At 62.7% G+C, this 54,376-nt stretch carries 58 protein-coding genes, 3 tRNA genes and 1 pseudogene (2 of these 62 cut by a window edge); 35 read left to right on the top strand and 27 right to left on the bottom strand.

Annotated elements, in window-relative coordinates; all coding sequences use genetic code 11:
* The 3 genes from ABCW43_RS16035 to ABCW43_RS16025 all read left to right on the top strand — a co-directional run.
* On the top strand, positions 1–1,112 hold the 3' portion of the coding sequence (locus tag ABCW43_RS16035) for an MFS transporter (protein WP_345926143.1). 349 nt of this gene lie to the left of the window's left edge; the window shows 1,112 of its 1,461 coding nt (coding positions 350–1,461); its start codon lies beyond the left edge, outside the window; the stop codon is at positions 1,110–1,112.
* Positions 1,113–1,223: 111 nt separating this feature from the next.
* Complete coding sequence (locus ABCW43_RS16030) at positions 1,224–2,636, top strand: lipopolysaccharide biosynthesis protein (RefSeq protein WP_345926141.1); 1,413 nt, start codon at positions 1,224–1,226, stop codon at positions 2,634–2,636.
* A 59-nt stretch (positions 2,637–2,695) separates the two neighbouring features.
* The gene (locus ABCW43_RS16025; RefSeq protein ID WP_345926253.1) at positions 2,696–3,916 is read left to right on the top strand and encodes a GNAT family N-acetyltransferase; all 1,221 of its coding nucleotides are present in this window, start codon (positions 2,696–2,698) and stop codon (positions 3,914–3,916) included.
* Here the strand turns inward: ABCW43_RS16025 and ABCW43_RS16020 are convergent, their stop codons facing one another.
* Positions 3,917–5,551, bottom strand: a complete 1,635-nt coding sequence (locus ABCW43_RS16020; RefSeq protein ID WP_345926139.1) for an AMP-binding protein — start codon at positions 5,549–5,551, stop codon at positions 3,917–3,919.
* A gap of 230 nt (positions 5,552–5,781) precedes the next feature.
* Here ABCW43_RS16020 and ABCW43_RS16015 point away from each other — a divergent pair.
* Positions 5,782–5,866: transfer RNA gene (locus ABCW43_RS16015), tRNA-Leu, on the top strand.
* 105 nt (positions 5,867–5,971) lie between these two features.
* Here ABCW43_RS16015 and ABCW43_RS16010 read toward each other — a convergent pair.
* Positions 5,972–6,048 (bottom strand) — tRNA-Arg (locus tag ABCW43_RS16010).
* Between the two features lie 262 nt (positions 6,049–6,310).
* Between ABCW43_RS16010 and ABCW43_RS16005 the strand changes: the two genes are divergently transcribed.
* A complete protein-coding gene (locus ABCW43_RS16005; RefSeq protein WP_345926137.1) occupies positions 6,311–6,826 on the top strand; it encodes a disulfide bond formation protein B in 516 nt (171 codons plus the stop codon).
* 44 nt (positions 6,827–6,870) lie between these two features.
* Here ABCW43_RS16005 and ABCW43_RS16000 read toward each other — a convergent pair whose 3' ends face one another.
* Entirely contained in the window at positions 6,871–7,428 is a 558-nt protein-coding gene (locus ABCW43_RS16000; protein ID WP_007767848.1) for an HNH endonuclease, read from the bottom strand.
* Between the two features lie 101 nt (positions 7,429–7,529).
* Entirely contained in the window at positions 7,530–8,222 is a 693-nt protein-coding gene (locus ABCW43_RS15995; RefSeq protein ID WP_345926132.1) for a DNA-3-methyladenine glycosylase family protein, read from the bottom strand.
* Here ABCW43_RS15995 and gluQRS point away from each other — a divergent pair.
* A complete protein-coding gene (gene gluQRS, locus ABCW43_RS15990; protein ID WP_345926130.1) occupies positions 8,206–9,102 on the top strand; it encodes a tRNA glutamyl-Q(34) synthetase GluQRS in 897 nt (298 codons plus the stop codon). The two genes, ABCW43_RS15995 and gluQRS, sit on opposite strands and share 17 nt — an antisense overlap.
* On the opposite strand, the gene ABCW43_RS15985 is transcribed toward gluQRS, so the two are convergent.
* Complete coding sequence (locus tag ABCW43_RS15985) at positions 9,031–10,005, bottom strand: YihY/virulence factor BrkB family protein (protein WP_345926128.1); 975 nt, start codon at positions 10,003–10,005, stop codon at positions 9,031–9,033. The two genes, gluQRS and ABCW43_RS15985, sit on opposite strands and share 72 nt — an antisense overlap.
* A 70-nt stretch (positions 10,006–10,075) precedes the next feature.
* On the opposite strand from ABCW43_RS15985, the gene ABCW43_RS15980 reads away from it, so the two are divergent.
* The 7 genes from ABCW43_RS15980 (at position 10,076) to ABCW43_RS15950 (ending at position 15,350) form a co-directional block, all read left to right on the top strand.
* Complete coding sequence (locus tag ABCW43_RS15980) at positions 10,076–10,909, top strand: SDR family oxidoreductase (protein WP_345926126.1); 834 nt, start codon at positions 10,076–10,078, stop codon at positions 10,907–10,909.
* A gap of 16 nt (positions 10,910–10,925) precedes the next feature.
* A complete protein-coding gene (locus ABCW43_RS15975; RefSeq protein WP_345926124.1) occupies positions 10,926–11,129 on the top strand; it encodes a twin transmembrane helix small protein in 204 nt (67 codons plus the stop codon).
* Positions 11,130–11,144: 15 nt separating this feature from the next.
* Positions 11,145–11,717 carry a cob(I)yrinic acid a,c-diamide adenosyltransferase gene (locus ABCW43_RS15970; protein ID WP_345926122.1) on the top strand — a complete coding sequence of 191 codons (573 nt, stop codon included), beginning with the start codon at positions 11,145–11,147 and terminating at the stop codon, positions 11,715–11,717.
* Positions 11,718–11,740: 23 nt separating this feature from the next.
* On the top strand, positions 11,741–12,487 hold the full coding sequence (locus tag ABCW43_RS15965; protein WP_345926120.1) for a rhomboid family intramembrane serine protease: 747 nt from the start codon (positions 11,741–11,743) through the stop codon (positions 12,485–12,487).
* A gap of 139 nt (positions 12,488–12,626) precedes the next feature.
* On the top strand, positions 12,627–13,373 hold the full coding sequence (locus ABCW43_RS15960; protein ID WP_345926118.1) for an electron transfer flavoprotein subunit beta/FixA family protein: 747 nt from the start codon (positions 12,627–12,629) through the stop codon (positions 13,371–13,373).
* Between the two features lie 19 nt (positions 13,374–13,392).
* Positions 13,393–14,322, top strand: coding sequence for an electron transfer flavoprotein subunit alpha/FixB family protein (locus ABCW43_RS15955; RefSeq protein WP_345926116.1), 930 nt, complete (start codon positions 13,393–13,395; stop codon positions 14,320–14,322).
* 146 nt (positions 14,323–14,468) lie between these two features.
* The gene (locus ABCW43_RS15950; RefSeq protein WP_345926114.1) at positions 14,469–15,350 is read left to right on the top strand and encodes a 3-hydroxybutyryl-CoA dehydrogenase; all 882 of its coding nucleotides are present in this window, start codon (positions 14,469–14,471) and stop codon (positions 15,348–15,350) included.
* A gap of 336 nt (positions 15,351–15,686) precedes the next feature.
* Here the strand turns inward: ABCW43_RS15950 and tlpA are convergent, their stop codons facing one another.
* Positions 15,687–16,355, bottom strand: a complete 669-nt coding sequence (gene tlpA, locus ABCW43_RS15945; protein ID WP_345926112.1) for a thiol:disulfide interchange protein TlpA — start codon at positions 16,353–16,355, stop codon at positions 15,687–15,689.
* A gap of 22 nt (positions 16,356–16,377) precedes the next feature.
* Between tlpA and argH the strand changes: the two genes are divergently transcribed.
* The 4 genes from argH (at position 16,378) to ABCW43_RS15925 (ending at position 22,226) form a co-directional block, all read left to right on the top strand.
* Complete coding sequence (gene argH / locus ABCW43_RS15940; RefSeq protein ID WP_345926110.1) at positions 16,378–17,781, top strand: argininosuccinate lyase; 1,404 nt, start codon at positions 16,378–16,380, stop codon at positions 17,779–17,781.
* A gap of 103 nt (positions 17,782–17,884) precedes the next feature.
* Positions 17,885–18,091: an LPS translocon maturation chaperone LptM gene (lptM, locus tag ABCW43_RS15935; RefSeq protein WP_046633823.1), complete on the top strand. Its 207-nt coding sequence runs from the start codon at positions 17,885–17,887 to the stop codon at positions 18,089–18,091.
* Between the two features lie 16 nt (positions 18,092–18,107).
* A complete protein-coding gene (lysA, locus tag ABCW43_RS15930; RefSeq protein WP_345926108.1) occupies positions 18,108–19,376 on the top strand; it encodes a diaminopimelate decarboxylase in 1,269 nt (422 codons plus the stop codon).
* A gap of 135 nt (positions 19,377–19,511) precedes the next feature.
* The gene (locus ABCW43_RS15925) at positions 19,512–22,226 is read left to right on the top strand and encodes a TIGR02302 family protein (protein WP_345926106.1); all 2,715 of its coding nucleotides are present in this window, start codon (positions 19,512–19,514) and stop codon (positions 22,224–22,226) included.
* A gap of 4 nt (positions 22,227–22,230) precedes the next feature.
* On the opposite strand, the gene ABCW43_RS15920 is transcribed toward ABCW43_RS15925, so the two are convergent.
* From ABCW43_RS15920 to ABCW43_RS15910, 3 genes are all read right to left on the bottom strand, one after another.
* The gene (locus ABCW43_RS15920; RefSeq protein ID WP_345926104.1) at positions 22,231–22,608 is read right to left on the bottom strand and encodes a response regulator; all 378 of its coding nucleotides are present in this window, start codon (positions 22,606–22,608) and stop codon (positions 22,231–22,233) included.
* A 130-nt stretch (positions 22,609–22,738) separates the two neighbouring features.
* A complete protein-coding gene (gene hpt / locus ABCW43_RS15915; protein ID WP_345926102.1) occupies positions 22,739–23,281 on the bottom strand; it encodes a hypoxanthine phosphoribosyltransferase in 543 nt (180 codons plus the stop codon).
* Between the two features lie 62 nt (positions 23,282–23,343).
* Positions 23,344–24,000 (bottom strand): hypothetical protein, encoded by a 657-nt coding sequence (locus tag ABCW43_RS15910; RefSeq protein ID WP_345926100.1) that lies wholly within the window; start codon positions 23,998–24,000, stop codon positions 23,344–23,346.
* A 207-nt stretch (positions 24,001–24,207) separates the two neighbouring features.
* Between ABCW43_RS15910 and ftsE the strand changes: the two genes are divergently transcribed.
* From ftsE to ABCW43_RS15890, 4 genes are all read left to right on the top strand, one after another.
* Entirely contained in the window at positions 24,208–24,867 is a 660-nt protein-coding gene (gene ftsE / locus ABCW43_RS15905; RefSeq protein WP_007770735.1) for a cell division ATP-binding protein FtsE, read from the top strand.
* A complete protein-coding gene (locus tag ABCW43_RS15900; RefSeq protein WP_445738952.1) occupies positions 24,860–25,918 on the top strand; it encodes a cell division protein FtsX in 1,059 nt (352 codons plus the stop codon). The genes ftsE and ABCW43_RS15900 overlap by 8 nt, the downstream gene beginning before the upstream one ends.
* 64 nt (positions 25,919–25,982) lie before the next feature.
* Entirely contained in the window at positions 25,983–26,714 is a 732-nt protein-coding gene (locus ABCW43_RS15895; RefSeq protein WP_345926096.1) for a YdcF family protein, read from the top strand.
* Positions 26,715–26,798: 84 nt separating this feature from the next.
* Complete coding sequence (locus ABCW43_RS15890; protein ID WP_345926094.1) at positions 26,799–27,590, top strand: lysophospholipid acyltransferase family protein; 792 nt, start codon at positions 26,799–26,801, stop codon at positions 27,588–27,590.
* On the opposite strand, the gene ABCW43_RS15885 is transcribed toward ABCW43_RS15890, so the two are convergent.
* On the bottom strand, positions 27,575–28,126 hold the full coding sequence (locus tag ABCW43_RS15885) for a gamma-glutamylcyclotransferase (RefSeq protein ID WP_345926092.1): 552 nt from the start codon (positions 28,124–28,126) through the stop codon (positions 27,575–27,577). The genes ABCW43_RS15890 and ABCW43_RS15885 overlap by 16 nt on opposite strands.
* Before the next feature lie 54 nt (positions 28,127–28,180).
* Between ABCW43_RS15885 and ABCW43_RS15880 the strand changes: the two genes are divergently transcribed.
* A complete protein-coding gene (locus tag ABCW43_RS15880) occupies positions 28,181–29,185 on the top strand; it encodes a DUF2125 domain-containing protein (RefSeq protein WP_345926090.1) in 1,005 nt (334 codons plus the stop codon).
* Between the two features lie 18 nt (positions 29,186–29,203).
* Here ABCW43_RS15880 and ABCW43_RS15875 read toward each other — a convergent pair whose 3' ends face one another.
* The 3 genes from ABCW43_RS15875 to ABCW43_RS15865 form a co-directional block, all read right to left on the bottom strand.
* Positions 29,204–30,133 carry a prephenate/arogenate dehydrogenase family protein gene (locus ABCW43_RS15875; RefSeq protein WP_345926088.1) on the bottom strand — a complete coding sequence of 310 codons (930 nt, stop codon included), beginning with the start codon at positions 30,131–30,133 and terminating at the stop codon, positions 29,204–29,206.
* Positions 30,130–31,239, bottom strand: coding sequence for a histidinol-phosphate transaminase (gene hisC / locus ABCW43_RS15870; RefSeq protein ID WP_345926086.1), 1,110 nt, complete (start codon positions 31,237–31,239; stop codon positions 30,130–30,132). The genes ABCW43_RS15875 and hisC overlap by 4 nt, the downstream gene beginning before the upstream one ends.
* A 177-nt stretch (positions 31,240–31,416) precedes the next feature.
* Positions 31,417–32,157, bottom strand: coding sequence for a methyltransferase domain-containing protein (locus tag ABCW43_RS15865; protein ID WP_345926084.1), 741 nt, complete (start codon positions 32,155–32,157; stop codon positions 31,417–31,419).
* Positions 32,158–32,245: 88 nt separating this feature from the next.
* Between ABCW43_RS15865 and gloB the strand changes: the two genes are divergently transcribed.
* Positions 32,246–33,016 carry a hydroxyacylglutathione hydrolase gene (gloB, locus tag ABCW43_RS15860; protein ID WP_345926082.1) on the top strand — a complete coding sequence of 257 codons (771 nt, stop codon included), beginning with the start codon at positions 32,246–32,248 and terminating at the stop codon, positions 33,014–33,016.
* On the top strand, positions 33,017–33,436 hold the full coding sequence (locus ABCW43_RS15855) for a cupin domain-containing protein (RefSeq protein WP_345926080.1): 420 nt from the start codon (positions 33,017–33,019) through the stop codon (positions 33,434–33,436).
* Here ABCW43_RS15855 and ABCW43_RS15850 read toward each other — a convergent pair.
* The 3 genes from ABCW43_RS15850 to ABCW43_RS15840 are packed head-to-tail and all read right to left on the bottom strand — an operon-like array spanning position 33,433 to position 35,816.
* Complete coding sequence (locus ABCW43_RS15850) at positions 33,433–34,086, bottom strand: lysoplasmalogenase (RefSeq protein ID WP_345926078.1); 654 nt, start codon at positions 34,084–34,086, stop codon at positions 33,433–33,435. The genes ABCW43_RS15855 and ABCW43_RS15850 overlap by 4 nt on opposite strands.
* Before the next feature lie 34 nt (positions 34,087–34,120).
* A complete protein-coding gene (gene yddG, locus ABCW43_RS15845) occupies positions 34,121–35,008 on the bottom strand; it encodes an aromatic amino acid exporter YddG (RefSeq protein ID WP_345926076.1) in 888 nt (295 codons plus the stop codon).
* Positions 35,009–35,042: 34 nt separating this feature from the next.
* Positions 35,043–35,816, bottom strand: a complete 774-nt coding sequence (locus ABCW43_RS15840; protein WP_345926075.1) for a DUF3108 domain-containing protein — start codon at positions 35,814–35,816, stop codon at positions 35,043–35,045.
* 251 nt (positions 35,817–36,067) lie between these two features.
* On the opposite strand from ABCW43_RS15840, the gene rpmB reads away from it, so the two are divergent.
* From rpmB to ABCW43_RS15825, 3 genes are all read left to right on the top strand, one after another.
* Complete coding sequence (gene rpmB, locus ABCW43_RS15835; protein WP_046637208.1) at positions 36,068–36,367, top strand: 50S ribosomal protein L28; 300 nt, start codon at positions 36,068–36,070, stop codon at positions 36,365–36,367.
* 116 nt (positions 36,368–36,483) lie between these two features.
* The gene (locus ABCW43_RS15830) at positions 36,484–37,122 is read left to right on the top strand and encodes a queuosine precursor transporter (RefSeq protein WP_345926074.1); all 639 of its coding nucleotides are present in this window, start codon (positions 36,484–36,486) and stop codon (positions 37,120–37,122) included.
* A 91-nt stretch (positions 37,123–37,213) separates the two neighbouring features.
* Positions 37,214–37,546 (top strand): pentapeptide repeat-containing protein, encoded by a 333-nt coding sequence (locus tag ABCW43_RS15825; RefSeq protein ID WP_345926073.1) that lies wholly within the window; start codon positions 37,214–37,216, stop codon positions 37,544–37,546.
* 12 nt (positions 37,547–37,558) lie between these two features.
* Here the strand turns inward: ABCW43_RS15825 and ABCW43_RS15820 are convergent, their stop codons facing one another.
* The 4 genes from ABCW43_RS15820 to ABCW43_RS15805 all read right to left on the bottom strand — a co-directional run bounded on the left by ABCW43_RS15820 (position 37,559) and on the right by ABCW43_RS15805 (position 42,158).
* Positions 37,559–38,473, bottom strand: coding sequence for an esterase-like activity of phytase family protein (locus ABCW43_RS15820; RefSeq protein WP_445738955.1), 915 nt, complete (start codon positions 38,471–38,473; stop codon positions 37,559–37,561).
* A gap of 85 nt (positions 38,474–38,558) precedes the next feature.
* A complete protein-coding gene (gene cobT / locus ABCW43_RS15815; RefSeq protein WP_345926071.1) occupies positions 38,559–40,454 on the bottom strand; it encodes a cobaltochelatase subunit CobT in 1,896 nt (631 codons plus the stop codon).
* A 14-nt stretch (positions 40,455–40,468) separates the two neighbouring features.
* Positions 40,469–41,461 (bottom strand): cobaltochelatase subunit CobS, encoded by a 993-nt coding sequence (cobS, locus tag ABCW43_RS15810; protein ID WP_345926069.1) that lies wholly within the window; start codon positions 41,459–41,461, stop codon positions 40,469–40,471.
* Between the two features lie 61 nt (positions 41,462–41,522).
* Entirely contained in the window at positions 41,523–42,158 is a 636-nt protein-coding gene (locus ABCW43_RS15805) for a J domain-containing protein (protein ID WP_345926068.1), read from the bottom strand.
* A gap of 103 nt (positions 42,159–42,261) precedes the next feature.
* On the opposite strand from ABCW43_RS15805, the gene ABCW43_RS15800 reads away from it, so the two are divergent.
* The gene (locus ABCW43_RS15800) at positions 42,262–42,543 is read left to right on the top strand and encodes a BolA family protein (RefSeq protein WP_007753730.1); all 282 of its coding nucleotides are present in this window, start codon (positions 42,262–42,264) and stop codon (positions 42,541–42,543) included.
* A 119-nt stretch (positions 42,544–42,662) separates the two neighbouring features.
* Here ABCW43_RS15800 and ABCW43_RS15795 read toward each other — a convergent pair.
* The 3 genes and pseudogenes from ABCW43_RS15795 to ABCW43_RS15785 all read right to left on the bottom strand — a co-directional run.
* A pseudogene (locus tag ABCW43_RS15795) lies at positions 42,663–43,535 on the bottom strand (HlyC/CorC family transporter); the annotation flags it as partial.
* An 11-nt stretch (positions 43,536–43,546) separates the two neighbouring features.
* Complete coding sequence (gene aroB / locus ABCW43_RS15790; RefSeq protein WP_345926065.1) at positions 43,547–44,689, bottom strand: 3-dehydroquinate synthase; 1,143 nt, start codon at positions 44,687–44,689, stop codon at positions 43,547–43,549.
* On the bottom strand, positions 44,686–45,282 hold the full coding sequence (locus ABCW43_RS15785) for a shikimate kinase (RefSeq protein ID WP_345926063.1): 597 nt from the start codon (positions 45,280–45,282) through the stop codon (positions 44,686–44,688). The genes aroB and ABCW43_RS15785 overlap by 4 nt, the downstream gene beginning before the upstream one ends.
* Before the next feature lie 146 nt (positions 45,283–45,428).
* Between ABCW43_RS15785 and ABCW43_RS15780 the strand changes: the two genes are divergently transcribed.
* The 5 genes from ABCW43_RS15780 to ABCW43_RS15760 all read left to right on the top strand — a co-directional run bounded on the left by ABCW43_RS15780 (position 45,429) and on the right by ABCW43_RS15760 (position 49,289).
* Positions 45,429–45,587, top strand: coding sequence for a hypothetical protein (locus ABCW43_RS15780; protein WP_037081678.1), 159 nt, complete (start codon positions 45,429–45,431; stop codon positions 45,585–45,587).
* A 27-nt stretch (positions 45,588–45,614) separates the two neighbouring features.
* On the top strand, positions 45,615–46,559 hold the full coding sequence (xerD, locus tag ABCW43_RS15775; RefSeq protein WP_345926060.1) for a site-specific tyrosine recombinase XerD: 945 nt from the start codon (positions 45,615–45,617) through the stop codon (positions 46,557–46,559).
* 63 nt (positions 46,560–46,622) lie between these two features.
* Positions 46,623–47,576, top strand: coding sequence for an acetyl-CoA carboxylase carboxyltransferase subunit alpha (locus ABCW43_RS15770; protein ID WP_345926058.1), 954 nt, complete (start codon positions 46,623–46,625; stop codon positions 47,574–47,576).
* A gap of 181 nt (positions 47,577–47,757) precedes the next feature.
* Positions 47,758–49,059, top strand: coding sequence for a L,D-transpeptidase family protein (locus tag ABCW43_RS15765; RefSeq protein ID WP_345926056.1), 1,302 nt, complete (start codon positions 47,758–47,760; stop codon positions 49,057–49,059).
* Positions 49,056–49,289, top strand: coding sequence for a sulfurtransferase TusA family protein (locus ABCW43_RS15760; RefSeq protein ID WP_345926055.1), 234 nt, complete (start codon positions 49,056–49,058; stop codon positions 49,287–49,289). Before ABCW43_RS15765 ends, ABCW43_RS15760 begins: the two co-directional genes overlap by 4 nt.
* A 5-nt stretch (positions 49,290–49,294) precedes the next feature.
* Here the strand turns inward: ABCW43_RS15760 and ABCW43_RS15755 are convergent, their stop codons facing one another.
* On the bottom strand, positions 49,295–50,455 hold the full coding sequence (locus tag ABCW43_RS15755; protein WP_345926053.1) for a CobW family GTP-binding protein: 1,161 nt from the start codon (positions 50,453–50,455) through the stop codon (positions 49,295–49,297).
* A 13-nt stretch (positions 50,456–50,468) separates the two neighbouring features.
* Complete coding sequence (locus ABCW43_RS15750; RefSeq protein ID WP_345926249.1) at positions 50,469–51,578, bottom strand: D-alanyl-D-alanine carboxypeptidase family protein; 1,110 nt, start codon at positions 51,576–51,578, stop codon at positions 50,469–50,471.
* 164 nt (positions 51,579–51,742) lie between these two features.
* On the opposite strand from ABCW43_RS15750, the gene ABCW43_RS15745 reads away from it, so the two are divergent.
* A complete protein-coding gene (locus ABCW43_RS15745) occupies positions 51,743–52,906 on the top strand; it encodes a M20 aminoacylase family protein (protein ID WP_345926051.1) in 1,164 nt (387 codons plus the stop codon).
* A 54-nt stretch (positions 52,907–52,960) separates the two neighbouring features.
* A tRNA-Arg gene (locus tag ABCW43_RS15740) sits at positions 52,961–53,037 on the top strand.
* A 7-nt stretch (positions 53,038–53,044) separates the two neighbouring features.
* On the opposite strand, the gene ABCW43_RS15735 is transcribed toward ABCW43_RS15740, so the two are convergent.
* Complete coding sequence (locus ABCW43_RS15735; RefSeq protein ID WP_345926049.1) at positions 53,045–53,584, bottom strand: DUF2937 family protein; 540 nt, start codon at positions 53,582–53,584, stop codon at positions 53,045–53,047.
* Positions 53,585–53,626: 42 nt separating this feature from the next.
* Positions 53,627–54,376: the 3' portion of an FAD-dependent oxidoreductase gene (locus ABCW43_RS15730; protein ID WP_345926047.1), read on the bottom strand. It continues 480 nt past the right edge of the window; only the last 750 of its 1,230 coding nucleotides appear in the window; its start codon lies off the right edge, out of view; its stop codon occupies positions 53,627–53,629.

The raw sequence follows: 54,376 nt of genomic DNA, 5'->3' as shown, positions 1-54,376 counted from the left end.
CGGCGCAAGGTCTCGGAGCCGCCGCCATGATGGCGCTCACCATGGCCTTTGTCGCTGACATATTTCCCAAGGCACGTACCGGCGCCGCCATGGGATTGCTCGGAACCATGTCGGCAATCGGCACCGCGCTCGGCCCTTCCCTGGGTGGCCTTCTGATCGCCGGCGCCGGCTGGCGGACGATCTTCCTGATCAACGTGCCGCTGGGCCTGCTGGCGGCCCTTCTCGCCTATCGTTACCTGCCTGCCGATCTTCGGCGCGAAAAACCGGACCAGAGACCGGGCTTCGACATTGCAGGCACGCTGCTGCTTGCCATGGTGCTTGCGGCCTATGCCCTCGCCATGACGGTCGGCCGCGGCAGTCCTGGTCCAGCCAACGCCGCCCTGCTGCTGCTGGCTGCCGTCGGAGCCGGCCTGTTTGTCCTTGTCGAAGCGAAAGCGGCGTCACCCCTGATCCGACTATCGATGTTGCGCAATCCAGCCTTGAGCACGGGGTTGATAACCAGCGCGCTTGTCTCGGCGGTGATGATGTCGACGCTGGTGGTCGGGCCGTTCTATCTTTCGCGTTCGCTCGAACTCGATGCGGCTCTGGTCGGGTTCGTGATGTCGATTGGGCCGGTTGTCTCCACATTCAGCGGCGTGCCGGCCGGCCGGCTCGTCGACCGTCTGGGCGCGGCGACCGCGGTCACTATCGGTCTTGTCGCAATGCTGGCCGGCTCGCTTGCCCTCACCCTGCTTCCCGAAACGTTCGGCATTGGTGGTTACGTCGCTGCCATCGCGGTGCTGACGCCCGGTTATCAACTGTTCCAGGCAGCCAACAACACCGCGGTCATGGTGGACGTCGGTGCGCAGCAGCGCGGCGTCGTTTCCGGCCTGCTCAATCTGTCGCGCAATCTCGGCCTCATCACCGGCGCCTCGCTGATGGGTGCCGTATTCGCAATGGCCTCGGGAACGGGCGATGTCGCGACAGCACCTCCGCAAGCCGTGGCCGCCGGCATGTCGTTCACCTTCGCGATTGCGGTGGTGATGATTGCCGTCGCACTTGCCATTGCCGCTGTTCACCAGGTTGTTCCGGCCGTCCGCAACCTTATGACCCGCTCTTCCAGGGAGCCTTGAAGTTCACAGTTCGCGAAGCCATCGACGGTCGGGCGAACCCTTTCTTAACCCTGCTGTGGCAACACTTTCGGCCATTGTTCCCGTCGTCGTTACGAGTATTGCGTGCCCATCATGGCGGTTATCGAAACAGCGGAAAGATTGCTTCCGCCTGGTCTGAGGACCCGGCTGGAACCGCTGACCCGCAAGCTCGAAAAGATCCTCACCGACGACGACGAGACGGCACGCGCCCAGCGCCGTGCCCTGATCGCTTTTGTCATCCGGGTCTTCAGCGCCGCCATTGCATTCGTGTCGCAGATCGTGCTCGCCCGCCTGATGGGCGAGTTCGAATACGGCATCTTCGCCTTCGTCTGGGTCCTGGTCGTGCTTGCCGGCAATCTCTCCTGCCTCGGCTTTCACACCTCCGTCATCCGCTTCCTGCACCAGCACAAGGCGCGTGGCGAGGTGGCGACCGTGCGCGGGCTCAATCTTGCCGTCCGCCTGGTGGCGGTTATCTCGGCAAGTACGGTTGCCGGCCTCGGCTTCCTGTTCCTGCATGTCTACGGCCACACGGTCGAGGCCTATTACCTCGTGCCGGTGTCGCTAGCCTTCTTCACCATACCGATGATCGCGCTCGGCGACATACTGGACGGCACCGCGCGTTCGAACGGCTGGACGGTGACGGCGCTCAGCCCGACCTACCTGATCCGCCCGACCCTGATCCTCGCGTTCATGCTGGTTGCACTCTGGTTCGGCGCTGCCCACACGGCCGTTACCGCCATGCAGGCAGCCCTTGCCGCAACCTATGTCACGACGCTATTTCAGCTGCTGCGCCTGACGCTGCGCCTGCGCCGGCTCTACGGACCGGGCCCGATGCAGTTCGAGATCGGCGCCTGGTTCCGCTATTCGCTGCCGCTCTTCCTCGTCGACGGCATCGGCTTCCTGCTGACCAATGCCGACGTCGTCGTCGTCGGCCTCTACCTGCCGCCGGACCAGGTCGGCATCTACTACGCAGCCGCCAAGACGATCGTGCTCGTCCAGTTCGTCTATTTCTCGATCAAGGCCGCCGCCGGCCCCCGTTTTTCCGCCATCTTGGCCGAAGAGGATATGCTGGCGCTGGCCGCCTTTGCCGGACAGACCGCGCGCTGGAGTTTTTGGCCCTCGCTTGCCGTCGGGCTCGCCGCGCTGGCTTCCGGCGAACTGCTTCTGTCGCTGTTCGGCAGCGCGTTCACGGCCGGCTACTGGCTGATGGCGATCCTGTTTTGCGGCATCCTCGCCAAATCCATGGTCGGCCCCGGCGAGGTGCTGCTCAGCATGGCCGGTCGCCAGAAGCTCTGCGTCCTGCTTTACGCCGTGACGCTTTCGGCGAGCATCGGCCTCAATGTCGTGCTGATCCCGCGCTTCGGCCTGACGGGCGCGGCGATGGCGACGGCGACGGCGATGATGATCGAGGCGATCCTTCTGCATATCGCGGTCCGCCGCACGCTCGGCATCGTGCTCTTCGCCTTTGCCGATCCGACGCCCTCTGCTCCTTCAAAGGCTTCGTGACCATGGCGCAACCCCCGTTCAGCAGCGAATTCGAGGGCAGCGGCGGCGGCCGGACGAGCATGATCCAGGCCTTCCGCACTGAGCGGCCGGATGCCGACACGCGTCTCCAGGTCGGCCGGCCCGGCCGCGAACTCTGCCTCTATCCCGCCGCCTTCGGTTACGACCTGCAGGAGGAGCTCGAATTCCTCTCCAACCGCGCGCTCGAGCCGAACATCTTCTTTTCGGCCCGGCTGCTCGCCCCCGCCATGCCGCGGGTCGAGGACAAGCAGGTGCGCCTGGCGCTGATCCGCGACGAGACCGGCACGCGCAGCCGAATGCGGCTGCTGATGCCGTTCACCGTCGAAAGGCCGGGCTTTTCCGTCGGCGCCTCGATCATCCGTGCCTGGGCCAATCCCTTCGGACCGATCGGCACGCCGCTTGTCGATGTGGAAGACAGCGCCGAGACGATCGACAATCTTTTCGAAGCGCTGAGCATGCGCGAAGCGCGCCTGCCCTCGGTGCTGGTCATGCCGGACATACGGCTCAACGGCCCGTTCGCGCAGCTCGCCAAGGCGGTCGCCATCGGCCGCAACCTGCCGGTCACCGTCACGGATCCCAATCTGCGGCCAATGCTCGAAAGCCTGCTCGACGGCGAGGCCTATCTGAAACACTCGATCTCGTCGCACCACTACCGCGAAATGCGCCGCCTGTGGCGCAATCTGGGAAACAAAGGCTCGCTCAGCTATTCGGTCGCCCGCCAGCCGGAAGAGATCCGGTTGCGGATGGAGGAATTCCTGGCGCTCGAGGCCAAGGGCTGGAAGGGCCGCAAACGCTCGGCCCTGATCAACGACCGCTACCGCGCCGCGTTCGCCCGCGAAGCGATCACCAACCTGGCGGAAGTCGACGCGGTCCGCATCCACACGATCGATTTCGACGGACGCGCGATCGCCTCGCTCATCGTCTTCATCATGGCCGGCGAGGCCTATACGTGGAAGACCGCCTACGACGAAGGCTTTTCCCAGTTCTCGCCCGGCAAGCTCTTGATGGTGAAGCTGACCGAATGGCATCTCGAAGACGCCAACATCATGCGCACCGACAGTTGCGCGGTTCCCGATCACCCGATCATGAGCCGTTTCTGGGAAGAGCGCGAGGAAATGGGCACGCTGGTGATCGGCCTGAGGCAGAACGGCGACCGCGACGTGCGCCAGGTGGCAACCCAGCTTCACCTCTACCGCAATACCCGCAACATGGCCCGCATGCTGCGGGAAAAGATCCTGTCGCTCGCCGGCCGTTCCGAGTAACTACTCGGCGGCCGCCTTGTCGCGCAGCAGCCGGCGGATGACCTTGCCGCTGGTCGTCAGCGGAATGTCGTCGACAAAGGCAACCTCGCGCGGATATTCGTGCATCGACAGCCGCGTCTTCACCCAGTCGCGGATCTCGAAGGCAAGCTCATCGCTGGGAAGATAGCCCGGTGCCAGCGCGATATAGGCCTTGACGATCTCGGTGCGGATCGGGTCCGGCTTGCCGACCACGGCCGCCAGCCGCACCGCCGGATGGCCGCTCAGGCAGTCCTCGATCTCGCTCGGGCCGATGCGGTAACCGGACGAGGTGATGACATCGTCATCGCGGCCGATGAATTCCACATAACCGTCGCGGTCCTTCCGGCCGAGATCGCCCGTGATCAGCCAGTCGCCGATAAACTTCGCCTCTGTCGCGGCTTCGTCGTTCCAGTAGCCGAGGAACATCACCGGATCCGGACGGCGGATGGCGATCTGCCCCATCTTGCCGACCGGCAGCTCGATCCCCTTGCCATCGACCACCGCCACATGATGACCAGGCACCGCCCGACCGATCGCTCCGCCGCGCGACACGCCGAGATTGGCGGCCGAGGACAGCACGAAATTGCACTCGGTCTGGCCGTAGAACTCGTTGACCGTCAGCCCCAGCGCCGCCTTCGCCCAGTCATAGGTCTCGCGGCCGAGCGCCTCGCCCGCCGAGGCGATCGTCCTGAGCTTGAGATCGTATTTTTCGAGCGGCCGTTCGACAGATTTCAGCAGCCGGAGCGCCGTCGGCGGAATGAAGGCGTTGCGCACGTCCATCTCGGACATGATGCGGAAAGCCATGTCGGCATCGAATTTCTGCGCCGGCGAGGAGACGACCGGAATACCGAGCATCAGGGCCGGCAGCAGCACGTTGAGCAGGCCGCCTGCCCAGGCCCAGTCCGACGGCGTCCAGATCCGATCACCCTCCTGCGGCGCGAATTCATGCGCTAGCTGGAAACCCGGGATATGGCCGGCCAGCACCCGATGACCGTGCAGCGCCGCCTTCGGCGGGCCGGTCGTGCCGGAGGTAAAAATCATCAGAGCCGGATCGTCCGGCCCGGTATCGGCGACCTCGAACAGCGGCGGATGCGCGGCAATCAGCGCATCAAGCGCCAGAAGGTTTTCGCCGGCGGGCACCTCGCCCGTGACGATCACATGCCGCAAGTCCGGCAGTTTTTCGCGCAGGTCGGCCAATCGAGACAGGCCGAAGGGACTGGTAACGATCGCCGTCGCCCCCGACGCCTTCAGCCGGTATTCGAGCGCCTCGGCCCCGAACAGGAGCGCCAGCGGCAGGGCGATGCCGCCCATCTTGTAGATCGCCACATGCGCGATCACCGTCTCGAAACTCTGCGGCAGCAGCAGCGCCACCCGATCCCCGGGTTTCAGACCGAGCGCCACGAAGGCGTTGGCAAGCGAGGCGGAGCGCCCGGACAGTGCGCCATAGCTCAGCGCCCGATGATCGCCATCCGGGCTGAAATGCTGGAGACAGACGCGATCCGGAAATTCTTTCGCCCAGGCATCGCTGACCACTTCCCCCATGTTGAATCGCTCTGGGATCTCCCAGGCGAAATCGCCAAAAAGGTCTTCATAGGAGGTGCGGGCAGGCAGTTTCATGGGCAGCGCTTCTATTTTTGCTGCACCAGCTAACATCCGGGATGCCGAAAATACAAGGGGGACATCGGAGGGGACCTGATGTGGCGAAGCCGGTAAGGAAAGGGGAAAACCCACATCCGGCAGCCTTGTTCCGGGACAATCTCTTGAACGTCAGGCTGCCGGATTGCGGCCTCACTTCACCCTTGCATGCCGGTGCGACGCCGTGATAGAGCGCATACCGCTACCCAAGTGCCCCGTTGGCGGAATTGGTAGACGCGCCTGACTCAAAATCAGGTTCCGAGAGGAGTGCTGGTTCGATTCCGGCACGGGGCACCATTTCTCCTAGAAGCTTTGATATGTTTGCGGGTTTCCGGCGCAGGCGCCGCGCAAGGGACACCCGATTGAGGTCGCGAATGAACTCGGCATCAAATACGGGAAAAATGGCGCACCCGACAGGATTCGAACCTGTGACCTTTGGAATCGGAATCCAACACTCTATCCAGCTGAGCTACGGGTGCTAACCTTGTGAGACGATGACTCGCCTCCGTCCGATGGTGGTTCTTAGCTCAGGACGTAGCCCGCATCAATCGCCAATTTGCGATGGGCACAAATCATCCGATGGCGGCAGCCTGTTTTCGTTGCGGCCGCATCGTCGCGGCTTCCGGCCTCGAGGGCGATAAGGCGCCGAGTTCAAGATAATTTGTCTTACCGAGCCGGCGCTTCTGCTCTAAGTGAGGCCATGGCGTCCCGGCCGGTCGAAATGCATATCAGGAGAAGCGCATGGCGCTGACAGCTTCCACACCCCGTTCCCGCGCCGGCATCGGCTATGCCGTTGTCCTGACCCTCGGCATGGCGGCGACGGTCGGCGGGGCGCTGGCCTTCCAATATATCGGCGGCTACATCCCCTGCGCGCTCTGCCTGCTGCAGCGCAACCCATATTATTACGGCATTCCGGTCGGCATTCTGGCGATCGTCGTTGCGGCTGTCGGCCTGCCCGCCTGGGTCACCCGCGCCCTGCTCGTCGTCATCGGCGTGATGATGCTGGTCGGCGCAGGCATGGGCGTTTATCACTCCGGCGTCGAATGGGCCTTCTGGGAAGGTCCGGCAAGCTGCGGCGGCGGCGCGGGCGTCACCACCAATGCCGGCAGCCTGCTTTCGGACCTCAACACCGTGCACGGCCCGTCCTGCACGGAGGCCGCCCTTCGGGTGCTCGGCCTCTCGTTTGCCGGCTGGAACGTGATCGCCAGCGTCATCCTGGCCGCCATCGCATTCGTCGGCGCAAAAAAGGCCGCATGAGGCGGCCTTTGTCATAGTCGATCTCAGGCTCGCTCCGCTCTGCCTTACGGCTGCAGTTCCGTATCCCAGTAGAGATAGTCCATCCAGCTTTCGTGCAGATAGTTCGGCGGGAACAGCCGGCCGTTATTGTGCAGGTCCTGCACCGTCGGCTGATAGGGCTTCTGGTGCGGGAACATGGCGGCCTGTTTCGGCAGCTTGCTGCCTTTCCTGAGATTACAGGGCGAGCAGGCGGCCACCACATTTTCCCAGGTGGTCTCGCCGCCATGGGCACGCGGGATGACGTGGTCGAAGGTCAGGTCGTCGTGTTCGCCGCAATACTGGCACTCGAACCGGTCGCGCAGGAAGACGTTGAACCGGGTGAACGCCGGGTTGCGGGTCGGCTGGACGTAGGTCTTGAGGCTGACGACGCTCGGCAGCTTCATCGAGAAACTCGGCGAGCAGACCGAGTGATCGTATTCCGCGATGATGTTCACACGGTCGAGGAAAACCGCCTTGATCGCGTCCTGCCAGGACCAAAGCGACAAGGGATAATAACTCAGCGGCCGGTAGTCGGCGTTCAGAACGAGCGCCGGCAGGGCCTGCGGGGAGACTGCAATCGTCAAGTGACGCTCCTACCCGATTCGGCATCTGTACTTTCTATATTAGGTCCGTTGTTACAGGATTGTGAAGCCCAATAAATGCAGTGGGATACTCAGGTGCAGCTTCAGGCCAGAGGTGTGACATCGCGACGCATTTTCGCCGCGTAATAGGCCCAGAAAAGCCGGGCCGCGACGGAACGCCACGGGCTCCAGTCTCTCGCCATCGTCGCCAGATCTTTGGCCGACGGCCGCGCTTCGAGGCCGAATGCATGTGCGACTGCGGCCTGCAGCGCCACGTCGCCGGTCGGGAAGATATCGGCATGGCCGCAGCAGAACATCAGGTAGACTTCCGCCGTCCAGGGGCCGATGCCGGGAAGCGCCACCATCCGTCGGATCGCTTCGGCTGTTTCGAGTGCGCCGACGGAGGCGAGATCGAAATGCCCTTCCGAAATTGCTGTGGACAAATGCAGAAGCGTCGCCGCCTTTGCCCGCGAGAGGCCGAACGTGGCGATGGTCGCGGGGTCCAGCGCCCGATAACTGGCGGCGGTGACCGGACCCACCGCCGTGATTCTCCTCCAGATCGCCTCGGCGCTCGCCCGCGATACCATCTGCGAGACGATGATCGAGGCAAGGCCTGAAAAGCCCGGCTCGTTCAGCCTGAGCGGCACCGGCCCCGAGGCTTCGACGATCGCCGCAAGCCGCGGGTCGAGTTCGACCAATGCGTCGAGCCCCGCCTGGATGTCGGAATGATCGCGGATGATCCCCACCTGTCGCCTCTCCCATGGCCGTCTTTCAAAAAGCATGGCAGAAGAAACCATGTCCGCCTCGCCTCCAGATAAACCGGTCTATCGTTTCGCGCCAAGCCCGAACGGGTTTCTGCATCTCGGCCACGCCCTTTCGGCGCTGCTCAACCACGACATGGCGGCTGCAAATGGCGGCCGTTTCCTGTTGCGCATCGAGGATATCGACCTGACGCGCTGCACGCCGCGGTTCGAGCAGGCGATCTATCGCGATCTCGCCTGGCTGGGGCTTGAATGGGAAGAACCGGTGCGGCGCCAGTCCGAACATTTCGACGCCTATCATGCGGGCCTCGGTCGGTTGACCGAGATGGGCCTGGTCTACCCGGCATTTCTGACCCGCGGCGAGGTGAAGGCCAGGGTCGCGGCCTTCGAGGCGGATGGAAAGAATTGGCCGCGTGATCCCGACGGCTCGCCGCTTTATCCGGACGACGACAGGCATCGCGGCGAGACGGAGCGGCGGAAGCTGATCGCGAATGGCGTCCGGCATGCTTTTCGCCTCGACATGCAAAAAGCGCTTGGCCTCATCGCGGCGCCGCTGAACTGGAGCGAGACCGGCGATGGCGAGCGCGGCGAGATCCGCGCCGAACCGTCGGTCTGGGGCGATGTGATCCTCTCCCGCTCGGATGCGCCGTCGAGCTACCATCTGTCGGTGACATTGGACGACGCGGCGCAGGGGATCACCCATGTGGTGCGGGGGCTCGACCTTTTCGAGGCGACGGCCGTGCACCGGCTTCTGCAGGAACTGCTGGGGCTAACGCCGCCGGTCTATCACCACCACCGGCTGATCATGGGGAAAGACGGCAGGAAACTGTCGAAAAGCGAGGGCTCAACCGGGCTCGCGGCGCTTCGCGACCAGGGTCTCTCGATCGGTGACATCCGTCGCCTCGTTGGCCTTTGACAGCGCTTCGCCGCGTTGGCGACGCTCCCGCCGGAACCGGCTGAAGACCGAGTAGATCCGGTATTTCATCAGGGCGGCGTTAAGCTCGGCGCCGAGAATGAAGATCACGCTGATCATGTAGAGGAAGACCAGCACGATCATGATCGACGCCAGTCCCGCATAGGTCGCCGCATAGTTGGCGAAGGTCGAGAGGTAGGAGGCGAAACCGAGCCCAAAGGCAGTCCAGATGACGATCGTCAGCGTCACGCCCGGCAGGACGTCGATGATCCGCCGACGCCCGGCCGGCAGCCATTTATGCGAAAACAGCAGCCCGAGCATCAACAGCAGGGCCGTGCCATAGAGACCCCAGTTGGCGGCCCGCGTCAGGTCGCCGATCAGCCAGGGAAAGCGCGTTTCGGCGAACTTCAGCGCCACCGGAACGGCAACCAGCACGATGCTGATCACCGCGAAGATGACGACGGCGACGATCACATAACCGAGGCTGGCGAGACGGGTCACGTACCACGGCCGTGTTTCCGACACGCGATAGGCGCGGTTGAGGGAAATCCTCAGCGCCTCGACGCCGTTGGAGGCGAAATAGGCAGCCGCCAGAACCGAGATCGTCAACAGCCCGCCGCGCGGGATTTCCAGCACCTGCCGGATTTCCGAGGCGATCGGTGCGGCGATATTGGCCGGCCACGTGTCGAAGAGCAGATGCACCGCGGTTTCAGAAAAGCCGCCGGCTCCCAGAAAGCTGGCGAGCGCCGTGCCGAAGATCAGGAACGGAAACAGCGCCAGCAGGCCGGATAGCGCCACATGGCTTGCCATTGCCCAGCCATCGTCATCCGAGAAGTGCCAATAGGCGTCCCAAAGTACCTTGAAGGCGAGGCGATACCACCGGACGGGGCGGTTTTCTTCGGACAATTGCAACTCCGTTGTGACGTGGCGGGAAATATGGGAGGAACTCCTCCGATTGTACAGGGAACCTTACTCAATGGCCGAAAATAGAACGATCATCGTTACCGGCTGTTCCTCCGGCATCGGCGCCCATTGCGCCCGGGCCCTGAAGGCGGACGGCTGGCGGGTGTTCGCGACGGTGCGCAAGGCGGCCGATCTCGCGACCCTCGAAGCGGACGGCATCGAGGCCCTTTTGATGGACTATACCAGGACCGACACGATCGCAGCCCTGGTGGAAACAGTGCTGGCGCGCACTGGCGGACGCCTCGACGCGCTGTTCAACAACGGCGCCTACGGCCAGGCGGGGGCGGTGGAGGATTTGAGCACGGATGTGCTGCGCGAACAGTTCGAGACCAACTTCTTCGGCTGGCATGAGCTGACCCGGCGGGTGATCCCGGTGATGCGTGCAAAAGGCCAGGGCCGCATCGTCAACTGTTCGTCGATATTAGGCCTCCTGCCCTATCGTTACCGCGGCGCCTACACCGCCTCGAAATATGCGCTCGAGGGCCTGACGATCACCATGCGCATGGAGCTCGAAGGCAGCGGCATTGGCGTGAGCCTCATCGAGCCCGGACCGATCACGTCGCGCTTCACCGCCAACGCGCTTGCCAAGATCCGGGAGAATGTCGATCTTGAAGGTTCGGTGCATGCCAAACAGTACGAGCGGCAGATCAAGCGCCTCGACGGGCGAGGCCAGGTCAGCCGCCATAAACTTGGCCCCGAAGCAGTCTATGACGTGTTGACACATGCCTTGACCGCGGCTCGTCCGAAGCCGCATTATCTCGTAACCACGCCCGCCAAGCAGGGCGCTTTCCTGAAAAGAATACTCCCGGCCGCGCTCTTTTATAAATTGATGCGCCGGCTGGATTGAAAGGCAGCAATCGACAATGTCCACTTTCACAACAGTGCTGGCCCTGATCATCATGGGCCTCGTCGTGATCGTCCTCATCCGCGGGCTGTTCAACATGATGAAAGGCACCGACGCCAACAAATCCAACAAGCTGATGCAATTGCGTATTCTCTTGCAGGCGATTGCAATCGTCCTCATCATGCTCACTCTCTGGATTACGGGCGGCGGTCGCCCGACCTGATTCTGATGATGGCGGATGGTAAAGCTCAACAAGATCTACACGCGCACCGGCGATAACGGCACCACGGCGCTGGTCTCGGGCCCGCGCCGCGACAAGTACGACCTGCGCGTCGAAGCCTACGGCACGGTCGACGAGACCAATTCGACGCTCGGGCTCGCCCGCCTGCATACCGCCGGTTTGACCGAGCTCGACGCCATGCTGTTCCGCATCCAGAACGACCTTTTCGATCTCGGCGCCGATCTTGCCACGCCCGATACCGGCGAAAAGCTCAGTTACGAGCCGCTTCGCATCATCGAGGCGCAGGCGACACGGCTGGAAACGGAGATCGATGCGCTCAACGCCCATCTCGACCCGCTGACATCCTTCGTTCTACCGGGCGGCTCGGCTGCCGCCGCCTATCTCCACCTCGCCCGCACTGTGTCGCGCCGCGCCGAGCGGCTGATGGTCGAGCTATCGCGGCGCGAGACCGTCGGTGCCGCGGCGCTGAAATATATCAACCGGCTTTCCGATTTCCTGTTCGTGGCGGCACGTTTCGCCAATGACGGCGGCAAAGCTGATATACTCTGGGTTCCGGGCAAGAACCGGTAACCGCACGGCGGAGGAGCCACAGCATGTTCATTCCGCTGCACGACGCTGTCGAACTCAAATATATCCGCGTCCAATATGTGACGATCAGCATCATCGCCATCAACGTGCTGGTATGGCTGTTCACCAATTTCTCAGCACCTGAAGTGGCCGAACACGCCTCGCTCGGGCTTGGTTTCATCCCGGCGGTGATCTTCAACTATGCGACCCTCGACCCGTCGCTGGTGATCGTGCCGGACGACCTGACTTTCGTCACCTATGCCTTTCTGCACATGGATTTCTGGCACCTCGCCTCGAACATGCTGTTCCTCTGGGTATTCGGCGACAATGTCGAGGATGCCCTGGGGCATGTGAAGTTCCTCGCCTTCTATCTCCTCTGCGCGGCGGCGGGCGCCGCTCTCCATGGTCTCGTGGCATCGAGTTCGGAAGGTCCGCTGATCGGCGCATCCGGGGCGATCTCCGGCGTCGTTGCGGCCTATTTCCTTTTGCATCCGCGCGTGCGCGTCTGGGTGCTGGTGCTCTTCCGAATTCCGCTGCCCCTGCCGGCCTTCATTCCGCTGGCGCTCTGGATCGTCCAGCAGTTCGCCATGCTGGCGCTCGATCTCGACGGCATGGTCTCCTGGGGCGCACATGTCGGCGGCATCATCGCAGGCGCCATCCTCGTGCTGTTCATGCGCCGCAAGGGCGTGCCCCTGTTCGACCGCAACATCGTGACCCCGAAGGCCGTCGAGCTTAAGCCGGACGTTCCGCGGATCGCTGCGGCCACCGAATAGAACTATGAGAAAACGGCAATGCTTAGCGGCAAATCCGCGTTGTAATCGCGCGAAAAATGCGTATCCATGTCGCCAACTGACAAATGAGGAAGCAGCAAATGTCGCAATTTGCGGCTGGAGATAGTCAAGGAAGGACCCCATGAAGATCCTGGTGCCAGTCAAGCGAGTGGTCGATTACAACGTGAAGATCCGGGTGAAGCCGGACGGCACGGGTGTCGAGCTTGCCAATGTGAAGATGTCGATGAACCCCTTCGACGAAATCTCCGTCGAGGAGGCTTTGCGGCTGAAGGAAGCCGGCAAGGCTGAAGAAGTGGTGGTCGTGTCGATCGGCCCGGCCAAGGCCGAAGAGACACTGCGCACCGCGCTCGCCATGGGCGCCGACCGTGCGATCCTGGTCGAGACCGACGACGTGGTCGAGCCGTTGGCCGTCGCCAAGATCCTGAAGGGCATCGTCGATGCCGAACAACCCGGCCTGATCATCGTCGGCAAGCAGGCGATCGATGACGACTCGAACCAGACCGGCCAGATGCTGGCAGCGCTCCTCGGGTCCGCCCAGGCGACCTTCGCCTCGAAGATCGAGCTCGCCGACGGTTCCGCCAAGGTAACCCGCGAAGTCGATGGCGGCCTGCAGACGATCGAAGTCAAGCTTCCGGCCGTCGTCACCACCGACCTGCGGCTGAACGAGCCGCGTTACGCCTCGCTGCCGAACATCATGAAGGCGAAGAAAAAGCCGCTCGACAAGAAGACGCCTGCCGATTTCGGCGTCGATGTGAGCCCGCGCCTGAAGGTGCTGAAGACGGAAGAGCCGGGCGGCCGCAAGGCGGGCATCAAGGTGAAGACGGTCGAGGAACTGGTCGGCGCCTTGAAGACCGCCGGCGTTCTGTAAGGAAAGGGAGAACATCATCATGGCCATTCTTCTTCTGGCAGAACACGACAACGCGAGCCTCAACGACCAGACCGCCAAGGCGCTGACCGCAGCCACACAAATTGGCAGCGACGTGCATGTGCTGGTCGCGGGCTCCGGTGCCAAGGCTGCTGCCGATGCCGCTGCAAAGCTTGCCGGCGTCTCCAAGGTGCTGCTTGCCGACAGTGCCGACCATGCCAACAACCTCGCCGAACCGCTTGCGGCCCTGATCGTCTCGCTGGCCGGTTCCTACGACACGATCATCGCCGCCGCGACCGCATCGGCGAAGAATGTCATGCCGCGCGTCGCGGCGCTGCTCGACGTCATGCAGGTCTCGGAAATCATCGAGGTCATCTCGGCGGATACGTTCAAGCGGCCGATCTATGCCGGCAACGCCATCCAGACCGTTCAGTCGACCGACGCCAAGAAGATCATCACCGTGCGCACCGCCTCCTTCCAGGCAGCCGGTGACGGCGGGTCCGCCCCGGTCGAGACGATCTCGGCTGCGGCGAACCCGGGCGTATCGAGCTTCGTTTCGGATGCGCTCTCCTCGTCGGAACGCCCGGAACTGACGTCAGCCAAGATCATCATCTCCGGCGGTCGCGCGCTCGGTTCGTCGGAAAAGTTCCAGGAAGTCATCCTTCCGGTCGCCGACAAGCTCGGCGCTGCCGTCGGCGCATCGCGCGCTGCAGTCGACGCAGGCTACGCCCCGAACGACTGGCAGGTCGGCCAGACCGGCAAGGTGGTCGCGCCGGCGCTCTACATTGCGGTCGGCATCTCGGGCGCCATCCAGCACCTCGCCGGCATGAAGGACTCCAAGGTTATCGTCGCCATCAACAAGGACGAGGAAGCGCCGATCTTCCAGGTCGCCGATTACGGCATCGTCGGCGACCTCTTCGAAATCCTCCCGAAGCTCGAAAAGGCGTTGTGAAGCCTTGCCCATTTCGCAAGCGCGAAAAATGCTGGCAAAACGACCAGTAGCGGAATAACAATCTGCCGGACTGCATACACGCAGTCCGGCATTTTTATAAAATCGGCGTACGCTGGAGAGAGCGTAAACGCCCAGGGAGCGAAACCATGGGTCTGGTCATCAAAAGCATCGGCGTCATCGGAGCAGGCCAGATGGGCTGCGGCATTGCACATGTTTCGGCTCTCGCCGGTTACAAGGTGCAGATGTACGACGTGTCCAAGGACCGGATCGAAGCAGCGCTCGCAACCATCAATGGCAATCTCGCCCGCCAGGTCTCCCACGGCAAACTCGGCGATGACGAGCGCAAGGCAGCCCTTTCGCTGATCTCCGGCTCTTCCGACCTCAACGACCTCGCGCCGATGGACATGGTGATCGAGGCCGCGACCGAAGACGAAAGCGTCAAGCGCAAGATCTATTCGCAGGTCTGTCCGGTCCTGAAGCCCGAAGCCCTGCTCGCCACCAATACCTCGTCGCTCTCCATTACCCGCCTCGCCTCCGCCACCGATCGGCCAGAGCGCTTCATGGGTATACATTTCATGAACCCGGTTCCGGTCATGAAGCTCGTCGAACTGGTGCGCGGCATCGCCACCGACGAGCCGACCTTCCGGGCCGCCAAGGATTATGTCACCGCACTCGAAAAGACCGCGACTGTCGCCGAGGATTTCCCGGCCTTCATCGTCAACCGCATCCTGCTGCCGATGATCAACGAGGCTATCTACACGCTTTATGAAGGCGTCGGCTCGGTCGAGGCGATCGACACCGCCATGAAGCTCGGCGCCAACCATCCGATGGGCCCCCTGCAGCTCGCAGACTTCATCGGCCTCGACACCTGCCTGTCGATCATGCAGGTCCTGCACGACGGTTTGGCTGACAGCAAATACCGCCCCTGCCCGCTCCTGGTGAAATATGTCGAAGCCGGCTGGCTCGGCCGCAAGGCCGGCCGCGGGTTCTATGATTATCGCGGCGAAGTGCCGGTACCGACGCGGTAGGCTGGCACCGACCTTTGCAACCCTTGCCTTGCCAGATATGCTATTCCGAACTATATTGAGGGAGTGAGAGGCGAGCTTTCGCCCGCCTCTCTGGTTTATTTTAGGAATGTGACCCGCACGCTTGCCTGCCAGCTCGTGCGGGTTTTCCGTAAGATAAATGCGATGCTAAATGGCTTGAACCACATAGCTCACCCTCCAGTTGGATGGCGAGGCCTTCGCCGGGCCGGAGGAGCCCATCTCTTCCGATACGCCTGACAGGGGCGCGTCTGCTTTGGCCATCACAACCAAGAGCAGCATAGAGTAGAGATTTACATTACTTCAATTGGAAACTGCCGGCTAAAGCCCCTTCGCCGCCGTAATCAACGCCTTCGCATCCGGACTATCCCAGGCTGCCGGGCCATTCATCGCCGAAATCAGGCAGCCCTTCTTATCCATGATCAGCGTTACCGGCAGGCCGAAGGCGAGGCCTTCCTTCTTCAGCGAATTGAAGACGCCCATCGAGCTGTCGCGGTAATAACCGAGCGTATCGACGCCGTATTCGGCGAGAAAGGCCTTGGGCTTCTCGTCGCTGCCGGTATCGATGTTCACCGCCACGACCTCGAAGTCCGGACCGCCCATGCCCTTCTGCAGCGCGTTCAGCGCCGGCATCTCTTCCCGGCACGGGCCGCACCACGTGGCCCAGAGATTGAGGAGCACTGTTTTGCCGGCGAAATCGGCGGTCTTGAGGTCCTTGCCGTCCGGCCCCTTGAAGGCAAGATCGAGCGGCCGCGGCGGCTGGGCAGCGACCATGGCGGCGACCTGGCCCCTGGAGAACTGCGAAACCGACTTCACCGTCTCGACTGCACCCTCGCAGGCGCCGGAGGGTTGGGCGAGAAGCCCGCTCTCACCATTGCCAGACCCCACATTCCTCACGTATACCGCCACGGCACCGGCGAGTATCCCCGCGACGGCGGCAATCACGATCAATCTGGCGGTAGGAAGGCCGAAAGGTCTTTTGGTCGTCATCAACTACTCCAGGACTAGCATCATGGCTGACGGCACGAAGGACGCGGTATCCTCCAACCAGATGTGGGGCGGACGCTTCGCTGCAGGGCCGGATGCGATCATGGAGGAGATAAATGCCTCGATCGGTTTCGACAAGAAGCTCTTCGCCCAGGATATCCGCGGCTCAATAGCGCATGCGACGATGCTTTCGGAAAAGGCCATTATTTCGAGCGAAGATAAAGACAAGATCGTCTCCGGCCTGAACACGATCATGTCAGAGATCGAAAGCGGCAAGTTCGAATTCTCCAGGCAGCTCGAAGATATCCATATGAATATCGAGGCGAGGCTGGCGGTGCTGATCGGCCCGGCCGCGGGACGCCTGCATACCGCCCGCTCACGCAACGACCAGGTGGCGCTCGATTTCCGCCTCTGGGTCAAGGAAGAGCTCGCCAAGACGGAAGCGATGCTGACCGACCTGATCGCCGCCTTCCTCGACCGAGCCGAGGAACATGCCGACACGGTCATGCCCGGCTTCACCCATCTCCAGACCGCCCAGCCGGTCACCTTCGGTCATCACTGCATGGCCTATGTGGAAATGTTCGGCCGTGATCGCGCCCGCGTCCGCCACGCGATCGACCATCTCGACGAAAGCCCGATCGGCGCCGCAGCGCTTGCCGGCACGCCCTATCCGATCGACCGCCACATGACGGCGAAAGCCCTCGGCTTCCGCGAGCCGACCCGCAACTCGATCGACACCGTTTCCGACCGCGATTTCGCTCTGGAATTCCTGTCCGTCGCGGCGATCTGCGCCGTGCACCTGTCACGCCTCGCCGAAGAGATCGTCATCTGGTCGACGCCGCAATTCGGTTTCGTACGCCTGTCTGACGCGTTCTCGACCGGCTCGTCGATCATGCCGCAGAAGAAGAACCCGGATGCCGCCGAACTGGTGCGCGCCAAGACCGGCCGCATCAACGGCTCGCTGGTGGCGCTCCTGACGGTCATGAAGGGCCTGCCGCTCGCCTATTCCAAGGACATGCAGGAAGACAAGGAACAGGTCTTCGACTCTGCCGAGAACCTGGAACTGGCGATCGCCGCCATGACCGGCATGATGCGCGACATGACCATCCGTGCCGACAAGATGCGGGCAGCCGCCGGTGCCGGGTATTCGACGGCGACCGACCTTGCCGACTGGCTGGTGCGCGAAGCCGGCCTTCCCTTCCGCGACGCCCATCACGTCACCGGCCGCGCCGTGGCACTTGCCGAAAGCAAGGGCTGCGACCTGTCCGAACTGTCGCTCGAAGAGCTGCAATCGATCAATCCTGATATCACCGACAAGGTTTTCAACGTGTTGTCGGTCGATGCGTCGGTCGCCAGCCGCACCAGCTTCGGTGGCACCGCGCCGGCCGAAGTGCGCAAGCAGATCGCCTGGTGGCGCGCCAGGAATTGATGTCGGCCGCAATGAACGCCGAGAAGTGATGCCGGATAGTGACTGCACAAGGGCGCGGAACTTCGCTATGAAAGTTCCGCAGCCGCGCCGGAGAAGGAATAGAATGTCGAAGTCCCTGGTAAAAATCGCCCGCATCGCCTTTGTGCTGAGCCTCGCCGGCATCGTTGTCGTCGGCTGCGGCCGCAAGGGCAGCCTCGACCGCCCGAGCACGCCGGTGGAGCAGCAGAACATTCGCAAGAGCGGCAAACCGGGCGAACAGAAAACCGAACCGGTCGCCAACCGGCCTTTCCTGCTCGACCCGCTCCTGTAATTTTTCGAGTTTTACCGTGAACCATTTTCATTACATCGACGGCGTGCTGCACGCCGAGAACGTGCCGATCCCGGAAATCGCCAAGGCGGTCGGGACCCCCTTCTACGTCTATTCGACGGCAACCCTGGAACGTCACTACAAGGTTTTCGCCAAAGCGTTCTCCGATGTGGACGCGATGGTCTGCTACGCGATGAAGGCGAATTCCAACCAGGCGGTGCTGAAGACGCTCGGCCGGCTCGGAGCCGGCGTCGATGTCGTCTCCGGTGGCGAACTTCGCCGCGCGCTTGCGGCCGGCATTCCGGCGAACCGCATCATGTTCTCCGGTGTCGGCAAGACGGTGCCGGAAATGGATCTTGCGCTGCAGGCGGGCATCTACTGTTTCAACGTCGAATCCGAACCGGAACTGGAGGTCCTGAACCTGCGCGCCCTGAAGGCTGGCAAAAAGGCGCATGTCTCCTTCCGCATCAATCCGGATGTCGATGCCGGCACGCATGCCAAGATCTCGACCGGCAAGAAGGAAAACAAGTTCGGCATCGCCTATGAACGCGCCCGTGCGGTCTACGCCCATGCCGCGACGCTTGATGGCATCGACGTCACCGGCATCGACATGCATATCGGCAGCCAGATCACCGAGTTGCAGCCGTTCGAGCACGCCTTCCGGCTCTTGCGCGAACTGGTCGATACGCTGCGCACCGACGGCCACCGCATCGACCACGTCGATATCGGCGGCGGCCTCGGCATCCCCTACCGCGAGGACAACAACCCGCCCCCGCTACCCGATGCCTATGCGGAAACGGTGAAGCGCCAGCTGCGGTCGCTGAACTGCAAGATCGTCACCGAACCCGGCCGGCTGATCGTCGGCAATGCCGGCATCCTGGTGACCGAGGTCATCTACGTGAAGGACGGCGGGGAAAAGTCCTTCGTCATCGTCGATGGCGCGATGAACGACCTGATCCGCCCGACGCTTTACGACGCCTACCACATGATCCGTCCGGTCGTCGTACCGGCCGCCGATGCGCCGCGCATCAAGGGCGACGTGGTCGGCCCCGTCTGCGAAACCGGCGACTACCTGGCGCTCGACCGCGAGATGGCCGAACCGAAGCCGGGCGACCTGATCGCCGTCGCTTCGGCGGGCGCCTATGGCGCCGTGCAGGCGGGTACCTACAACACCCGGCTTTTGGTTCCCGAGGTTCTGGTGAAGGGATCCGAGTTTCATGTGGTGCGCCCGCGCGGCACTTACGAAGATCTCATCGCTCTCGATTCCGTACCGGCGTGGCTTGCGTGAACGCCTGAAGCGGCGTTCACTTTTGCGGGAAATCCGGCGAAATATGGGGGCGAATTGCCCCCTGCCCTCGTCTTCGCCACAAACATCGTTATCTTAAAGGCTTGATTTGCGCCGCCACGACTGGAGACGGACCGCATGAGCCTCATCCGCAAAGGTGCCTTCGAATCGCATCCTGAGCTTGCGCGCCGCGTCGCACTGAAGCGCTCCTTCGCGCGGATCGTTCTGTTTTTCGAATGGATTTTGCCGCTGCTGCTGGCGCCCCTCGGGATCGCGGCACTCTTCCTGTCTGTTGCCTGGTTCGGGATTTTCCGGATCGCGCCGGACTGGGTGCGCTGGATCCTGGTCGGCGGCTTCGCCTTTGCCTTCGTGTATGCTCTGCTGCCGTTCAGTCGCCTGCGCTGGCCGGCGGTGGCTGAAGCCGACCGGCTTCTTGAAGTCCGCAACAACCTTCCCCACCAGCCGGTCGGCGTCCAGGACGACCATCCGGCTTTCGAAACCCCCTTCTCCCGCGCGCTCTGGAAGGAACACCAGATTCGCATGGCCGAGCGTATCGCAGCGCTCGATGCAGGGCTGCCGCAGCCCGACATCGCCCGGCACGACCGGTTTGCCCTGCGCGCCATTCCTGCCCTGGTCTTCGTCGTCGCGCTCGGTTATTCGTTCTCCAACGGCGGTGGTTCGCCTGCCGATGCGTTCCGGCCCGCGCCGCCGGCACCGAGCATCAACCCGGACTTGCGCATCGACGCCTGGCTGACGCCGCCGTCCTATACCGGCCGCGCCCCGGTGTTCCTGACCGGCCGCGAGGTCACCACCGCGGTTGCCGCCGTATCGATTCCGCAGAATTCGGCGCTGACCGTGCGTGTCACCGGTGGCGAAGGCGGCGAGGCCGTGGTTTTCGCGCCGAAGGCCGGCGGGCAACCATCAACGCTGGTCACCGAGGAAGCCAAGAAGGCGGCGGAAGACGCGGCGCAGCAAACAAAGCAAGGCCCCGGACAGCAGACCGCTCAGCAGGCTCCGGCTCAGCCAGCCGCACCGCAGCAGCCCAACCAGCCACGGCCGCCGCGCACCTATGCACTGAATGTCGCCGAGAGCGGCAGCCTCACCGTCAACGGCCAGACTTGGGCTTTCGACGTGATCCCCGACCGGCCGCCGGAAATCGCCTTCGAGGGCCAGCCGAAGCCTTCCGTCAACGGAGCGCTCGAAATCGGTTTCACCGGCAAGGACGATTACGGCATCCGCGAAGCGCATGCCCTGATCGAACCGGTCGGCCCGACGGATCCGGCCGCAACCCCGCTTTATCCGCCGCCGGACTACCGGCTCGACCTGCCGCGCCAGAACAGCCGCGAAGTCAAGGGCCTGACGAGCCGCAGCCTCATCGAGCATCCGCTCGCCGGCAAGCGCGTCAAGATCACCCTGATCGCCAAGGACGGCGCCGGCCAGACCGGCCGCAGCCCGACCCATGAAATGGTGCTGCCGTCGCGCGGCTTCTCCGAACCGCTCGCCGCCGCCGTCGCCGAAGAGCGCCAGGTTTTCGCCCTCGACACCCGCCGGATGCCCCGCGCCATCGAGCTCAACGAAGCGCTGGCGATCCGCCCGGACGAAACCATTCCGAACCTCAGCCATTTCCTGCTGATCCGCTCGGCGCTTGAGCGCATGAAGCTCGCCCGCAACGAGGAACAGCTGAAGGATACCGCCGAATATCTCTGGGAGATCGCGCTCGGCATCGAGGACGGCGACCTGTCGCAGGCCGAGCGCCGCCTGCGCGACGCCCAGCGCAATCTCGCCGAAGCGCTGCAGAACAAGGCCTCCGACCAGGAAATCGCCAAGCTGATGCAGGAACTGCGCGAAGCCATGCAGCAGTTCATGAACGAACTGGCGCAACGGATGCAGAACGCCCCGCAGGCGCCCAACAACATGCAGTCCCAGAACGTCATCCGCCAGCGCGACCTGCAGAACATGATGGACCAGATCGAGAACCTTGCCCGGTCCGGCAACCGTGATGCCGCCCAGCAGATGCTCAATGAATTGCAGCGGATGATGAACAACCTGCAGGCCGGCAGGCCGCAACGCGGCCAGCAGGGCCAGCAGCAGCAGAACAGCCAGATGCGCCAGCAGATCGACAAGCTCGGCGAGATCATGCAGGAACAGCAACGGCTGATGGACCAGACCTTCAAGCTGGACCAAGCGCTGCGCGACCGCATGCAGCGCGGCGACCCCTATGAACGTCCGGGTCAGGACGGCCAGCAGCAGGACCAGCAACAGCAGGGTCAACAGCAGCAAGGCCAGCAGGGTCAGCAAGGGCAGCAGAACACCGACCAGATGACCGCCGAGCAGCTTCGCGAAGCGCTGAAGAACCTCCGCGCCCAGCAGGAAGGCCTCGGCAAGAAGCTGGAAGAGTTGCAGCAGGCGCTGAAGGGCCTCGGCATGCAGCCCGGCGAAGGTTTCGGCAAGGCGCAGAGCGAAATGGGCAATGCCGGCAAGGCGCTCGGCGAAGGCCAGGGCGAGCAGGCGGTGCAGGGCCAAGGGAACGCGCTGAGCGCCTTGCGCCAGGGCGCCCAGAACATGATGCAGCAGATGATGCAGGCCATGCAGCAGCAGGGGCAGGGCCAAGGCCAGGAGCGCGGTGGCCCGGGCGAAAACATGACCTCGCAGGGTGGCCAGAACGGACGCGATCCGCTCGGGCGCCCGCGCGCCACGTCAGGTCCGGATTTCGGTGATCAGGTAAAGGTGCCTGACGAGATCGACGTCCAGCGTGCCCGCGAAATCCTCGAAGCGATCCGCGAAAAGCTCGGCAACGCGCTCTCCGGCGAGGCAGAGCGGCAATACCTGGAACGGCTTCTGGATATTCGTTGAGCGATCAGGCGGCGTGGGAGTTTGCGGCCGCCAGCGCCGAGGCGACGGCCCGGCGGATATCGGGAAGCGCAAACGGCTTCTGCACCACGTCGATGATCTTGGCGGCAAGATCGTCGGCCCGCTCCCGCTGTTCGGCATAGCCGGTCATCAGCAGGATCTTGAGATCGGGGAATTTGGCGGAAGCTTGATGCACCAGTTCGATCCCGTCCATGACCGGCATGCGGATATCGGACAGCAGCAGATCGAAAGGCCCTTCGTTCAGCTTTTCCAGGCCTTCGGCTCCATCTCCCGCTTCATGCGTCTCATGACCATCGAGACGAAGCGCCCGCGCAACGAACATGCGAAGCGAATCCTCGTCCTCGGTAATCAGGATTTTTGCCATGGCGGTGATCGCTCCCGTGTTTTGTTCGTATGGGACGCAAATCAACAGAGTTTTCTTGTCGAGGAGTAAACGCCGGCCCATTGCGGGCCGACATGGTTAACACCTCGTCTCGCCCAGTCAGGCAAAACGGTCAGGCGTCCCCGGTCACGATACCGACGAAAGGCAGTTCGCGGAAAGCGTAGGCAACGTCCATGCCGTACCCGACGACGAAATAATCCGGGCATTCGAAACCGACATAATCCGCCTCGAGATCTTCCTGGCGCTTGACGCGCTTGTCGAGCAGAACGGCGATCGAGACGTTGCGGGCGCCGCGCTCGTAGAGCATTTCCTTGGCGAATTTCAGCGTGCGGCCGGATTCGAGAATGTCGTCGATCAACAGCACGTCGCGATCCTTCACGTCGCTGTCGATATCCTTGACGATGCGCACCCCTTGCGAAACGGTTCCGGCGCCGTAGCTCGACAACGTGACGAACTCGACTTCCGGCGCAAGCCCCACGTCATGCAGCGCCCGCAACAGGTCGGCGGCGAAGATGAAAGAGCCCTTGAGGATGGCGATGACCAGCAGATCCTTGGTCGGCCCTGTGGCAATCTGCGCCGCGATCGCGTGGTTGCGCTCGGCGATCTGTTCGGCCGTATAAAGCGGCTCGATGATTTTGCCGCGTACGACGGGCATGAGGTTCTCCTGCGTGTCCGTAAAAAACCGCGATACCACAATCACGCAGACAAGAGAAAGCTCTAGGCGCCCCGTTCGGCAAAGGAAAGCCGCAGATCGGGCAGTTTTCCACCGGGGTGGGGCACGCGCGCCGAGAAGCCGCGGCTCTGGCCGCCTTCGATGGACGAAACCGGCGGCGAGATCAGCGTCGTCGCAACGAGCGTCTGGCCGGACATCAGGTCGGCACGGATCTGCGGCATGGCACGATTGTCGCCGCTGCGGTTTTCGACGATGCCGTTGATCAAGAGCACCCGCATGCCGTTGGCATCCTGCGGCGTCATCGTCACATGAGTGATGTCGAGGGTCGGCCCGGTCTCTGCCGTCGCCGAACCGGCGAACAGGAAGGTGAAGCCGCCCGCGAGGCTGAAAACGGTGACGAAGACAATCGCCACCACCGCAGAGAAGAAATCGGCGGATAGGCGCATCAGGCCACGCTCGATGCCGGCCAGGGTGCGCTCCGCAAATGACGGTGCCGTGACCGCGGCGGCCGGGCGGCTGCGATTGTCGTTGTGCGAGCGCGGCGACGGACCGCGGCGGAAGGTCTCGCGAACCGGGACGAACTGGGCGTCTACCACCTCGCCGCGCCGCGGGTTCATCCGGGTCGTGCGCGCGGAAGGTTCCGGCGGCAGGATGTCCATCTGGATGACTGTCTTGCCCTGATGGCTGCTAAATGTGCTCATGGGGCCCTCTTCGGCCCGTTTTCCCCGTTGTTCGGGATGGCGGGCATTGAATCGACTCCCGCTCAGTCGTAAATTGAAATGGTTAACGCTTCGCAAATACGGCCTGAAATTAGCCCTTTTCCGCGCGTGATTTACCGTTCGTTTACCCGGGTCGTTAAGAGATAGACGGGCACCAGAGAGTCGAAAGAGCAAGGACCGGGTCATCCGTTGATTCATTTCGAAAACGTTGGTCTGCGCTATGGGATGGGTCCGGAGATCCTCAGGGATATGACCTTCGACATCCCCAAGCGCTCATTCCAGTTCCTCACGGGCCCATCGGGCGCTGGGAAGACCACCCTGCTGCGCCTGCTGTTCATGTCGCTGCATCCGACCCGCGGCATCATCCACATGTTCGGCCGCGACCTGTCGCAAATCCCGCGCGCCGAACTGCCGATGCTGCGCCGCCGGGTCGGCATCGTCTTCCAGGACTTTCGCCTGCTTGACCATCTCACGACCTATGAGAACGTCGCGCTGCCGCTGCGCGTGCGCGGCAAGGAGGAAAGCTCCTACCGCAACGACGTGATCGAGCTTCTGAAATGGGTTGGGCTCGGCGAACGCATCAACGTGCTGCCGGCCGTCCTGTCCGGCGGCGAGAAACAGCGTGCCGCGATCGCCCGCGCCCTGATGGACCAGCCGGAAATCCTGCTCGCCGACGAGCCGACCGGCAACGTCGATCCGCCGATGGCGCGCCGGCTTCTCAATCTCTTCCTGGAACTCAACCGGCTCGGCACCGCCGTCGTCATCGCCACCCATGACCTGGCGTTGATGGACCAGGTGGATGCCAGGCGGATGATCCTCACCGAAGGGCGGCTCGACATCTATGAATGAGCTGAGCCGCCCGAAAGCGACAAAGAGCGCCCAGTCGCAGAAGCCCGAAAGCGAGCAGCAGGCTCAACCGGCAGGCCAGAAGCAGGCGCGCCGCGTCGAGATGCGGGTGCGCCCGACAGCACCGATCCTGCCGCCCTCCAACATCCAGGGCAACGCCCTGATGGTGGTCATCGCCATCATGGCCTTCCTCGCCTGCCTGACGCTCGGCGCGGTCAGCATGGTGAGGGCGACGGCATCGAGCTGGCAGAGCCAGATTTCCCGCGAGATCACCATCCAGATCAAGCCGGACGACGGGCTCGACATGAATGCGGCGTTGAAGAAGGCCCGCGACCTGGCGCTCACCTTCGTCGGCACCCGCGAGGGCACGATCATGGACGAAAGCGCGACCGCAAGGCTTCTGGAGCCATGGCTCGGCACCGGGCTGAACCTCGCCGACCTGCCCGTGCCGCGCCTCGTCATCGTCACCATAGACGAAAAGAACCCGCCCGATTTCGCCGGAATGCGGGATCTCCTGAAGACCGAAATCCCACAGGCCTTCCTCGACGACCACCGCACCTGGGTGGACCGGCTGGTGTCGATGGCCCACACCACGGTGCTGATCGGCATGGGCGTCCTCGTCCTCGTGTTTACGGCGATGATCCTGACGGTGATCTTTGCGACGCGGGGCGCGCTGTCCGGCAATCGCCACATCGTCGAGGTGCTGCATTTCGTCGGCGCCGAAAGCTCGTTCGTGGCCGGCGAGTTCCAGAAACATTTCCTGAAGATCAGCATCAAGGGTTCCGCTGCCGGTGGCGCGCTCGCAGCCGCGATGTTCGCCATCGCCAACATGTGGCAGGCCAATTCCCTGGCGACGCCGGAAAGCGACCAGGCGAGCGCTCTCTTCGGCTCCTTCACCATCGGCATGGGCGGCTATCTCGGCATCTTCGCGACGATGATCGTGATCGCGCTGCTGACGACGCTGACCGCCCGGTTCACGGTCATGCGCACGATCGACGAGATCGACCTGATCCGTTCCGACCCGGCGCGTTCCGATGGATTATCAGCTTCTTGAATCGAGTCCCATCCCTCTGTAGGTTGGCCCTGTTCTCGCCACGAATCTCCGGCTATGGACAATCATGACACCGGCCCCGACGACACCCGAAAATGGAGCGGACCGCCACCCGCGGCGGTGGCTCGGGGGAGTGTTTTCGCGCAACAGCCGGCTGCGATGGGCCGCGCGCCGTATCATCATGGCCTGCGTGCTCGGCTTGGCGCTGCTTTTCGGCGGCTTTTTATGGTTTGCGAATGCCGTCACCTCGCTGAAGGCGCCTGACGGCGTCAAGGCCGACGCGATCGTCGTCCTGACCGGCGGTTATCTGCGCATCGAACAGGCGCTCGGGCTCTTGCGGGACGGAGCCGGCCAGCGGCTGCTGATTTCCGGCGCGCATCCGTCCACCAGCCCGACCCAGATCCGCAAGGTCACGCAGGCTTCGCCCGACCTCTTCGCCTGCTGTGTCGATATCGGCTACGATGCGATCGATACGATCGGCAATGCCAACGAGATCACCCGCTGGATTCACGACCACGGATACAGGTCCGTGCTGGTCGTCACCAACAATTATCACATGCTGCGCAGCCTGCACGAACTGCGCCGTGCCGATCCGGTGACGGAGTTCATACCCTATCCCGTGGTCAGTTCCGATCTCACCCGAAAAGCCTGGTTTGCCGAGCCGGACGTGTTGCGCACCATGCTTTCGGAATATGGCAAGGTCGTGCTCGCCACCTGCCGCGACTGGTTCGGCATCGAGCGCGGCACCGGGCTGCGCAACGAAGACCCGCCGAAGACCGCCTCAAAGCCCGCGCCTTGACACTTTTCCTTCCCCATCGCTCCCCGGCGCTTTTTTCGCGGCGCGATCTCGTGTAGGCAACGCCTGTCCAAGAGGAAGCCTTCCATGCTGCTGGTGCGTTCGGTTCTTTTCAACATCGCCTTCTACACAAACCTGATCGTCCGCATGGTCGTGCTGAGCCCGATCTATTTCCTGCTGCCGCGCAAGGCGGCCTACCGGATTCCCAAGGCCTGGGCCGCCTCCTGCAACTGGCTGATGGCAAAGATCGTCGGCGCCACGTTCGAGATCGAGGGCCTGGAAAACGTCCCCGAAGGCGGCTGCATCTTCGCCCCCAAGCACCAGTCCGCCTGGGATACCGTCGCGCTGCTGCCCTGGCAGCGGGACCCGGTCTATATCCTCAAGCGCGAGCTGATGTGGATCCCGCTGTTCGGCTGGTATGCCGCCAAGCAGAAGATGATCCCGGTCAACCGCGGCGCCCGCGGCAAGGTCATGGTCGACGTCATGAACCGGGCGAAGGAGGAGATGGCCAACAACCGCCAGCTCATCATCTATCCGGAAGGCACGCGCCGACCGCCAGGCGCCGAGCCGCAATACCGATACGGCATCGCCCGCATCTATCGCGACGTTGCGGTGCCCGTCGTGCCGGTCGTCGCCCATTGGGGCCTGTTCTGGGGCCGCCGCAAGCTCATCAAATATCCTGGCCATTTCAAGGTCCGCATCCTGCCGCCGATCGCGCCGAGCATGGATCCGGATGCCTTTTATGCGCTTCTGGTCGAGACGCTGGAACGGGAAAGCGACAAGCTGCTGGTCGAGACCGTGGAAGCCAATCCGCACCTGCCGCTGCCGCCATCGGCGGTGAAGCGGCTTGCGGAACTGAAGGCTCAGACCGCGGCCTGAGCATCGGCACCGGCGACCACCGCGCCAACGCCTTCCAGCCAGTGATCGCGGATGCCCATTTCCTTCAGGTGCGCCAGCGTGTTGAAGACATAGGCATCGTTCGGGCCCGACTGGCCGACCGAGACGCGGACGATCTCCGCCGCCTGCGCGATCTCGAGCGCGCCGGCATACTGGACATGGCCGCGATCGACGATATAGCCGACCGCCCTCACCTGCCGCCCGTCGCCGAGCGCCACCGGCAGGACCCGTTCCAGATAAACATTGGTGACCAGTTCGCGGCGGCGCAGATAATCGAGCACATCCGCCCGGTTCGCCTCGCTCACCCGGAAGGCGACGCCACGGCATGAGCCGCCGCGGTCGAGACCGAGGACAAGGCCGGGACGATCCGGCGTGCCGCGATGCACGTAGGACCAGACGCAAAGGGAGCGGCGGAAGCCGAAAGCACGTGCGGGCAGTCTTTCCTCAAACGCAAAACCCGGATTCCACATCAGGGACCCGTAGCCAAACACCCAAAATTCGTCCATATCCCGCGCCACACCATTCCAATTGAAGCATCCCGCCCCAAGTTTTCAGCACCATTGGAGAACATCATGGCAGCGTCAAGCCGAACTGGCGTCAGCGGCAAATTATGGCTACTCGCCTCCGGGGTGGTGCTGGTGATCGCGTTTTACACCGCCGGCTGGTTCTATGCCGCCTCGGTGCTGAAGGAACGGACGCTGGCCCTGCTCGGCAGCCAGGAAACGCGCGGCATCTCGGCCGAATGCGGCGACGCGGACTATCGGGGCTATCCTTTCCGGATCGGCCTGTTCTGCTCCAAGGTCGCGGTCGATGATCGCGCCAACGGCATTTCCGCGATGTTCGGATCGCTGCGCTCCGCCGCCCAGGTCTATAATCCGGGCCATATCGTCTGGGAACTCGATTCGCCGGTCGAGATCCGCACCGGTCACGGACTTTCGGTCTCGACCACCTGGGAGAATTTCCAGTCGAGCCTGATCACCCGGTTTCGGGGCGTGGAGCGCACCTCAACGGTGATCGAGAACGCCAAGACCAACATTCTGTCGTCCGCAACCGGCCAGGCCTTTAATATCAGCGCCGGCCACACCGAAATCCATCTGCGCCAGAACGGCAACGACCTCGACGCGGCGGTGACGCTCGAAAATACCGACATGGTGATGAAGGACCTGCCGCAGCTCCTGCCGCGGTTCACCGCCAATCTCGACATGACCCTGACAGGCCGCGCCGGGATCATCGACGGCAGCGATCCGAACGGGACCGCCCTCTATGGCACCCAAGGCGAGATGCGCAGCCTTTCGGCCGATCTCGGCGACGGCAAGCTGATCACCGTTTCCGGTCCCTTCTCCTTCGACGAGCAGGGTTACCTGTCGGGCAAGCTGAAGCTTCGGGTCGAGCAGATCGATGCCTGGCGCGACAGCCTGAGCCAGGCATTTCCGAAGATCGCACCGACGCTGAAGACCGCCGCCAACATGCTGTCCGCCCTCGGCCGCGGCAAGAGCGCATCGCTGGACCTCACCATCAACCGCGGCAAGGTGTTTGCCGGCGGCTTCATCCAGATCGGCGAAATCCCGCCGATCTGACCCGGTCACATCTCGATATCACTTCTTGGCGTCGAGAGCGTGGCGGCCGAAGTCGGGCGCATCGACATCCTGGCCCGCCTGAACAATCGAGCGGCGGATGGCGCGGGTGCGGGTGAACAGTTCGAACAGCTTGTCGCCCTCGCCCCAGCGGATTGCCCGCTGCAGAGAGGCGAGGTCCTCCGAAAACCGCGCCAGCATTTCCAGGATAGCATCCTTGTTATGCAGGCAGACGTCCCGCCACATGGTGGGATCGGACGCGGCAAGGCGCGTGAAATCGCGAAAACCGGAAGCGGAATATTTGATGACTTCCGCGTCCGTCACCGTCTCCAGGTCGTCCGCCGTGCCGACGATATTGTAGGCGATGATATGCGGCAGGTGGGAAACGATCGCCAGAACCTTGTCGTGGTGCTGCGGGTCCATCTCGTCGATCCGCGAGCCGAGCGCCATCCAGAAGGATTTCAGCCTTTCGAGTGCCACCGGATCCGTATCCGGCAGCGGCGTGAAGATGCACCAGCGATCCCGGAACAGGCCGACGAAGCCGGCATCCGGGCCGGACTTCTCCGTGCCCGCCAACGGATGGCCCGGAATGAAATGCACGCCTTCCGGCATATGCGGCGCCATCTGCGCGATGACGGAGGCCTTGGTGGAACCGACATCGGTGACGATGGCACCGGGCTTGAGGTTGCCGGCGATCTGCTTGGCAACCGCCTCCGATGCGCCGACCGGCACCGAGACGATGACGAGATCCGCGTCCTTCACCGCATCGGCCGCGGACGCAACGTAATGCGTGCCGAGCGCCAGTTCCTCGGCGCGTTTCAGGGTTTCGGCGCTGCGGCTGGAAATCACCACCTCGCCGGCCAGGCCAAGTTCCTTGACGTCGCGGGCGATCGACGAGCCGATCAGGCCGATGCCGATCAGCGCGATCCTGTCGAAAAGCGGCGTGCTCATGCGCTTTTGCCCATGAATTCGCCGAGCGTCTCGATGACGCCGCGATTGGCCTCTTCCGAGCCGATCGTCATGCGCAGCGCATTCGGGAAGCCGTAGCCCTTGACCGCGCGCAGGATGTAACCCCGGCTCGTCAGGAAAGCATCCGCCTCCGGTGCGCGCTTACCGTCGACATCCGGGAAATGGATCAGCACGAAATTGGCGACCGAAGGCGTCACCGTGAGGCCGATCGCGGTAAGCGCATGCGTGAGCTTGCCCTGCCAGAGATTGTTGTGCTCGACAGCCTTTTCGACAAAAGCCTGGTCGCGGATCGCGGCGGCGCCCGCGGCGATCGCCGGAGCGTTCATGTTGAACGGGCCGCGCACGCGGTTCAGCGCGTCGAGGATGCCGGCCGGGCCGTACATCCAGCCGATGCGCAGCGCCGCAAGCCCGTAGACCTTGGAAAAGGTGCGGGTCATCACGACGTTCTTGTTGGACGACACCAGTTCGAGGCCGGCTTCGTAGTCGTTCTTGCGCACATATTCCGCGTAGGCCGCGTCGAGCACCAGGATGACACTCTTCGGCAGCCCGGCATGCAGGCGGCGGATATCGGCGACCGGGACATAGGTGCCGGTCGGATTGCCCGGATTGGCGATGAACACCATCTTCGTCTTGTCGGTGACGGCAGCAAGAATCGCGTCGACATCGACGGTGCAATCCTTCTCCTTCACCTCGACCGCCTTGGCGCCGGCGCCCATGATCTGGATCTTGTAGACGAGGAAACCGTGCTCGGTGATGATGGCTTCGTCGCCTGAGCCGAGATAGACGTGGCAGAGCAGGCCCAGCAGCTCGTCCGAGCCGTTGCCGCACATGATGTTTGCGACATTGAGGCCATGCACCGATGCGATCGCCTCGCGCAGCGCCATCGCCTGGCCGTCCGGATAAAGTTCGAGATGGCTGGCGGCGTGTGCGAAGGCCTCGATCGCCTTCGGGCTGGCGCCGAGCGGCGTCTCGTTGGACGACAGCTTGAAGACGCGCGCCACGCCCGGAGCATGTTCCTTGCCGGGCACATAGGCGGCGATATCCAGGATGCCTGGACGCGGAACGGGCTCACTCGTGACGATGCTCATCGGATCAACCTTTTTGGAAAGCCTAAACGGCGGGTGATCCTGAGGCATTAAAGCCGAAAAAGACCTTTGTCGAGTGGTGAGGAGTGGTCGGCGCAGCCGACGAAACGATCCAGCGAATCGTTTCGAAAGACGAACGCCCTGAGCCAAGGCGAAGGGCCGAGGCGGGGATTATGATCCTCACCGCGTCCGCGTCGTCGGTACGCCTTGAGGTGCCAGCACGGGCACGAAGACGCGCCGGGAGGCACGGGCGGCAACCGGCAGCCCCTGGTAGAGTCGCTTCTGGGCCTCCACCACGATCACCCCCGAAAACACCGGCCAGAATCGGCGCCCCAGGCGCTCGAAGGCCTGGCGCAGCTTCAGCACGGCCCGGATCTTCGACGGCGGGAAGAACAGCGCCTCGGCGCTGTCGCCGGGCGTGAAATTCGTCTCGCGCAGCAGCGAGGTGAGCTGGCCGCGCGAATAGGGCCGGCCGGAACCGAACGGCGTATGCTCCATGCGCGCCCAGACGCCGCGCCGGTTGGGCACGACGATGACCAGCCGCCCGCCGGGCGCCAGCACCCGCCACAGCTCCTTCAGTGTCTCCCTCGGGTTTTCCGCAAATTCCAGCGAATGCACCATCAGCACGCGGTCGACGGAAGAATCCGGCAGCGGCAGTTCCTCGTCGAAGACGAGAGCGGTCGAGGAAAGCTCGCCGACCGGCCAGTTCACCGCCCCTTGCCCCGCCGGCATGAAGGCGAAGGTGCGCTCCGTATCGGCGCGAAAGCGGTCGAGATAGGGCACCGCATAACCGAGGCCCACCAGCCGCTCTTCCGGCAGCCGCGCCCAGAGCGAGGTGAGGGCGAACGCGATCGACTGCTCGGCAAGGTGGCCGAGGGGAGAGTGATAGAATTCGCGAAGATCGACGATATCGGCGTGCATTTGTAATTTGGTACCAGACGGTGGTTGGACTTCAAGGGACCAGTCTCTACATTGTGACGCAAAACTCTCTCAGCAATGGGGTTATGTTATGAGACCACTGGAACTCGAAGTTTTTTCATGCCGCAGCGATAATTACGGCGTTCTCGTGCACGATCCGGAAAGCGGTCTCACGGCCTCGATCGATGCGCCGGAGGAAAAGCCGATCCTGGACGCGGCGGCCCGGCGCGGCTGGAAGGTCACCCACATCTTCACCACCCATCACCATGGCGACCACGTGGAAGCCAACCTGGCGCTCAAGGAAAAGTTCGGGCTGGAGATCATCGGCCCGTTCAACGAAGCAGTTGCGATCCCCGGCCTCGACAAGACCATGGCGGATGGTGACGAATTCCAGTTCGGCGAGCATCTCGTCTGCGTCCTCGAGACGCCCGGCCACACCGCCGGCCACATCTGCTATCATTTTCCGGACGACAAGATCCTGTTTGCGGCAGACACGCTTTTCGCGCTCGGCTGTGGCCGTCTGCTCGAACGCCCCGCGGCCGACATGTGGCACTCGTTGCAGAAGCTCGCCGTCCTGCCGGACGAGACCGCCGTCTATTTCGGTCACGAATATACGCTTTCCAACGCGAAGTTCGCGCTGAGCGTGGATCCGGACAACGAACGTCTGCGGGCGCGGGCGCGCGAGATCGAGGGGCAGCGCGCGGCCGGCCGGTTCACAATTCCAACGACGATCGGGCTGGAGAAGGAGACCAATCCCTTCCTGCGCGCATCAGACCCGGCCATCCGCCGCAACCTCCTGATGGAGAGCAGGTCCAACGAAGAGGTGTTTGCCGAAATCCGCAAGCGCAAGGACAATTTCTGAATGACGCCGGAGGAGATCATCACCACGCTTGGAATGCAGCGGCATCCGGAGGGCGGCTGGTATGCCGAGACGTTTCGCGACGGACAGGGTGGCCCGCGCGGCCATTCGACGGCGATCTATTACCTGCTGGAAGCCGGCGAGCGTTCCCACTGGCACCGGGTTCGCGATGCGGCGGAGATCTGGCACTTCTATGCCGGCGACCCGCTGCTGCTGCGGATTTCCGACGGAAGGACGGTCGAAGAGGTGACGCTCGGAACAGACCTTGCCAAAGGCGAGCGGCCGCAGGCCGTGGTCCCGGAGAACGCCTGGCAGGCGGCGGAGCCGCTTGGCCGCTTCACGCTGGTGGGCTGCACGGTCGCACCCGGCTTTCAGTTTTCGAGCTTCGAGATGGCGCCGCCCGGCTGGGAGCCGTCAGCCTAGGCCGAAGGAGGCCCGGCAATCGCCAATGTGAAGATCAGCTGTGCCGCGACGTAAGTGCCCCACACGAACGGCTTCAGCCTCGCCATGACAGGCGCATCCGGCTTCACCAGGAATTTCTGGATCGCCAGTGCCGTGTCGGACATGACGAACAGCGCAGCACCGGCCGCTGGCAGGATCGGCGTCACCGCCAGCGCCGAAAGCGCCATGGCAAGGATCGCGATCCCATAGACGGCGACCGGGATGGCAAGCCGGCCGGCCGGCCGCCACAGCATGAAAAGCGTCATGCCCGTCAGCACGACGAAGATCCATGCCGCCGTATAACGCCAGGCGGAGCCGACCAGCAGGATCGGTTCCATCGACGGCCAGAACAGCGCCGCATAGGCAAGATGCGATGCGAGGAAGGCCGCGAGACCACAGATGAAGGCTGCCTCTCCCTCGTAGGCGAGGCAGGCGTCTCCGAGTACACCGAGCGCCAGCGCTGCCACGAGCAGCCACGGCGCACCGGCCAGAACGGCGTAGAGCGCAAGCAGCAAGACCGGCGCGGTCTTCAGCACGGTGCGCAGATGACTGGCAGGCCTTTTCAGCCAGCGGAAATAATTGACCGCGAGCACGATCGAGGCGGCAAGCACCGCCCATGACAACAGAACCATATCTTCCCCCACGTCCCCGACCCATCAGGGACGCCTATTCGGCAGCGGCCTCGGCAACCGGCTTCGGCCGGAACATATCCCGCGCCGCCAGCACCGCCCCTCCGGTGATCAGCAGGCAGGCAAGCAGAATGCGCCAGTCCGGTTCGGCAAAGCCGGAAGCGACCAGGATCAGCGTCGACAGCAGCGGCGCCGCGTAGCTCGCAGCCCCGATGATCTGGATATCGCCGTTCTTGACGCCGTAGTCCCAGGCGTAGAAGGCCGCGCCGACCGGCAGCAGGCCAAGCCCGACGACCGCCGCCCACTCGCCGCCATCGGCCGGCCAGACGGTCGCCTCGAGCGCCAGATGGCAGATCAGGGAAAGCAGAGAGGTACCGAGGCAGAAACCGGTGACGACATCGGTGGAAACCCGGTCGAAACGCCGCGTCAGCAGCGAATACCCCGACCAGGTGAAGGCGCAGAGAAAGGCAGCGCCGTAACCCAGGAGATAGGCGTCGTCGAAGGCGAGCCCGTTGCGGGAGACGATGGCGATCGTGCCGCAAAGGCCGGCGACAGCGCCCGCCACATGATACCAGCGCAATCTTTCGCCCGGCAGCAGGGCCGAGCCGACGACGATGAACAGCGGCCAGAGATAGGCGATCAGCCCGGCCTCGACGGCCGGGGCGTTCCGGAGCGCCGTGAAATAGAGAAAATGATAGCCGAACAGGCCGCCTATGCCGGTGATCCAAACTTTCGGCGGCTGTTTCAGGAACGCGATACGCTCGGGTCTGACGATGAAAAGTACGATGCCCGGCAGGCTGCCGATCGCGAACGTGATCGCACTCATCTGGAAGGGCGGCATTTTTCCGGATGCAGCCGTCATCAGAGCCAGCAGCGACCACATCAGGATCGCCGTAAAACCGATCAACGTTCCCCGGATTTTCACTCCCGCCCCCCTGGGCGCCCGGACGAGCGCCCCATCAGCCGCCATATTTGACTGCGGTCACATAAACCTGCCCCATCCTCGTCGGGATGACGGCATAGACCGGAGCATATACATTTACCGACTGCGCCTTGGCAAACCAGATTTCCATCGGCGTCTTGCGCAGGTACTCGATATCGCTGCGGCCGCGCTTGAAGCCCGACCTCGGAAGATAGCGGATCGAACAGACGATCGCCTCGCCCTTGAAACCGTCGGTCGAAAATGGCCTGGTGCCCTTCGGCGTCAGCACCAGATCCATGCGCGACTCACCGTCATAGATCGGCAGCCGGCTGGGGCAGACCTTGGCGTCGCCTGGGAAGATCAGGCCGCTCAATGGGTCGAGCACCGCGCGCAGGTCCTTGTCGGTCACAGGAATCCATGTTTCCGGATTGCGGGTCGGCTCCGGTTTGACAGTCGTCTCGGTGACATTGCCGTTGCGGTATTCAACGTCGTAGACACGGGTGCGCCGGCCGGCGCTGTAGACCAGGTTGTAGCGATCGGCCTGCAGCTTGTCGGCCTGCATGCGGCCACTGACACTGGTCTCGGCGGAGATCCGGCTGATGATGTTGACGATCCCGGCCGATTTGAACGTTCCGGTGATCTTGTAGTCGCTGCTGTTGAATTCGCTGGCAAAAGACGCCTTGGCGATCGGCAGGATCCCGAGCGAGATATCGTATTCGCTGACGTGGCGGATTTCCGCCGAGCCGAGCGGATTGGCCGTGAACCCGAAGACGAGCACGAAGGCACTGACGAAACTGCCGCGAAGGTTCATTGATTTTGCCCTGACCGATGAGGACGCCGAAAAGCGTCTTCCCGCCGACATATAGACGGTGCATCATGGCAAGAAAATAGCGGCTTCACGGCACTGGCGGCGGATTCTCTTAGGGGTTGGTCAAGGTTTTGGCTTGACGCGACAAGCCCCACTGACTATAGAACCGCAACTTTCCACTCAGGACCAGTTGGATCGGCGCACCGGCATTGTCCGGAAGTACCATCCGATTGCAGAAGAACAAAGGTGTATCCATGTCTCGTGTGTGCGAACTGACCGGCAAGGGCGTTCAGACCGGCAACAATGTAAGCCACGCCAACAACAAGACCCGCCGTCGGTTTCTGCCGAACCTGTGCCAGGTTACGTTGATTTCCGACGCTCTCGGCCAGCGTTATCGCCTGCGCGTTTCGGCGCACGCTCTGCGCTCCGTCGAACATCGTGGCGGCCTCGATGCCTTCCTCTTGAAGTCCAACGAGACCGAACTGTCGATGCGCGCCCGCCTGCTGCGCCGCCAGATCGTCAAGAAGACCGCCGAAGTCGCTGCTGCGGCCTGATCGGCCCGACGACAAATCATCCGGCTTTGAGGAAGGCTTGAACGGGTAACACCGGCCAGGCCTTTTCTCTTGGCCTTCATAGAACTCCAACTGGTGGCATCACCCAGGATAAAAAAATGCTGAGCTCACGCTATACTTTCATCTATGCCCTGCTGATGGCGGCCGTTGTCGTCGCGTCGAACTTTCTGGTCCAGTTCCCGGTCGTCGGCACGTTCTGGGGCATCGCCCTCGGCGATCTTCTGACATGGGGCGCCTTTATCTATCCCTTTGCCTTCCTGGTGACTGATCTCGCCAACCGGCAGTTCGGGCCTTCGATTGCCCGACGCGTCGTTCTCGCCGGCTTCGTCGTCGGCGTGACGCTGTCGTTCCTGGCCTCCTCCCCGCGCATCGCCGTCGCCTCGGGCACCGCCTATCTGGTTGGCCAGCTTCTCGACATCTCCGTGTTCAATCGGCTCCGCCGCCAGACCTGGTGGCGCGCGCCGCTCGCCGGCTCCCTGCTTGGTTCGGCACTCGACACGCTGCTTTTCTTCTCGCTCGCCTTCGCCCCGCTCTTCGTCTTCATCGGCCCGAATGAGGACTTCGCGATCCAGTCCGCACCGCTCCTCGGCGCCTTTGCCGCAGAAGCCCCGCGCTGGATCTCCTGGGCGCTCGGCGACCTCGTGGTCAAGATCCTGGTCGGCGTCGTGTTGCTGCTGCCCTATGGCGCGTTGATGAACGTGCTGAAGCCGATGCCGCAGATGGCGAAGGCCGCCTGACTTTCAGTAAAGTCCCGGCTCGATCCGGCTTGCAAGTTGAAAGGTTGCGCTGCAGTCTGCGCCGCGTCGCAACTTTTCTGGACGGGCCGCCATGCAGATTCACGAAGTCTTCGATATTCTGGAAGCCACCCGGGCAACCCTTTCAGGCTCGTCGTTCGACGACGTGAACCTGTCCGGCACACGCTTCCACAACACCAATTTGTCAGGCGCGAGTTTTAATCAGATCAATTTTGCAGGCGCGACAATCAATGACAGCAATATGTCGGGCTGGTCCATCGATGACGTCAATCTGTCCGGCCTGCGGCTACACAACTCCAACCTTTCGGGCGCGGAATTCATGGGATGCAGAATGACGGGAGCCAAGATCGATGGGATACCCGTTCAGGCCCTGCTCGATGCGTACAACGCCACGAAAAGGGACTGAAGCCGGAAAACGCTACTCATTCAACCGGAATTCCAGCATGACATTGCGCTGAAGCAGGTTGCCGTTATCGTCCGAGATGAGGATCAGATGCGGCCTGCCCTCCGGCCCCATGACAACATCCAGCCCTTCCATGTTGTCGATCGCATAACCCATATCGGCTTCCAGAAGCACCTTGCCATCCACGACCGCACCGGGGCGAATGCTGTCGCCCTTGATCAGGCGAATACGCATGCCGAGACCGCCGAGATAGCTGAAGCGGCGCTCCAGTAGCAGGAAATCGCCGTTCGGCAGGAAGGCACCGTCCGTTGCGTCGAAAGGATCGTGCCGCACCACGGTGAACACGCCCCTCAGCGGGCCTTCCAGGATGGCGGCGAAAAGGTTTCCCTGATCATCAAGGCTATGCTCGGTGACCACGATGGGCGCCCCCTTGAGCGGGCCGGATTTCGGGGACACCGCCACCGTCTCCATGCCGGCATTCATCCGGAACTCATGGCGGGGGATGGGAAGATCGAGGCTCTTCAAAGGCGCCGACGTTTCGAACCCCGGGTCCGGATAGGCGTCGACGCGATGTAGCTGCTCGAAACTGACGAGCGCCTGGCCATCCCTCAGCGCCAGCCCTTCAGCATCGGAATTGTATTTCGTACCGACCCTACCGCCACGGACAAGGATCGGGTTGATGGCGAGATCGGCGAGATTGGAGAGGCGCCCGCCGGCATCGCGTTGAATGCGGCCGGTCAGCCAAGAACCGGTATCGAGCACCGACACGAAACGCTCCCCATCGGCGCGAAAGCGTATGCTCGACAGGGACTGTAGCCGGTTATCGGATGACGAAAACTCGAGCCCGCCGAGAAATTCGAGCGAGCCGAACCGGGTTTCCGACGAACCCCGTTTGAACTCGGTGATCGCACGTGCTCGAACCGGCACCATCTCGGTGGCAGGCGCCACCGGGGAAGCGATGGCGCCGAAAAGGACGGCCCAAACGACGAAGCGGGAAAGTTTCAAGCGGCGGGCCTCAGCTGGCCCGTCGCATGCGGCCTTGCTGCCTGCCGTTTTCCGCAAACAGTTCGGCAAGCTGCTCCGTCATCGCCCCGGCAAGCTCGTCCGCATCGACGATCGTCACGGCCTTGCGATAATAACGCGTCACGTCGTGACCGATGCCGATCGCCAACAGTTCGACCGGCGAACGCGTCTCGATCTGTTCGATCACGGCGCGCAGATGCCGTTCGAGATAATTGCCCGGATTGACCGACAGCGTCGAATCGTCGACCGGCGCGCCGTCCGAGATCATCATCAGGATCTTGCGCTGCTCGCGGCGGGCGATCAGGCGGTTATGCGCCCACATCAGGGCTTCGCCGTCGATGTTTTCCTTGAGCAGGCCCTCGCGCATCATCAGGCCGAGATTGCGGCGCGAACGGCGCCACGGAGCATCGGCGGACTTATAGACGATATGGCGCAGGTCGTTGAGACGGCCGGGCGTCGGCGGCTTGCCGCTTGCCAGCCACTTTTCGCGCGCCTGCCCGCCCTTCCAGGCCTTGGTGGTGAAGCCGAGGATCTCGACCTTGACGCCGCAGCGCTCCAGCGTGCGGGCGAGGATATCGGCGCAGGTGGCGGCGACTGTGATCGGCCGGCCGCGCATCGAGCCGGAATTGTCGATGACCAGCGTCACGACCGTATCGCGGAACTGCGTGTCGCGCTCCTTCTTGAAGGACAGCGGCTGCATCGGATCGATGATCAGGCGCACCAGGCGGGCCGGATCGAGATAACCCTCTTCGAGGTCGAAGTCCCAGGAACGGTTCTGCTGCGCCATCAGGCGGCGCTGCAGGCGGTTGGCCAGACGGCCGACAGCGCCCTGGAGATGGGCAAGCTGCTTGTCGAGAAAGGCCCGCAGCCGGTCGAGTTCCGCTTCGTCGCAAAGCTCTTCGGCGGTGATTTCCTCGTCGAATTCCTGGGTGAAGATCTTGTAGTCGACCTTCTCGTTGAAATCGTCGAACGGGCTGTTGGGCCGCCGCGTTTCGCCGGGTGTTTCCGAATGTTCGTCGCTGTCGTCCGACATGTCGTCGTCGGACATTTCCGCGCCGTCCATCTCGCCGTCATCCATTTCCTCGTCGGAAGCGTCGCTCTGCTCGGCGGGTGCTGCGTCCGAACCGGCCTCTTCCTCGACCTCGTCGTTCTCGGTCTCGTTGCTGCGCGGCTGGTCTTCCTGGTCCGGGTTCTCCATCTCCTCCGGATCGGTATCCTCGTCGGCAAACTCCTCCGCCATCTGCATGGAGGTGAGCATGTGCCGCACCAGCTTGGCAAAGGCCTGCTGGTCTTCGATCACGTTACGAAGGTTGTCGAGATCGCCGGCCGCCTTGTCTTCGATGAACGGGCGCCAGAGATCGAGCACCTTGCCAGCGCTCGCCGGTGGCTTGATGCCGGTCAGTTTTTCGCGCACCAGCATGGCGACCGCTTCGCCGATCGGCGCGTCCTCCTGCCGTTCGACACCGGAAAAATTCGCCTTGGAATATTTTTCCGCATGCATCGAATTGAGGTTCGCCGCCATGCCGGCCATCCGCAATGCGCCGATCGACTCGACGCGCGCCTGTTCGACGGCATCGAAGACGACACGTGCGTCGGCGCCCTGCGGCGACATGCTGGCATGCGTGGCCGTGTCGTGGCAGGCGATGCGCAGAGCCATGGAATCGCCGAGCCCGCGGGTCACCGCGAGCTCATGTGCCGTCGGCCGCTTGGAGATTTCCGGCAGCCGGATGCGCTCGCCGGCAAGGCCCGGCCGTTCGTTCGCGAACGTGACCTCGACTTCCGCGTCACCGGCGATGGAGCGCACGCAACCGGTAATCGCCCGCCGCAACGGTTCCGTATCCACGGGACCGCCGGATTTGGCTTTCGAATTGTCTCCGCGACCTGCCATGATCTCGTCTCCGCTCAGGCTCCGAGAACGATGTTGGCGGCACTTTCCTTCAGCTCGACGCCGAAGGCGCGCTGGTACTGTTCGGCGACCAGCGTGCGTTCCAGTTCGTCGCACTTGTTGAGGAAGGTGATGCGGAAGGCGAACGCGATGTCACCGAAGATCTCGGCGTTTTCCGCCCAGGTGATGACGGTACGCGGGCTCATGACGGTCGAAAGGTCGCCATTGATGAAGGCCGAACGGGTAAGGTCGGCGACGCGCACCATCTTCGACACCGTTTCACGGCCCTCGGCCGTGCTGCCAAAGGATTTTACCTTGGCGGCGACGATATCGACTTCCTTCTGGTGCGGCAGATAATTCAGCGTCGTCACGATCGACCAGCGGTCCATCTGCGCCTGGTTGATCTGCTGCGTGCCGTGATAAAGGCCGGTCGTGTCACCAAGGCCTATCGTATTGGCAGTCGCGAAGATGCGGAATGCCGGGTGAGGACGGATGACGCGGCTCTGGTCGAGCAGGGTCAGGCGGCCGGAGGATTCGAGCACGCGCTGGATGACGAACATGACGTCCGGGCGACCGGCATCGTATTCGTCAAAAACGAGCGCGACATTGTGCTGGTAGGCCCAGGGCAGGATGCCGTCCTTGAATTCGGTAACCTGCTTGCCGTCCTTCAGCACGATCGCGTCCTTGCCGACGAGATCGATACGGCTGACATGGCTGTCGAGATTGATGCGCACGCACGGCCAGTTGAGGCGGGCTGCGACCTGCTCGATATGGGTGGACTTGCCGGTGCCATGGAAGCCGGACACCATGACGCGTCGGTTATGCGCAAAACCTGCGAGAATGGCGAGCGTCGTGTCGCGGTCGAAAAGGTAGTCCGGGTCGAGATCCGGAACGTAGGGGTCGCCGCTGCTATAGGCCGGAACCCTGATATCGCTGTCGATGCCGAAGACTTCCCGGACCGAAATGGTGGTGTCGGGAAGGTTGGAAATGTCTAGATCAATCTTACTCATCGTCTCTCCAAGGCACGGATCCCCGCCCGGCCGTCGTCCTCACTGCCATAATTTTTACGGCTTAGCAGAAACCCGCCTGCTTCAACAACTGATATGCTTGAATGACGGCACGAAAACGTTCTTCCGAACCGCGGTCGCCGCCGTTCGCATCCGGGTGATGTTTCTTGACCAGTTCCTTGTAGCGGGTTTTGATCTCCGCCGCGGTCGCATTGGCGGCTAACTCCATCGTGTCGAAGGCCTTGGCCTCCAATGTCTTCAGCTTGCGCCCCTGCGTCTGGAAACGGGGGCCGGCCGCCCGCGCACTGGACACGAAGCCGAACGGATCCCTGAAGCGCTGCTGGGCGCCGGTAGCGCCGGCAGCACCTGAGCGCGCCGTCGAATGAAGCGGCGCGTCCTTGGCAGCCTTGTTGACGCCGACGGTCCAGGTCGGCCGATGGCCGGTGATCGCTTCCTTCTGATACCGGGCGATCTCGCCGTCCGACAGGCCGGAGAAATAATTGTAGCCCTTGTTGTATTCCCGGACATGTTCGAAACAGAACAGAAAGAACTGGCCTTCCGCGTTGCGGCCCACGGGTGCGCGATGAGCGCCGGGCTTGTCGCACCCGTCCCATTGGCAGGTGGGCGCTTCAGGCACAGCTTCCTGCTGCCTGTTCTTGCGCGTCCGGATGCGGTCGAAATATTTGGAATCTAGTTTCATAAGGCCCTCATTATGGGGCGACGAACAGAGCGCGGCAAGAATTGACAAAGTCCTTTCTTACTGGTTTGTGAGATGCCCCTTTTGCGTCGCAACGGAGACCGAAATGTCCGTCAAATCCCGGATCGAAATCACGCTCACCGACAATCTCGAACCGGAACGGCTGGTTGTCATCGATGAAAGCCATCAGCACGCCGGCCATCAGCCCGACATCACCGGAACCGGCGAAACCCATATGCGGGTCCGCATCGTTTCAAAGAAGTTTTCCGGAATGAGCCGGCTCGACCGGCATCGGACGGTGAATGCCCTCTTGAAGCCGGAACTCGACGCCGGCCTCCACGCGCTGGCGGTGGAAGCCTCGGCACCGGGCGAGCCGACGCGCTGGTAGCTGAGCTTAGATAGGAAGTGAGGGCGAGTTCACCAAGTTGCGCGCGTCATTTCGTATGAAACCGCCCCTCATCCACCTGCGGGAGAGGGCTGGGGTGAGGGGCTTGCACAAATAGGAAATCACTCCGCCGGCAGCGTCACATCTTCGGCCGGCCGTATCCTCAGCCGCGTAATCCGGTTCTTCTCCCGCTTCATCACCGTGAAGCGCTTCCCATAGAACGTAAACGCCTGCCGTTCTTCCGGGATCAGCTTCGACTCGTGGATGACGAGGCCGGCGATCGTGGTTGCTTCCGCATCCGGCAGGCTCCAGTCGAGCGCACGGTTGAGATCGCGGATCGGCACGGAACCGTCGACGACGATCGAGCCGTCCGCTTCCTGGCGCACGCCCTGAATCTCGATATCGTGCTCGTCGGTAATGTCGCCGACGATCTCTTCCAGGATATCTTCGAGCGTGACGATCCCCTGCACCTCGCCATATTCGTCGACGACGACCGCAAAATGCCCCTTGCGCCGCAGGAACGCACTGAGCTGGTCCTTGAGGCTGGTGCTGTCGGGCACGAACCACGGTTTCTGGGCGATCTTGACGATATCAAGGTTTTCCGGCTCGACATTCGGCTCGGCAAGCGCGCGCAGCAGGTCCTTGGCATGCACGACGCCGATGATGTTCTCGGTCGAATTGCGCCACAGCGGCATGCGCGTATAGGGACTTTCGAGCACGGTGCGGACCGCCACTTCCGGCGGATCGTCGGCATTGACCGCCCGCATCACGGTGCGGTGCTTCATGACGTCGGAAACTTCGAGCTCCTCGAGTTCGAAGAGGCCGCTCAGCCGGTCGCGATCCTGCTTGTCGAAATTTCCCTCGCGATGAATGAGATCGAGCGCGGCATGCAGATCGTCATGGCTGGACAGCGCCAGGGTCTGCTCGGACAGGGAAACGCCGAACGCGCGAAGAAGCCCGCGGATCACCGCGTTGACAGCACGCGACTTGAGGCCCTGTTTGGACGTCATTTCGGTCGCTTTTCCTCCAGGAAGCTCAAGACTTCGGACGACGGCACGTCGTTGGCGACGAAGGACCGGCCGATGCCGTGGGTCAGGATGAAGGTCAGCTTGCCGCTCTGTACCTTCTTGTCCTGCGCGATCGCGTCCAGCAGCTTTTCCGTCGGCAGCAGCTTTCCGGGAATATCGCTCATCGATGTCGGCAGGCCGACGGCTTTCAGATGGGCCGTCACCCGTGCCGCGTCGTCCGGGCTTGCAAGGTTCAGGCGCGCCGAGAACTGGTGCGCCAGCACCATGCCGATCGCCACGCCCTCGCCATGTACCAGGCGGCGGCTGTCATATTCGGTTGCGGCCTCCAGTGCGTGGCCGAACGTGTGGCCGAGATTGAGCAGCGCCCGGCGGCCGGTCTCGCGCTCGTCCTCGACGACGACGTCGGATTTTGCCTGGCAGCTGACCGCAATCGCCTCGATCCGCTCCGGGCCGCCCGCAAATACGGCCTTCCAGTTCTTTTCGAGCCAGGCGAAGAAATCCGGCTGGTCGATCAGGCCGTATTTCGCCACTTCCGCATAACCGGCCCGGAATTCGCGCTCGGAGAGCGAATCGAGCGCCGCGGTGTCGGCGAGAACGAGGTCCGGCTGGTGGAAGACACCGAGCAGGTTTTTGCCATGGCGGGTGTTGATACCGGTCTTGCCGCCGACCGAGGAATCGACCTGCGCCAGAAGCGAGGTCGGGATCTGCACGAAGCGCACACCGCGCCGGACTATGCCGGCCGCAAAACCGGCTAGGTCGCCGATCACGCCGCCGCCGAGCGCGATCACCGCATCGTTGCGCTCGATCCGGGCCGAGAGCACCATATCGGCAACCGTCGCCAGATGTTCGAAGCTCTTGGTCTTTTCGCCGGCCGGCAACGTCAGCGAAACGGCTTCGATCCCGTCCGTCTGCAGGCTGTCCATCAGCGCTTCCAGATACAGCGGCGCGACGTGCTCGTCGGTGACGATGGCTGCCTTGCGGCCCTTCAGCCGCGCGGTGATCTCGCCGCCGGCACGCGTGATCATGCCGGGACCGATCAGGATGTCATAGGCCCGTTCGCCGAGCGGCACATGCACCAGGCGTTCACGCGCGCTGTCCTCGGATCGGGAAGAGATGTTCATTGCATTTCACCTTCGCTGGGCAATTCACTTTCGCCGGACAAATTGGCCACCGCGGAAAGCACTTCGTTGACCATTACGTCCTTGCGGACATTTTCGGAGAGCACTGTCACATCGGCCTCGGCATAGATCGGATAACGCTGGATCATCAGGTTTTCGAGCGTCTGCTTCGGGTTCTCGGTCTTCAGCAACGGCCGGTGATCACGTTTGTTCACCCGTTCCCACAAGACGTCGAGATCCGCCTTCAGCCAGATGGAAATGCCGCCGATCTTGATCTGGTGGCGGGTGTTCTCGTTGATGAAGGCCCCGCCGCCGGTCGAAACCACGCGCGGCCCGTTCCGCAACAGGCGTTCGATGACACGCGTTTCCAACGCCCTGAACTCAGCCTCGCCGTAGGCGGCGAAGAGTTCGCTGATGGTCATGCGCGAAACCTTCTCGATCTCCGCATCCGTATCGATGAAGGGAATGGAAAGGGTCTGCGCCACCAGCCGACCGATCGCCGATTTGCCGGCCCCCATCAGCCCGACGAAGATCAGGTTGCGCTTGCCGAGGACGGCGCGCGCCTTTTCGCTAAGTGGAGTTGCGACTTCTGTCATTGTCAGGTCCGTTTCGAAAAACGGTATCGACAAATGCGTCGGCAGCGTCAAGCCGTCGCAACCCTCAAAGAATGCGGGGGATTGTTTGTTCTTGCCGATATGTAAACCTTTATTGATATATTGCGGCGCAACTCCGGGAGTCCTTTATGCCCACCCTTTTCCGTTTCCTCTTCGTGCTGGCGGCGATCGCAGGCATCGTTTATGGAAGCATGGTGGCTCTCGTCATGCTGGTGGATCCGCGCGAGCGCGACGTGACCGTGCGCATTCCGTCCGAGCGGTTGAACCCGGCAACGCCGCAACAATAACGGGCCGCAACAAGGACGGTAGGAAACATGGCCGACCTTTCCCGAGCCCATATCGAAGCCTTTCTCGAAATGATGAGCGCCGAACGAGGAGCCGCCGGCAATACGCTCACATCCTACGAACGGGATCTCGAAGACCTGCAATCCTTCCTGCTGGCCAGCAAGACTTCGGCCCTGACGGCGCAAAGCGCCAATCTCTCCGCCTATCTCGCCCATCTCGGCGCCCAAGGTTTTGCGGCCTCGTCCCAGGCGCGAAAACTGTCGGCCATGCGGCAGTTCTACAAATTCCTCTATGCCGAGGGCCTGCGCGGCGACGACCCGACCGCCATCCTCGACGCACCGAAAAAAGGCCGCTCGCTGCCGAAGATCATGAGCGAGGACGATGTGACGCGGCTCCTGGAGCTTGCCACAAAGGAGGCCGCCGAACCCGGTCCGGAGCAGCTCGCACGCCTCAGGATGCTGGCGCTGCTCGAACTTCTCTACGCGACCGGCATGCGCGTCAGCGAGCTCGTGTCGCTGCCGGTCAAGGTCCTCGACCAGGAAGGACGTTTCCTCATCATTCGCGGCAAGGGCAACAAGGAGCGCCTCGTGCCGCTGTCCCGCTCGGCAATCGCCGCCGTCGCATCCTATGGCGAGGTCCGGCGGCTGGCACTCGCAAAGACCGGCGACAGCCCGTGGCTGTTTCCCTCGGCCGGCAAAGAGGGCTATTTGCCGAGGCAGGTCTTTGCCCGCGACCTCAAGGGACTGGCCGCCCGCGCCGGACTTAGAGCCGCCGCAATCTCTCCCCATGTGATGCGCCACGCCTTCGCAAGCCACCTCCTCCAGAACGGTGCGGACCTTCGCGTTGTGCAGGAACTGCTGGGCCATTCGGACATTTCCACCACACAAATTTATACGCATGTGCTGGAAGAACGGCTGCGAGAGCTGGTTCAAACACACCACCCTCTTGCAAAACAGGCCAAAAACCGGGAATAGAAGCCCCAAACAGAAAATGGGAACTGCGTGTTCCTGAGATAAAACAACCGGAAACCGGCTCTCATGCAGACTTATCTCGATTTCGAAAAGCCCATCTCGGACCTCGAGGGCAAGATTCACGAGCTGAAAAAGCTCGCCTCGGAAGACGAGAGCATCGATACGTCCGAGGAAATCGGCAGGCTGGAAACCCGGGTCAGGGAAGCGACGCGGGAAATCTATTCCAAGCTCGGCGCCTGGGAAAAAACGCAGGTCGCGCGCCATCCGCAGCGCCCGCATTTCGTCGATTATTCCGCCCACCTGTTCACCGATTTCACGCCGCTCGCCGGCGACCGCAATTTCGGCGAGGATGCCGCCATCCAGGCGGGCCTTGCCCGTTTCAACGGCATGCCCGTCGCCGTCATCGGCCAGGAAAAGGGCCATGACACCAAGACCCGCCTCAAGCACAATTTCGGCAGCCCGCGTCCGGAAGGTTATCGCAAGGCGATCCGCATCATGGAAATGGCCGACCGTTTCCACCTGCCGGTGATCACCCTCATCGACACGGCTGGCGCCTATCCGGGCGTCGGCGCCGAGGAACGCGGCCAGGCGGAGGCGATCGCCCGCTCGACCGAAATGTGCCTCGGCCTGAAAGTGCCGATGGTTTCCGTCGTGATCGGCGAAGGCGGCTCCGGCGGCGCGATCGCCATCGCCACCGGCAACCGCGTCTACATGCTCGAACATTCGATCTATTCGGTCATCTCGCCGGAAGGTGCAGCATCGATCCTCTGGCGCGATTCGACCCGCGCCCGCGAGGCTGCCACCAACATGAAGATCACCGCCGAAGACCTGAAGGGCCTCGGCATCATCGACGACATCATTCCCGAACCGGTCGGCGGCGCGCATCGCGAACCCGAAACCGTCATCAGCGCGACCGGCAAGATCATCGCTTCGGCGCTGGAAGATCTCGGACGGCTGTCTGGCGATGAAGTGAGGGCCGCGCGCCGGCAGAAATTCCTCGATATCGGCCGCAATCTCTGATCTTCGGGCCTCCGCCACGCCAATAGCCAAATTTGGCCATATTGCTGATAACATTGAGGGCCGGGCGGTTTTGCTGGACAGGTCGGCGCAAGCGGTTAAGAATATGTAAAGATTACCGCTTTATTCATAGAAGTCCTGTACCGAACTCGTTCGTCGTTCCAAGTCTATGTGGTCCGTACCGATGCGCCTGAAACACATCGCCTTCGCACTCTTCGTGGCAACCGCCCTGACGGGCTGCAACGATACGCTCGATTCCGCGAGCATTGACCTGAAGAGCGTCAAGAACAAGGTCGAGCAGCCCCTGCCTTCGAGCATTCTCACCGAGATGCAGAAGAAGAACATGCCACGCACATCGCCGATCATGATCCGCATCCTCAAGGAAGAGGGTAAGCTGGAAGTCTGGAAGGCAAGGGCGGACAACCGCTTCGAGGTGATCAAGAGCTACGACATCTGCGCCTGGTCCGGGAAGCTCGGCCCCAAGGTCAAGGAAGGCGATCGTCAGGCTCCGGAAGGCTTCTACAACCTGACGCCGGCGCACCTGAACCCGAATTCCAAATATTACCTTGCCATCAATACCGGTTTTCCAAACCGCTACGATGCCGCAAACGGCCGCACCGGTTCGAACCTGATGATCCATGGCGCCTGCTCGTCGTCCGGTTGCTATTCGATGACCGACGAACAGGTTCTGGAAATCTATGCCTTCGCCCGCGACGCCTTCAAGGGCGGCCAGACCTCCGTGCAGCTCCAGGCTCTTCCCTTCCGCATGACCGCGGAGAACATGGCGCGCCACCGCGACAGCCAGAATTATGACTTCTGGAAAATGCTGAAGACCGGCTACGATCATTTCGAAGTCACCAAGCGCCCGCCGGAAGTCAACGTCTGCGAAAAGAAGTATGTCTTCAATCAGCAGGTCGATAGCAACGGCACCTTTGCCGCAGCAGCAGCCTGCCCGCCGATGTCGACGCCGCCGGCACTCGCCTCGGCGCTGACCTCCTACGGCAAGACCTACGAAGTCGCCTACAAGACGGCGCTGGAAAAATTCGACGGCAAGGTCTGGTACGAGCCGACCGAAGCCGAGCGCAAGGCCGTGGTCGCCGACAAGCGCAAGGGCCGCGACATAGCCTATGCCCCGACCGGAACCTCGCTCGAAGCCGGCAAGCTGCTGAGCCAGTCGGAATTCCAGGAGATGATGGAAAAGCGGATGGCCTCCCAGAACAAGCCGGCCAATACCGTGCTTGCTTCCGCCTCTCCCGTCACGTTTCGTGCCGGCTCCGCCGCCGACCGCATGAAGCAGGACCGCCTGCCGGCCGCCGCAACGGCCGCTCCCGTCGCACAGAGCACGGGTACGGTCCCGACCATCGCCACCGCCCAGGGCACGACCACCACGGTTCCGATCCCGGCCCAGAACCCGCTTGCCTATGCGGCACCGCCGATCAGCGAGGAAAAGAAGAAGCCGTTCTGGAAGTTCTGGAGCCAGGAATGAGCTCTGAGACCGCAGGCCTCTACGATCTCAGAGGCCTGAAGTGTCCCCTGCCCGTCCTGAAGACGCGCCGCCGGCTGAAGGGCATGGAGAGCGGCGCAGAGCTTGTGATCGAAACCACCGACCCTCTCGCCGGCATCGACATCCCGCATTTCTGTAGCCAGGAAGGCCACGAGCTGGTCCGCTCGGAAAAGACCGAGACGGGACACCGTTTTCTGATCCGCAAAGGTTGAGGGGCCTACATCCGCAGGCCGGGAACGGCGAGCGGATTGTCTTCCAGCGCAGCGCGGTCCGGGCGGTCGACGCGGGGCTGGCCGGTGAACGCCGCGAAAAGATCCGAGACGAAGGCTTCTTCCAGCCCTTGCGTGATCAGCACCATGCGGGTGCGCCGGTCCGAGCCGTCGGGCCACTTCGGCAGGCGCTGCGGCGGATGGAAGACGCTCTGCACCCCATGCAGCACCAGCGGCCGTTCCGGATTGTCGGAAAGCGCCACGATCGCCTTCATCCGGAGCAATTTCTCGCCATGCGCCGAACGCAGCAGGTCGATGAACATCTCGATCGCCATCGGATCGATCGGCTTGTCGTGGATGATCGAAAAGGAGCGGATGTCGTCGCCATGGCGGTTCACGTCATGATGATGGTGGTGATGCTCATGGCCGTGGTGATGATCATCGTGGTGGTGATGACCATGATCGTGGCGGTGATGCCCCTCGGCATCGTTTGCCAGCTCGTCATGCAGCCAGCGATCCACGTCGGCGATCTTCGTCGCCGGATCGTAGAGGCCGTTCACCAGAATGGCAGCGGTGCCGGCGGCTTCGCTGTCGCCATCGACGATCGGCGCCCGGGGATTGAGCGCCGCGAGCCGGCTTTTCAGCGCCGCCAGTTGGGACGCATCCGCCATCGAAAGCTTCGAGATGATCAGCCGATCGGCCACCGCCACCTGCTTCACCGCTTCCCTGTGGCGGTCGAGCGTCGAGACACCATTCACCGCATCGACCACGGTAATGACCCCGTCGAGCTCGAAATTCTGGGCGATGACCGGATTGCCCATCACCGACTGCATGACCGGCGCCGGATCGGCAAGGCCTGTCGTTTCGATGACGATTCGGCGGATCGGGCTCAGGCGGCCGGTCTGGATGCCGTCCATGATCGAGGCGAGCGAATCCACCAGCTCGCCGCGCACCGTGCAGCAGAGGCAACCGTTGGCAATCTCCAGCAGCGCATCGCCGGAAGCCTCGACCAGGAAATTGTCGATCCCGACTTCGCCGAACTCGTTGATGATGACGGCCGTATCGCTGGTGCCGGGATCCCTGAGGATGCGGTTCAGAAGCGTCGATTTTCCCGCACCGAGAAAGCCGGTGAGGATGGAGACCGGAATCCGGCTCGAGGCAGAAGACATGATCTATTCTCGTTCAGAATGTCGGGCGCGGCTGCGGGATCGGCACATTGACGGTATTGGCTGCAACCGTTTTCTTGGTGCCCTTGGGCGGCGGCGGAGGAGCTTCGCCGCCGGAAAGCAGGGTCAGGGGCGTATAAACCGGCGGCTGGGCCATTTCATGGATATAGGGCGAATGCTGGATGGTGCGGCCCGCATCGTCACGCGTTTCGCTGCGCACCTTGGCAGCATTGGGATTGCAGATCTCGGCGCTGACGTCGTTGACCTCAGCCGTTTCGCCATAGGGTGCGAGCGCCAAGAGCGCCGCGCCACCGGCAGCAGTCGAAGTCAGTCCCTGCTGCAGCAGGTTGGCAGTATCGTCGGCGCGGCCGGCCAGGCTGTCCGAGCCGAGCACCACGGAGATCACCGAACGGCCGTCCCGCGTCGCGGAACCGACCTGGTTGAACCCGGAGGCGCAGATGAAGCCGGTCTTCATGCCGTCGGCGCCGTCGAATCGGCCGATCAGCGTGTTGAAATTGGGATATTGCTTGGTGCCGGTATCTATGCCCTCAAGCGAGAAATAGCCCTGGTATTCCGGGAAATCCTGCTTGAGCCTCAGCGTCAGCAACGCGAGATCCCGGGCGGTCGAGAACTGTCCCTTGCCCGGCAGGCCGTGCGGATTGATGAACTGGGTGGAATTCATGCCGAGCGCCTTGGCCTGGGCATTCATCATCGCCACGAACTGTTCCTGCGTGCCCCCGACGGCCTCGGCCACCGCAACCGCCATGTCGTTGGCCGATTTGACGAGCATCATCTTGAGCGCGTTGTCCATCGTCATCGTCGTGCCGGGCGTGAAATACATCTTGCTCGCCGGCTGGTCGGCCGCTCTCTTGCTCATCACGACCGGTGTCTCGAGCGAGAGCTTTCCGGCTTTCACCGCCTTGAAGGTCACATAGGCGGTCATCAGCTTGGTGAGCGACGCCGGATACCATTTCACGAAGGCATCCTCGTGGGCGATCACTTTGCCGGTCTTTGCGTCGACGACGATCTTCGGATTGGCGGCAGCGGTTCCGGCGGAAGCGACAAGGGCAAGCGCGGAGAGGGCGCAGATCAACCGGGTGGCGGAGGCGGATCGGAGACGGAAAATCTGCAATGTAGTTCCTCGTTCGAAACAGCTTAACGAGTGTGGCGCATATGCGTTCTATATGGCCAAGCAATGGCAAAGAAGATTGATTACGTCAATCATGACAGGCACACTCCGGCCGGGAGGACTTGTCATAACCGCGTGACCAGCCAACAACAGGGAACATTATGCCGATTTTGAACCGGGCCGCCGAACTTCAGGGCGAAGTCAGCGAGTGGCGACGATATCTTCATGAAAATCCTGAGATTCTTTACGAGGTCGAGAACACCGCCTCCTTCGTGGAACAGAAGCTGAAGGAATTCGGCGTCGACGAGGTCGTGCCCGGCATCGGCCGCACCGGCGTCGTCGGCATCATCCGTGGAAAAGGCCCGGGCGGCCGCACGATCGGGCTGCGCGCCGACATGGACGCCCTGCCGCTCACCGAAATCACCGGCAAGCCCTGGGCCTCGAAGACCCCAGGCAAGATGCACGCCTGCGGCCATGACGGCCACACGGCCATGCTGCTGGGCGCGGCGAAATACCTCGCCGAAACCCGCAATTTCAACGGCACCGTGGCGCTGATCTTCCAGCCCGCCGAAGAGGGCGGCGCCGGCGCGCTGGCGATGGTCGAAGACGGCATGATGGAGCGTTTCGGCATCGAGGAAGTCTACGGCATGCACAATATGCCGGGCATTCCGCTCGGCCAGTTCGCGATCCGCAAGGGCGGCATCATGGCGGCGCCCGACCGTTTCACCATTACCATCAAGGGCCGCGGCGGCCATGCGGCCCAGCCGCACAAGACCATAGACCCGATCTTCATCGGCTCGCAGCTGGTCGGCAGCCTGCAGGCGATCGCCGCCCGCAACGCCGATCCGGTCCACTCGATCGTCATCTCGGTCACCCGCTTCGACGCCGGCACCGCGTATAATATCATTCCCGACCAGGCGACGCTCTGGGGCACGGTCCGGACGCTCAGTGAAGAAAGCCGCGACCTTGCCGAAAACCGCATCCGCCAGATCGTCGAGGGCATCGTCAGCGCCCATGGCGCCGAGGCCGAGATCGATTATTATCGCCAGTGTCCGGTTACCTTCAACCATGACCTGGAAACCGACCATGCGATCGGCGTCGCGACGGAAGTGGTCGGCGCTTCCAACGTCGACACCAATGTCGACCCAACCATGGCCGGCGAGGATTTCGCCTTCATGCTGAAACGCCGCCCCGGCGCCTTCATCTTCATCGGCAATGGCGAAACCGCAGCGCTGCATAATCCGCATTACGATTTCGACGACGAGGCGATTTCCTATGGCATTTCCTATTGGGTGCGGCTCGCCGAGCAGCGGTTGACGGAATGATCGAGACAAAAGGCTTGGCTAAACGCCTCGCCTTTTGTATGGAATTCCTGACGTGGTCCCATAGCTCAGCAGGATAGAGCGCAGGATTCCTAATCCTGAGGCCGATGGTTCGAATCCATCTGGGATCACCACTCCCTTTTATCGGGCGATCGTCGATGTCTCGTCCATCCGTTTCGGCCGCCTTACCGAGCGGACGACGCCGCGACGGGCTGCGCCAAGGAGTGCCCCGATCAGCCAGCCGCAGAACAGTCCGCCTGCTGCCCAGGTGAGACCTGCGAAATCCACCGGTACGCCCGGCACGAAATCACGCCAGGCATTGGCGAACGTCGTCGAATCGGGGTTGCGCATCACCACGAAAGGCTTTGTGAAGGGTGGCGCCAGCGTGAGGTCCTTCTGCTGCTCGGCGAGCATCTCGTAACGCGAAAAGGTTCGCCGCATCGCCTCGCCCTGATTGCGCAGGAAGGTTTGCGGCGAGACGGAATAGATGTTGAGCGCCTCCTGGCGGTCGAGGCCGTTGTGATTGGCCTGGGCGTCGAATTCCGAGATCAGGATCTTCAGCTCGTCGAGCGCGCCGCCGATCCGCTGGCGGTATTGCTGTGCGAATTCCGGCGCCTGCGAAAAGAAGATCCCTCCCAGCAGCGCCATCGCCATCGTCAGCATTCTTCCGAGCATGAGCATGGCAAAACCTCGGTTGTTTTGCCGATCAACGACGCGGGGCGGTCAAAGGTTGCCTTGTTTCCCCCGCACATGCTCCATGCGGAAGCCAAGGCCGATCAGCCGGCCGGCGAGATGGGCGAGCAGCGGAAAGCGGGCGATGCCCCGGATGAAGGCCGGCGGCCCCTTGCTTTTCCGATCATCCGCCTGATCCGTTCGCCGGCTGCTCCTCATCATTAACTGCAGTTTTTGCGTCGCTTTGGTCGGGAAACTGCGCCGCTTTTCGACGGCGGCGAGGTCGGCATCGGTAAGGCGCTTTTCGCGCAAAGGCGCGGCCAGGATATTGGCGGCCGCCACCGCATCCTGGATCGCCAGGTTGACGCCGACGCCGCCGATCGGCGACATCGCATGTGCCGCGTCGCCGATGCAGATCAGCCCCGTCCGCCACCATTGCTTCAGCCGGTCGATGCGCACCGTCAGAAGGCTCGTATCCTCGAAACTGCGGATCTCCTGCATGCGCTCGGCCGGCAGCGGCGAGACATCGACCACCATCCGCCGAAAAGCCTCGATGCCCTTTTCGCGGATGTCGGCGAACGTCGTGCGGCGGATCACATAACCGCATTGCCAATAGTCGCCGCGGTCGATCAGCACGAAACCCTGGCGCGGGCCGGCATGGCCCATCACCTCGTTCGGATCGCCCGGCTGTTTCGACAGCTTCATCCAGACAACCTCACTCGGAATGCCGAAACTCTCCACATCGAGCCCAGCCTTTTCCCGCACGACCGAATTGCGGCCGTCGGCGCCGACGACAAGCGT

This window comes from Neorhizobium tunisiense (assembly GCF_039631515.1).
Taxonomy (GTDB): domain Bacteria; phylum Pseudomonadota; class Alphaproteobacteria; order Rhizobiales; family Rhizobiaceae; genus Neorhizobium.
This window is presented reverse-complemented; position numbering and strand designations above follow the sequence as displayed.

What these genes read in the sequence shown, in the direction of transcription:
- ABCW43_RS16030 (WP_345926141.1), top strand. Translation starts at nt 1,224, where the DNA reads ATGGCGGTTATCGAAACAGCGGAAAGATTGCTTCCGCCTGGTCTGAGG.
- ABCW43_RS16025 (WP_345926253.1), top strand. Translation starts at nt 2,696, where the DNA reads ATGATCCAGGCCTTCCGCACTGAGCGGCCGGATGCCGACACGCGTCTC.
- ABCW43_RS16020 (WP_345926139.1), bottom strand. Translation starts at nt 5,551, where the DNA reads ATGAAACTGCCTGCCCGCACCTCCTATGAAGACCTTTTTGGCGATTTC.
- ABCW43_RS16005 (WP_345926137.1), top strand. Translation starts at nt 6,311, where the DNA reads ATGGCGCTGACAGCTTCCACACCCCGTTCCCGCGCCGGCATCGGCTAT.
- gluQRS (WP_345926130.1), top strand. Translation starts at nt 8,206, where the DNA reads ATGGCAGAAGAAACCATGTCCGCCTCGCCTCCAGATAAACCGGTCTAT.
- ABCW43_RS15995 (WP_345926132.1), bottom strand. Translation starts at nt 8,222, where the DNA reads ATGGTTTCTTCTGCCATGCTTTTTGAAAGACGGCCATGGGAGAGGCGA.
- ABCW43_RS15980 (WP_345926126.1), top strand. Translation starts at nt 10,076, where the DNA reads ATGGCCGAAAATAGAACGATCATCGTTACCGGCTGTTCCTCCGGCATC.
- ABCW43_RS15975 (WP_345926124.1), top strand. Translation starts at nt 10,926, where the DNA reads ATGTCCACTTTCACAACAGTGCTGGCCCTGATCATCATGGGCCTCGTC.
- ABCW43_RS15970 (WP_345926122.1), top strand. Translation starts at nt 11,145, where the DNA reads ATGGTAAAGCTCAACAAGATCTACACGCGCACCGGCGATAACGGCACC.
- ABCW43_RS15965 (WP_345926120.1), top strand. Translation starts at nt 11,741, where the DNA reads ATGTTCATTCCGCTGCACGACGCTGTCGAACTCAAATATATCCGCGTC.
- ABCW43_RS15960 (WP_345926118.1), top strand. Translation starts at nt 12,627, where the DNA reads ATGAAGATCCTGGTGCCAGTCAAGCGAGTGGTCGATTACAACGTGAAG.
- ABCW43_RS15955 (WP_345926116.1), top strand. Translation starts at nt 13,393, where the DNA reads ATGGCCATTCTTCTTCTGGCAGAACACGACAACGCGAGCCTCAACGAC.
- ABCW43_RS15950 (WP_345926114.1), top strand. Translation starts at nt 14,469, where the DNA reads ATGGGTCTGGTCATCAAAAGCATCGGCGTCATCGGAGCAGGCCAGATG.
- tlpA (WP_345926112.1), bottom strand. Translation starts at nt 16,355, where the DNA reads ATGACGACCAAAAGACCTTTCGGCCTTCCTACCGCCAGATTGATCGTG.
- argH (WP_345926110.1), top strand. Translation starts at nt 16,378, where the DNA reads ATGGCTGACGGCACGAAGGACGCGGTATCCTCCAACCAGATGTGGGGC.
- lptM (WP_046633823.1), top strand. Translation starts at nt 17,885, where the DNA reads ATGTCGAAGTCCCTGGTAAAAATCGCCCGCATCGCCTTTGTGCTGAGC.
- ABCW43_RS15925 (WP_345926106.1), top strand. Translation starts at nt 19,512, where the DNA reads ATGAGCCTCATCCGCAAAGGTGCCTTCGAATCGCATCCTGAGCTTGCG.
- ABCW43_RS15920 (WP_345926104.1), bottom strand. Translation starts at nt 22,608, where the DNA reads ATGGCAAAAATCCTGATTACCGAGGACGAGGATTCGCTTCGCATGTTC.
- hpt (WP_345926102.1), bottom strand. Translation starts at nt 23,281, where the DNA reads ATGCCCGTCGTACGCGGCAAAATCATCGAGCCGCTTTATACGGCCGAA.
- ABCW43_RS15910 (WP_345926100.1), bottom strand. Translation starts at nt 24,000, where the DNA reads ATGAGCACATTTAGCAGCCATCAGGGCAAGACAGTCATCCAGATGGAC.
- ABCW43_RS15900 (WP_445738952.1), top strand. Translation starts at nt 24,860, where the DNA reads ATGAATGAGCTGAGCCGCCCGAAAGCGACAAAGAGCGCCCAGTCGCAG.
- ABCW43_RS15895 (WP_345926096.1), top strand. Translation starts at nt 25,983, where the DNA reads ATGACACCGGCCCCGACGACACCCGAAAATGGAGCGGACCGCCACCCG.
- ABCW43_RS15890 (WP_345926094.1), top strand. Translation starts at nt 26,799, where the DNA reads ATGCTGCTGGTGCGTTCGGTTCTTTTCAACATCGCCTTCTACACAAAC.
- ABCW43_RS15880 (WP_345926090.1), top strand. Translation starts at nt 28,181, where the DNA reads ATGGCAGCGTCAAGCCGAACTGGCGTCAGCGGCAAATTATGGCTACTC.
- ABCW43_RS15875 (WP_345926088.1), bottom strand. Translation starts at nt 30,133, where the DNA reads ATGAGCACGCCGCTTTTCGACAGGATCGCGCTGATCGGCATCGGCCTG.
- hisC (WP_345926086.1), bottom strand. Translation starts at nt 31,239, where the DNA reads ATGAGCATCGTCACGAGTGAGCCCGTTCCGCGTCCAGGCATCCTGGAT.
- ABCW43_RS15865 (WP_345926084.1), bottom strand. Translation starts at nt 32,157, where the DNA reads ATGCACGCCGATATCGTCGATCTTCGCGAATTCTATCACTCTCCCCTC.
- gloB (WP_345926082.1), top strand. Translation starts at nt 32,246, where the DNA reads ATGAGACCACTGGAACTCGAAGTTTTTTCATGCCGCAGCGATAATTAC.
- ABCW43_RS15855 (WP_345926080.1), top strand. Translation starts at nt 33,017, where the DNA reads ATGACGCCGGAGGAGATCATCACCACGCTTGGAATGCAGCGGCATCCG.
- ABCW43_RS15850 (WP_345926078.1), bottom strand. Translation starts at nt 34,086, where the DNA reads ATGGTTCTGTTGTCATGGGCGGTGCTTGCCGCCTCGATCGTGCTCGCG.
- ABCW43_RS15840 (WP_345926075.1), bottom strand. Translation starts at nt 35,816, where the DNA reads ATGAACCTTCGCGGCAGTTTCGTCAGTGCCTTCGTGCTCGTCTTCGGG.
- rpmB (WP_046637208.1), top strand. Translation starts at nt 36,068, where the DNA reads ATGTCTCGTGTGTGCGAACTGACCGGCAAGGGCGTTCAGACCGGCAAC.
- ABCW43_RS15830 (WP_345926074.1), top strand. Translation starts at nt 36,484, where the DNA reads ATGCTGAGCTCACGCTATACTTTCATCTATGCCCTGCTGATGGCGGCC.
- ABCW43_RS15825 (WP_345926073.1), top strand. Translation starts at nt 37,214, where the DNA reads ATGCAGATTCACGAAGTCTTCGATATTCTGGAAGCCACCCGGGCAACC.
- ABCW43_RS15820 (WP_445738955.1), bottom strand. Translation starts at nt 38,473, where the DNA reads ATGGTGCCGGTTCGAGCACGTGCGATCACCGAGTTCAAACGGGGTTCG.
- cobT (WP_345926071.1), bottom strand. Translation starts at nt 40,454, where the DNA reads ATGGCAGGTCGCGGAGACAATTCGAAAGCCAAATCCGGCGGTCCCGTG.
- cobS (WP_345926069.1), bottom strand. Translation starts at nt 41,461, where the DNA reads ATGAGTAAGATTGATCTAGACATTTCCAACCTTCCCGACACCACCATT.
- ABCW43_RS15805 (WP_345926068.1), bottom strand. Translation starts at nt 42,158, where the DNA reads ATGAAACTAGATTCCAAATATTTCGACCGCATCCGGACGCGCAAGAAC.
- ABCW43_RS15800 (WP_007753730.1), top strand. Translation starts at nt 42,262, where the DNA reads ATGTCCGTCAAATCCCGGATCGAAATCACGCTCACCGACAATCTCGAA.
- aroB (WP_345926065.1), bottom strand. Translation starts at nt 44,689, where the DNA reads ATGAACATCTCTTCCCGATCCGAGGACAGCGCGCGTGAACGCCTGGTG.
- ABCW43_RS15785 (WP_345926063.1), bottom strand. Translation starts at nt 45,282, where the DNA reads ATGACAGAAGTCGCAACTCCACTTAGCGAAAAGGCGCGCGCCGTCCTC.
- ABCW43_RS15780 (WP_037081678.1), top strand. Translation starts at nt 45,429, where the DNA reads ATGCCCACCCTTTTCCGTTTCCTCTTCGTGCTGGCGGCGATCGCAGGC.
- xerD (WP_345926060.1), top strand. Translation starts at nt 45,615, where the DNA reads ATGGCCGACCTTTCCCGAGCCCATATCGAAGCCTTTCTCGAAATGATG.
- ABCW43_RS15770 (WP_345926058.1), top strand. Translation starts at nt 46,623, where the DNA reads ATGCAGACTTATCTCGATTTCGAAAAGCCCATCTCGGACCTCGAGGGC.
- ABCW43_RS15765 (WP_345926056.1), top strand. Translation starts at nt 47,758, where the DNA reads ATGCGCCTGAAACACATCGCCTTCGCACTCTTCGTGGCAACCGCCCTG.
- ABCW43_RS15760 (WP_345926055.1), top strand. Translation starts at nt 49,056, where the DNA reads ATGAGCTCTGAGACCGCAGGCCTCTACGATCTCAGAGGCCTGAAGTGT.
- ABCW43_RS15755 (WP_345926053.1), bottom strand. Translation starts at nt 50,455, where the DNA reads ATGTCTTCTGCCTCGAGCCGGATTCCGGTCTCCATCCTCACCGGCTTT.
- ABCW43_RS15745 (WP_345926051.1), top strand. Translation starts at nt 51,743, where the DNA reads ATGCCGATTTTGAACCGGGCCGCCGAACTTCAGGGCGAAGTCAGCGAG.
- ABCW43_RS15735 (WP_345926049.1), bottom strand. Translation starts at nt 53,584, where the DNA reads ATGCTCATGCTCGGAAGAATGCTGACGATGGCGATGGCGCTGCTGGGA.